Source organism: Achromobacter sp. 1011791174, from assembly GCF_059760925.1.
Genome location: NZ_JCBANH010000011.1, coordinates 1 through 55,470 on the forward strand (window position 1 = coordinate 1; position 55,470 = coordinate 55,470).

General features: G+C 67.4%; 54 protein-coding genes and 1 tRNA gene (1 of these 55 only partly in view). 14 read left to right on the top strand and 41 right to left on the bottom strand.

Going from position 1 to position 55,470, the window contains the following annotated elements:
• Nucleotides 1-206: 206 nt before the first annotated feature.
• The 4 genes from AC6LJ5_RS06035 to AC6LJ5_RS06050 all read left to right on the top strand — a co-directional run bounded on the left by AC6LJ5_RS06035 (nt 207) and on the right by AC6LJ5_RS06050 (nt 5,541).
• Nucleotides 207-1,616 carry a DKNYY domain-containing protein gene (locus AC6LJ5_RS06035; RefSeq protein ID WP_498140053.1) on the top strand — a complete coding sequence of 470 codons (1,410 nt, stop codon included), beginning with the start codon at nt 207-209 and terminating at the stop codon, nt 1,614-1,616.
• 14 nt (nt 1,617-1,630) lie between these two features.
• Complete coding sequence (locus AC6LJ5_RS06040; RefSeq protein ID WP_103271229.1) at nt 1,631-2,011, top strand: hypothetical protein; 381 nt, start codon at nt 1,631-1,633, stop codon at nt 2,009-2,011.
• A gap of 188 nt (nt 2,012-2,199) precedes the next feature.
• Nucleotides 2,200-4,098, top strand: a complete 1,899-nt coding sequence (htpG, locus tag AC6LJ5_RS06045; protein WP_392408805.1) for a molecular chaperone HtpG — start codon at nt 2,200-2,202, stop codon at nt 4,096-4,098.
• Between the two features lie 246 nt (nt 4,099-4,344).
• A complete protein-coding gene (locus tag AC6LJ5_RS06050) occupies nt 4,345-5,541 on the top strand; it encodes an MFS transporter (RefSeq protein WP_498140054.1) in 1,197 nt (398 codons plus the stop codon).
• A gap of 94 nt (nt 5,542-5,635) precedes the next feature.
• Here AC6LJ5_RS06050 and AC6LJ5_RS06055 read toward each other — a convergent pair whose 3' ends face one another.
• The 8 genes from AC6LJ5_RS06055 to AC6LJ5_RS06090 form a co-directional block, all read right to left on the bottom strand.
• Entirely contained in the window at nt 5,636-7,801 is a 2,166-nt protein-coding gene (locus AC6LJ5_RS06055) for a TonB-dependent receptor (protein WP_498140055.1), read from the bottom strand.
• A 64-nt stretch (nt 7,802-7,865) separates the two neighbouring features.
• Nucleotides 7,866-9,326 (bottom strand): ABC transporter permease subunit, encoded by a 1,461-nt coding sequence (locus AC6LJ5_RS06060; protein ID WP_498140056.1) that lies wholly within the window; start codon nt 9,324-9,326, stop codon nt 7,866-7,868.
• 10 nt (nt 9,327-9,336) lie between these two features.
• Entirely contained in the window at nt 9,337-10,725 is a 1,389-nt protein-coding gene (locus tag AC6LJ5_RS06065) for an ABC transporter permease subunit (RefSeq protein WP_498140057.1), read from the bottom strand.
• Nucleotides 10,722-11,432 (bottom strand): ABC transporter ATP-binding protein, encoded by a 711-nt coding sequence (locus AC6LJ5_RS06070; RefSeq protein ID WP_498140058.1) that lies wholly within the window; start codon nt 11,430-11,432, stop codon nt 10,722-10,724. The genes AC6LJ5_RS06065 and AC6LJ5_RS06070 overlap by 4 nt, the downstream gene beginning before the upstream one ends.
• A 319-nt stretch (nt 11,433-11,751) precedes the next feature.
• Nucleotides 11,752-13,146 carry an MFS transporter gene (locus AC6LJ5_RS06075; RefSeq protein ID WP_498140059.1) on the bottom strand — a complete coding sequence of 465 codons (1,395 nt, stop codon included), beginning with the start codon at nt 13,144-13,146 and terminating at the stop codon, nt 11,752-11,754.
• Nucleotides 13,147-13,178: 32 nt separating this feature from the next.
• A complete protein-coding gene (gene dgoD, locus AC6LJ5_RS06080) occupies nt 13,179-14,327 on the bottom strand; it encodes a galactonate dehydratase (RefSeq protein WP_103271218.1) in 1,149 nt (382 codons plus the stop codon).
• Nucleotides 14,324-14,977: a 2-dehydro-3-deoxy-6-phosphogalactonate aldolase gene (locus tag AC6LJ5_RS06085; RefSeq protein WP_103271217.1), complete on the bottom strand. Its 654-nt coding sequence runs from the start codon at nt 14,975-14,977 to the stop codon at nt 14,324-14,326. Before AC6LJ5_RS06085 ends, dgoD begins: the two co-directional genes overlap by 4 nt.
• Before the next feature lie 10 nt (nt 14,978-14,987).
• On the bottom strand, nt 14,988-15,992 hold the full coding sequence (locus tag AC6LJ5_RS06090) for a 2-dehydro-3-deoxygalactonokinase (RefSeq protein ID WP_498140060.1): 1,005 nt from the start codon (nt 15,990-15,992) through the stop codon (nt 14,988-14,990).
• A gap of 280 nt (nt 15,993-16,272) precedes the next feature.
• Here AC6LJ5_RS06090 and AC6LJ5_RS06095 point away from each other — a divergent pair, with 280 nt between their 5' ends.
• On the top strand, nt 16,273-17,124 hold the full coding sequence (locus AC6LJ5_RS06095) for an IclR family transcriptional regulator (protein WP_498140061.1): 852 nt from the start codon (nt 16,273-16,275) through the stop codon (nt 17,122-17,124).
• Here AC6LJ5_RS06095 and AC6LJ5_RS06100 read toward each other — a convergent pair.
• The 4 genes from AC6LJ5_RS06100 to AC6LJ5_RS06115 form a co-directional block, all read right to left on the bottom strand.
• A complete protein-coding gene (locus AC6LJ5_RS06100; RefSeq protein ID WP_498140062.1) occupies nt 17,075-17,695 on the bottom strand; it encodes a glutathione S-transferase family protein in 621 nt (206 codons plus the stop codon). The two genes, AC6LJ5_RS06095 and AC6LJ5_RS06100, sit on opposite strands and share 50 nt — an antisense overlap.
• Before the next feature lie 29 nt (nt 17,696-17,724).
• Nucleotides 17,725-18,303, bottom strand: a complete 579-nt coding sequence (ampD, locus tag AC6LJ5_RS06105; protein ID WP_392408800.1) for a 1,6-anhydro-N-acetylmuramyl-L-alanine amidase AmpD — start codon at nt 18,301-18,303, stop codon at nt 17,725-17,727.
• A gap of 184 nt (nt 18,304-18,487) precedes the next feature.
• Nucleotides 18,488-18,748: a PP0621 family protein gene (locus AC6LJ5_RS06110; protein ID WP_498140063.1), complete on the bottom strand. Its 261-nt coding sequence runs from the start codon at nt 18,746-18,748 to the stop codon at nt 18,488-18,490.
• Nucleotides 18,749-18,750: 2 nt separating this feature from the next.
• Nucleotides 18,751-19,605 (bottom strand): cytochrome C assembly family protein, encoded by an 855-nt coding sequence (locus AC6LJ5_RS06115; RefSeq protein ID WP_158658284.1) that lies wholly within the window; start codon nt 19,603-19,605, stop codon nt 18,751-18,753.
• 106 nt (nt 19,606-19,711) lie between these two features.
• Between AC6LJ5_RS06115 and ffh the strand changes: the two genes are divergently transcribed.
• On the top strand, nt 19,712-21,118 hold the full coding sequence (gene ffh, locus AC6LJ5_RS06120; RefSeq protein WP_103271211.1) for a signal recognition particle protein: 1,407 nt from the start codon (nt 19,712-19,714) through the stop codon (nt 21,116-21,118).
• A 138-nt stretch (nt 21,119-21,256) separates the two neighbouring features.
• Here the strand turns inward: ffh and lysM are convergent, their stop codons facing one another.
• The 5 genes from lysM to trmB all read right to left on the bottom strand — a co-directional run bounded on the left by lysM (nt 21,257) and on the right by trmB (nt 25,312).
• Nucleotides 21,257-21,703, bottom strand: a complete 447-nt coding sequence (lysM, locus tag AC6LJ5_RS06125; protein WP_103271210.1) for a peptidoglycan-binding protein LysM — start codon at nt 21,701-21,703, stop codon at nt 21,257-21,259.
• 280 nt (nt 21,704-21,983) lie between these two features.
• On the bottom strand, nt 21,984-23,066 hold the full coding sequence (locus tag AC6LJ5_RS06130; protein WP_498140064.1) for a helix-turn-helix domain-containing protein: 1,083 nt from the start codon (nt 23,064-23,066) through the stop codon (nt 21,984-21,986).
• Nucleotides 23,067-23,359: 293 nt separating this feature from the next.
• Nucleotides 23,360-23,560 (bottom strand): sulfur carrier protein ThiS, encoded by a 201-nt coding sequence (gene thiS / locus AC6LJ5_RS06135; RefSeq protein ID WP_103271208.1) that lies wholly within the window; start codon nt 23,558-23,560, stop codon nt 23,360-23,362.
• A 10-nt stretch (nt 23,561-23,570) separates the two neighbouring features.
• Nucleotides 23,571-24,512, bottom strand: a complete 942-nt coding sequence (gene pip / locus AC6LJ5_RS06140; protein ID WP_498140065.1) for a prolyl aminopeptidase — start codon at nt 24,510-24,512, stop codon at nt 23,571-23,573.
• Nucleotides 24,512-25,312, bottom strand: a complete 801-nt coding sequence (gene trmB / locus AC6LJ5_RS06145) for a tRNA (guanosine(46)-N7)-methyltransferase TrmB (protein ID WP_233772585.1) — start codon at nt 25,310-25,312, stop codon at nt 24,512-24,514. The genes pip and trmB overlap by 1 nt, the downstream gene beginning before the upstream one ends.
• Before the next feature lie 132 nt (nt 25,313-25,444).
• Between trmB and AC6LJ5_RS06150 the strand changes: the two genes are divergently transcribed.
• From AC6LJ5_RS06150 to AC6LJ5_RS06165, 4 genes are all read left to right on the top strand, one after another.
• A complete protein-coding gene (locus AC6LJ5_RS06150) occupies nt 25,445-26,341 on the top strand; it encodes a LysR substrate-binding domain-containing protein (RefSeq protein WP_498140066.1) in 897 nt (298 codons plus the stop codon).
• A 227-nt stretch (nt 26,342-26,568) separates the two neighbouring features.
• The gene (locus tag AC6LJ5_RS06155; RefSeq protein ID WP_498140067.1) at nt 26,569-27,762 is read left to right on the top strand and encodes a CaiB/BaiF CoA transferase family protein; all 1,194 of its coding nucleotides are present in this window, start codon (nt 26,569-26,571) and stop codon (nt 27,760-27,762) included.
• A gap of 73 nt (nt 27,763-27,835) precedes the next feature.
• Nucleotides 27,836-27,909 (top strand) — tRNA-Gly (locus tag AC6LJ5_RS06160).
• A gap of 238 nt (nt 27,910-28,147) precedes the next feature.
• The gene (locus tag AC6LJ5_RS06165; RefSeq protein ID WP_023083156.1) at nt 28,148-30,001 is read left to right on the top strand and encodes a tyrosine-type recombinase/integrase; all 1,854 of its coding nucleotides are present in this window, start codon (nt 28,148-28,150) and stop codon (nt 29,999-30,001) included.
• A gap of 47 nt (nt 30,002-30,048) precedes the next feature.
• Here the strand turns inward: AC6LJ5_RS06165 and AC6LJ5_RS06170 are convergent, their stop codons facing one another.
• Complete coding sequence (locus AC6LJ5_RS06170) at nt 30,049-30,675, bottom strand: LysR substrate-binding domain-containing protein (protein WP_019486759.1); 627 nt, start codon at nt 30,673-30,675, stop codon at nt 30,049-30,051.
• 105 nt (nt 30,676-30,780) lie between these two features.
• Here AC6LJ5_RS06170 and AC6LJ5_RS06175 point away from each other — a divergent pair, with 105 nt between their 5' ends.
• A complete protein-coding gene (locus tag AC6LJ5_RS06175; RefSeq protein ID WP_003282197.1) occupies nt 30,781-31,080 on the top strand; it encodes a helix-turn-helix domain-containing protein in 300 nt (99 codons plus the stop codon).
• A gap of 26 nt (nt 31,081-31,106) precedes the next feature.
• Here AC6LJ5_RS06175 and mobH read toward each other — a convergent pair whose 3' ends face one another.
• From mobH to AC6LJ5_RS06190, 3 genes are all read right to left on the bottom strand, one after another.
• Nucleotides 31,107-32,942 (bottom strand): MobH family relaxase, encoded by a 1,836-nt coding sequence (gene mobH / locus AC6LJ5_RS06180; RefSeq protein WP_023083157.1) that lies wholly within the window; start codon nt 32,940-32,942, stop codon nt 31,107-31,109.
• Nucleotides 32,943-33,144: 202 nt separating this feature from the next.
• Nucleotides 33,145-34,065: a nucleotidyl transferase AbiEii/AbiGii toxin family protein gene (locus tag AC6LJ5_RS06185; protein WP_019486756.1), complete on the bottom strand. Its 921-nt coding sequence runs from the start codon at nt 34,063-34,065 to the stop codon at nt 33,145-33,147.
• The gene (locus AC6LJ5_RS06190; protein WP_017462895.1) at nt 34,058-34,816 is read right to left on the bottom strand and encodes a type IV toxin-antitoxin system AbiEi family antitoxin domain-containing protein; all 759 of its coding nucleotides are present in this window, start codon (nt 34,814-34,816) and stop codon (nt 34,058-34,060) included. Before AC6LJ5_RS06190 ends, AC6LJ5_RS06185 begins: the two co-directional genes overlap by 8 nt.
• A 229-nt stretch (nt 34,817-35,045) precedes the next feature.
• Between AC6LJ5_RS06190 and AC6LJ5_RS06195 the strand changes: the two genes are divergently transcribed.
• Entirely contained in the window at nt 35,046-35,411 is a 366-nt protein-coding gene (locus tag AC6LJ5_RS06195; protein WP_023083159.1) for a DUF3742 family protein, read from the top strand.
• Between the two features lie 7 nt (nt 35,412-35,418).
• On the opposite strand, the gene AC6LJ5_RS06200 is transcribed toward AC6LJ5_RS06195, so the two are convergent.
• The 20 genes from AC6LJ5_RS06200 to AC6LJ5_RS06295 form a co-directional block, all read right to left on the bottom strand.
• Complete coding sequence (locus tag AC6LJ5_RS06200) at nt 35,419-36,942, bottom strand: conjugal transfer protein TraG N-terminal domain-containing protein (RefSeq protein ID WP_023083160.1); 1,524 nt, start codon at nt 36,940-36,942, stop codon at nt 35,419-35,421.
• Nucleotides 36,943-36,957: 15 nt separating this feature from the next.
• Nucleotides 36,958-37,311: a hypothetical protein gene (locus AC6LJ5_RS06205; RefSeq protein ID WP_003140982.1), complete on the bottom strand. Its 354-nt coding sequence runs from the start codon at nt 37,309-37,311 to the stop codon at nt 36,958-36,960.
• Entirely contained in the window at nt 37,308-38,714 is a 1,407-nt protein-coding gene (locus AC6LJ5_RS06210) for an integrating conjugative element protein (RefSeq protein WP_023083161.1), read from the bottom strand. Before AC6LJ5_RS06210 ends, AC6LJ5_RS06205 begins: the two co-directional genes overlap by 4 nt.
• A 10-nt stretch (nt 38,715-38,724) precedes the next feature.
• On the bottom strand, nt 38,725-39,669 hold the full coding sequence (locus tag AC6LJ5_RS06215) for a TIGR03756 family integrating conjugative element protein (RefSeq protein ID WP_023083162.1): 945 nt from the start codon (nt 39,667-39,669) through the stop codon (nt 38,725-38,727).
• On the bottom strand, nt 39,666-40,103 hold the full coding sequence (locus AC6LJ5_RS06220; protein WP_126526782.1) for a TIGR03757 family integrating conjugative element protein: 438 nt from the start codon (nt 40,101-40,103) through the stop codon (nt 39,666-39,668). Before AC6LJ5_RS06220 ends, AC6LJ5_RS06215 begins: the two co-directional genes overlap by 4 nt.
• A 216-nt stretch (nt 40,104-40,319) precedes the next feature.
• Nucleotides 40,320-40,997, bottom strand: coding sequence for a hypothetical protein (locus AC6LJ5_RS06225; protein ID WP_010792116.1), 678 nt, complete (start codon nt 40,995-40,997; stop codon nt 40,320-40,322).
• Nucleotides 40,994-41,860 (bottom strand): ComEC/Rec2 family competence protein, encoded by an 867-nt coding sequence (locus AC6LJ5_RS06230; RefSeq protein ID WP_206695754.1) that lies wholly within the window; start codon nt 41,858-41,860, stop codon nt 40,994-40,996. Before AC6LJ5_RS06230 ends, AC6LJ5_RS06225 begins: the two co-directional genes overlap by 4 nt.
• A 13-nt stretch (nt 41,861-41,873) precedes the next feature.
• Complete coding sequence (gene cap2-3, locus AC6LJ5_RS06235; protein WP_196495448.1) at nt 41,874-44,123, bottom strand: anti-phage 6A-MBL system cap2_3 protein; 2,250 nt, start codon at nt 44,121-44,123, stop codon at nt 41,874-41,876.
• Nucleotides 44,124-44,131: 8 nt separating this feature from the next.
• The gene (gene mblB, locus AC6LJ5_RS06240) at nt 44,132-45,292 is read right to left on the bottom strand and encodes an anti-phage 6A-MBL system MBL-fold protein (RefSeq protein WP_019486741.1); all 1,161 of its coding nucleotides are present in this window, start codon (nt 45,290-45,292) and stop codon (nt 44,132-44,134) included.
• 268 nt (nt 45,293-45,560) lie between these two features.
• On the bottom strand, nt 45,561-46,055 hold the full coding sequence (radC, locus tag AC6LJ5_RS06245; RefSeq protein ID WP_003292123.1) for a RadC family protein: 495 nt from the start codon (nt 46,053-46,055) through the stop codon (nt 45,561-45,563).
• Nucleotides 46,056-46,250: 195 nt separating this feature from the next.
• Entirely contained in the window at nt 46,251-46,994 is a 744-nt protein-coding gene (locus AC6LJ5_RS06250; protein ID WP_019485626.1) for a DsbA family protein, read from the bottom strand.
• 13 nt (nt 46,995-47,007) lie between these two features.
• Entirely contained in the window at nt 47,008-49,896 is a 2,889-nt protein-coding gene (locus AC6LJ5_RS06255) for a conjugative transfer ATPase (protein WP_023083165.1), read from the bottom strand.
• Nucleotides 49,896-50,330: a TIGR03751 family conjugal transfer lipoprotein gene (locus AC6LJ5_RS06260; RefSeq protein WP_023083166.1), complete on the bottom strand. Its 435-nt coding sequence runs from the start codon at nt 50,328-50,330 to the stop codon at nt 49,896-49,898. The genes AC6LJ5_RS06255 and AC6LJ5_RS06260 overlap by 1 nt, the downstream gene beginning before the upstream one ends.
• Nucleotides 50,311-51,744 (bottom strand): TIGR03752 family integrating conjugative element protein, encoded by a 1,434-nt coding sequence (locus tag AC6LJ5_RS06265; RefSeq protein ID WP_023083167.1) that lies wholly within the window; start codon nt 51,742-51,744, stop codon nt 50,311-50,313. The genes AC6LJ5_RS06260 and AC6LJ5_RS06265 overlap by 20 nt, the downstream gene beginning before the upstream one ends.
• The gene (locus tag AC6LJ5_RS06270) at nt 51,734-52,648 is read right to left on the bottom strand and encodes a TIGR03749 family integrating conjugative element protein (RefSeq protein ID WP_023083168.1); all 915 of its coding nucleotides are present in this window, start codon (nt 52,646-52,648) and stop codon (nt 51,734-51,736) included. Before AC6LJ5_RS06270 ends, AC6LJ5_RS06265 begins: the two co-directional genes overlap by 11 nt.
• On the bottom strand, nt 52,645-53,337 hold the full coding sequence (locus AC6LJ5_RS06275) for a PFL_4703 family integrating conjugative element protein (protein ID WP_498140068.1): 693 nt from the start codon (nt 53,335-53,337) through the stop codon (nt 52,645-52,647). Before AC6LJ5_RS06275 ends, AC6LJ5_RS06270 begins: the two co-directional genes overlap by 4 nt.
• Nucleotides 53,334-53,744, bottom strand: coding sequence for a TIGR03750 family conjugal transfer protein (locus AC6LJ5_RS06280; protein ID WP_019484550.1), 411 nt, complete (start codon nt 53,742-53,744; stop codon nt 53,334-53,336). The genes AC6LJ5_RS06275 and AC6LJ5_RS06280 overlap by 4 nt, the downstream gene beginning before the upstream one ends.
• A 12-nt stretch (nt 53,745-53,756) precedes the next feature.
• Nucleotides 53,757-54,125 (bottom strand): TIGR03745 family integrating conjugative element membrane protein, encoded by a 369-nt coding sequence (locus AC6LJ5_RS06285; protein ID WP_019484549.1) that lies wholly within the window; start codon nt 54,123-54,125, stop codon nt 53,757-53,759.
• Between the two features lie 22 nt (nt 54,126-54,147).
• Entirely contained in the window at nt 54,148-54,387 is a 240-nt protein-coding gene (locus AC6LJ5_RS06290; protein WP_010792128.1) for a TIGR03758 family integrating conjugative element protein, read from the bottom strand.
• On the bottom strand, nt 54,384-54,749 hold the full coding sequence (locus AC6LJ5_RS06295; protein ID WP_019484548.1) for an integrative conjugative element protein, RAQPRD family: 366 nt from the start codon (nt 54,747-54,749) through the stop codon (nt 54,384-54,386). Before AC6LJ5_RS06295 ends, AC6LJ5_RS06290 begins: the two co-directional genes overlap by 4 nt.
• 80 nt (nt 54,750-54,829) lie before the next feature.
• Here AC6LJ5_RS06295 and AC6LJ5_RS06300 point away from each other — a divergent pair, with 80 nt between their 5' ends.
• A complete protein-coding gene (locus AC6LJ5_RS06300; protein ID WP_425328440.1) occupies nt 54,830-55,174 on the top strand; it encodes a helix-turn-helix domain-containing protein in 345 nt (114 codons plus the stop codon).
• A gap of 61 nt (nt 55,175-55,235) precedes the next feature.
• A protein-coding gene (locus AC6LJ5_RS06305) for a DNA cytosine methyltransferase (RefSeq protein WP_019484547.1) crosses the window boundary here: on the top strand, nt 55,236-55,470 show its 5' end (the start). Its footprint extends 1,385 nt past the window's final position; 235 of the gene's 1,620 nt are visible here — the first part of the coding sequence; it begins with the start codon at nt 55,236-55,238; the stop codon falls past the right edge of the window.

Consider the following 55,470-nt stretch of genomic DNA (forward strand, 5'->3'; position numbering starts at 1 on the left):
GGCGGGTTGCATGGCGGATGGGCCGGCCAGGGACGGGGGGATGGGAAGAAAGTGCGGGATTTTAGCGGGGAAGCCCCCGCCGCGTGACCCCGCTGTCGCGGCGCGTGGACGGGCGGTCGGTCGGGGACGGGCCGCTTGCTAGAATCCCTTGCCGCCAACCCAGGGCCGGCCAGGGCGCGCAACCGCGCCCGCCGGACCGCCACGCCATGCAAAAAAGAGCTAAACGGATCGTCATCACGATCGTGCTGATCGTCGCGATCCTGCCCATGTTCCTGCTGTTCTGGCTGATGTCGGGCGATGACGAGAACTTCGCCACCATCGACCATGGGCAGTCCTATGGCAATAGCATCTACAAGCGCTACCAGGATGCCGTCTATGCCGCCGTGCCCAGCAACGGCTACTACCGCATCGACGCGGCGGACCCGGCGAGCTTCCAGGCCTTCGACACCGGCGCCTTCGACGGCAGGCAGGCCGGCTGGGACCAGCGCCACGTTTACTGCGGCAATCTGATCCTGCCGGACTTGCGGCCGGCATCGGCGCGCTACCTGGGCAACAGCTACTTCAGCGACGGCGCGGCCACGTACTTCTGTTCGATGCACAGCAGGCTCAACCGGGAGCTGGAGCCGCTGGACGAGTTCTGGCAGAAGATCCTGCACCGGGCCGGCGCGGGGCCCAAGCCGCAGACCTACCTGTATCCCTACGTGGCCCTGCCGGCCAGCGCCCGGCCCTATCGGCCGCTGCTGGACCGCGACCTGGCCACCGACGGCGCGCGCGCGTTCTATCGGGGCCTGGAGATGCCCCAGGCGAACCCCGCCACGCTCCGGCGCGTGCCGGCGGGCCGGGATGGCGACGTGCGGCCCAGCGATGATTTCTTCGCCGATGGGAGCCGCGTCTATTTCCACGAGCAGCCGCTGCCGCTGTCGGACGATCCCGCGCTGCACGCCTTCATGGTGGGCGACCTGTACCGGCAGCCCTATCTGCGCGACCCGCGCGACGGCATGGTGTACGTGGGCGCGCAGCCCTTCGACGCCGCGCATGCGCCGTACCGGCTGATCAACGAGAAAGGCCGGCACGTCTACCAGGCGCTGTTTGCCAGCAAGGACGGCCTGTATTTCTACAACACGCAGACGCGGCAGCTGGAACGGGCGGGCGACGATCCTTTCGCCTCGGGGGCGTATGCCGAGCTGTCGCCCTACGTCTATTCGGACGGCGCGCAGACGCTGTTCCTGCGGGCGGAGGAAGTCTGGGCCCGTTCCACCCGAGGCGGCGGTGGCGGGCTGGTGTCGCGCTCCACTCTGGTCAACCGGCTGCGGGACGCGCCGGACGGCGCGTGGGTCAAGCGCGGCGTCGTGTATCACAACTTCGGCACGGTCTGGCAGAAGGGCGGCACGCTCTACTACTTCGACGAGATGGGGCCATCGCAGCTTATCTCCAACCCGATCTACCAGATCCTGGACCCCGTCGCGGCGGACTTCCTCTTGCGCTCGCAAGAGACGCGGCAGATCACGGCCGACGATATCCGCAAGCTGATCCGCGGCGGCAAGCTGGCGGTGCCGCAGTACGAGACCGTGCTGGAGGCCAAGACGCGCTACCGCAAGATCTTCTCGATTTTCTAGGTTGATTCAACGCCATGAACGCGACCATCGTCCTGTTCCTGATCGTCCTGCTGGTGCTGTGCATCGGCGGCCCGCTGGCGGGCCTGGCCGCGGTCAAGCGCGCCCATGCCTTTCGCATCGAGGATGGCCACCTGGTGGCGGGCCGCGTCGTCAGCCGGCGCTATCCGCTGGGCGACATCGAGCGGGTGGTGTTCTCGGCGCAAGGGTCGGAACGTGCCGGCTACGTCGGCGCCTTCGTCGTCCAGACCCGGCACGCCGGCAGCAGCGGGGAATACATCTTCAGCGTCGACAACATCCGCTTCCGCCGCGCGCCCAAGGCGGAGCTGGAGGCCAGCATCGAGACGCTGCGGCGGCAGCTGACGGACACGGGCATCGCCAGCGAGTATCGCGGCTGACCCGAGTCGCGAGCCGGCGGGCGAGGCTCGCCGACCCGCCGCGTGTGCTGGTTGGAGCGGATCAGCCGCCCGCCCTTGAAAGCCCGCGATTGGCCCCCACATCGGTAGGGTTTCCCGGATGACGCGCAGCCTTGCGGATCCGGTCCGAATATTCCGTCCCTAAATTTCCAACGCATACGCCTATACCCATGAGCCAAACCGCCACGCCGTCCGCGTCCGAAACCCTGGGCTTCCAGGCCGAGGTGAAGCAACTGCTGCACCTGATGATCCATTCGCTGTACAGCAACAAGGAAATCTTCCTGCGCGAGCTGGTGTCGAACGCCTCGGACGCCTGCGACAAGCTGCGCTTCGAAGCCATCGACCAGCCGTCCCTGCTGGAAGGCGACAGCGAGCTGGCCATCACGGTGCGCTACGACAAGGACGCCCGCAGCATCACCATCTCGGACAACGGCATCGGCCTGTCGCGCGAGGAAGCCGTGGCCAACCTGGGCACCATCGCCCGTTCCGGCACGCGCGAATTCTTCTCGCAGCTGACCGGCGACAAACAGAAGGACGCCCAGCTCATCGGCCAGTTCGGCGTGGGCTTCTATTCTTCGTTCATCGTGGCCGACAAGGTCACCGTGGTCAGCCGTCGCGCCGGCGCCAGCGACGCGATCCAGTGGGAATCCGACGGCCAGGGCGAATTCACCATCGCCGCCGCCGAAAAGGCCAGCCGCGGCACTGACGTCACGCTGCACCTGCGCGCCGACGAGGACGAGCTGCTCAACGGCTGGAAGCTGCGCGAGATCCTGCGCCGCTATTCCGACCACATCTCGCTGCCGATCCGCATGCAGAAGGAAGAGTGGGATCAGGAAAAGGGCGAGCAGGTCAAGACCGATGAACTGGAAACGGTGAACCAGGCCAACGCGCTGTGGGCTCGCAACAAGTCCGACGTGACCGAGGAGCAGTACCGCGAGTTCTACAAGACCGTCTCGCACGACTACGACGACCCGCTGGCCTGGACCCACAACCGCGTCGAAGGCCGCAGCGAATACACCCAGCTGCTGTACGTGCCCAAGCACGCGCCCATGGATCTGTGGGACCGCGACGGCCGCCGTGGCGTGAAGCTGTACGTCAAGCGCGTCTTCATCATGGATGACGCAGACCAGCTGCTGCCCTCGTACCTGCGCTTCGTGCGCGGGGTGATCGACTCGGCCGACCTGCCGCTGAACGTGTCGCGCGAGATCCTGCAGGAAAGCCGCGACGTGCGCGCCATCCGCGAAGGCTCGGCCAAGCGCATCCTGTCGCTGCTGGAAGACCTGGCCGAGAACCGCCAGGACGACTACGCTGCGTTCTGGTCCGAGTTCGGCCAGGTGCTGAAGGAAGGCGCCGGCGAGGATCAGGCCAACCAGGAGCGCATCGCCAAGCTGATGCGCTTCGCCTCGACCCACAGCGGCGACCAGGCGCAGACCGTGTCCTTCGCCGACTACGTGGCGCGCATGAAGGAAGGCCAGGACAAGATCTACTACGTCACCGCCGACACCTTTGCCGCCGCCAGCAACAGCCCGCACCTGGAGATCTTCCGCAAGAAGGGCATCGAGGTGCTGCTGCTGTCCGACCGCGTCGACGAGTGGATGCTGTCGTACCTGCGCGAGTTCGACGGCAAGTCGCTGGTCTCGGTGGCCAAGGGCGGCCTGGACCTGGCCGAGCTGGCCGACGAGGAAGAAAAGAAGCACCAGGCGGAAGTGGCCGAGGACTTCAAGCCGCTGGTCGAGCGCCTGCAGAAGACGCTGGAAGACCAGGTCAAGGAAGTGCGCGTGACGCTGCGCCTGGTGGATTCCCCCGCCTGCGTGGTGGTGGGCCAGAACGAACTCAGCCCGCATCTGCTGCGCATGCTCAAGGCCGCCGGCCAGGAAGCGCCCAACGTCAAGCCGGTGCTGGAGATCAACCCCGAGCACCCGCTGCTGGCCCGCATCCGCGCGGCTCAGGACGACGAGTTCGACCAGTGGGCACGCCTGTTGCTGGACCAGGCGCTGCTGGCCGAAGGCGCCCAGATCGCCGACCCGGCGGCCTTCGTCAAGCGCTTGAATGCCTTGCTGCTGAAGTAAGCGGGGCGTGGGGTAGGGAAGGGGGCGTCCTGCGGAACGCCCTTTTTCTTTTTCGGGGACGAGACGGGCGCGAGCCCGATTCATGACCAGGAGTCAAAGGTGTTTGGCAAACGCCGGACTTTTTCCGCAATGATCCTCCCGTCATACTGCGCCCATCTCTCCTAAGGGTTTCCACGCATGCGCCGGCCGTCCAGCCGTCCAGGCGCGCGACTCGCCCCGGGACCCAACGACTCCAAGGAATAGCGCATGACAACCCCTGAAACCCCCGCCAACAAGGGCGGCCTGCCCCTGCTGGCCCTCGCCGTCGGCGCCTTCGGCATCGGCGTGACCGAGTTCTCGCCCATGGGCCTGCTGCCCGTGATCGCCGAAGGCGTGAACGTTTCCATTCCCAGCGCCGGCATGCTGGTCAGCGCCTACGCCATCGGCGTGATGCTGGGCGCGCCGCTGATGACGCTGGCGTTGTCGCGCTGGTCGCGGCGCAAGGCGCTGATCGCGCTGATGGCGATCTTCACGCTGGGCAACCTGCTGTCGGCGATGGCGCCCAACTACACCACGCTGCTGCTGGCGCGGCTGGTCACCAGCCTGAACCATGGCGCCTTCTTCGGCCTGGGTTCGCTGGTGGCGGCCAGCGTGGTGCCGCGTCACAAGCAGGCCAGCGCGGTCGCGACCATGTTCCTGGGGCTGACCATCGCCAACGTGGGCGGCGTGCCGGCGGCGACGTGGCTGGGGCAGGTGATCGGCTGGCGCATGTCCTTCGCCGCCACCGCCGTGCTCGGCCTGGTGGCGATGCTGGCGCTGTGGACCGCGCTGCCGGCCGGCGAGGCGGGCCGCCGTCCGGACCTCAGGCGCGAGCTGGCCGTGCTCAAGAGCCCGGTGGTGCTGGTGGCGCTGTTGACCACGGTGCTGGGCGCCGGCGCGATGTTCACGCTGTACACCTATGTGGCGCCGACGCTGGCCGAACTGACCGGTGCGTCGCCCGGCTTCGTGACCGCCATGCTGGTGCTGATCGGCATCGGCTTCACCATCGGCAACACGGCGGGCGGGCGTTATGCCGACCGCTCGCTGGACGGCAGCCTGATCGCCTTCCTGGTGCTGGTGATCGCGGACATGCTGGCCTTTCCGTGGCTGGCGTCCACTCAGGTCGGCGCGGCCGTGGGCCTGTTGATCTTCGGCTTCGGCACCTTTGCCGTGGTGCCGCCGCTGCAGATGCGCGTGATGCGCGCCGCCACCGAGGCACCGGGACTGGCCTCGTCGGTGAACGTGGGCGCCTTCAACCTGGGCAATGCGCTGGGGGCGGCGGCCGGCGGCGCGGTGATCTCGGCGGGCATGGGCTATGCGGCGGTGCCGGTGGCCGGCGCGTTGATCGCCGTGGCCGGGCTGGCGCTGGTGCTGCTGCAACGCGCCAGCAACCAGCGCCGCAAGCTGGCCGCGCAGGCCTGCTGAGGGACCGGGTGGGCGGACGCCGCGGGGGCGTCCGCCACGCTGCATCCGTGCCGGCAAATGCTCATTGATCTGCTGGCTGGATGTGGCGCCGGCCTCAGAACTCGAAGCTGCTGGTCAGATCATACGTGCGCCCCGGCGCCAGCAGCACCTGGCTTTCCGAGCGACCGGCGTAGTAGGCATACAGCCTGTCGGTCAGGTTGCGCACGCGCAAGGTCAGCAGTACGTTGCGCATCCGGTAGCTGATGGCCGCGTCCATCGTGGTGTGGCCGTTGATGCGGATCCGGTTGGCGCGGTCGGTATAGATGGGGCCGGTATGGTTCATGCCCAGGTAGAGATTGACCGGCAGGTCGCGCAAGCGGTAGTCGGCGTAAAGGTTGAAGACGCGCTCGGGCACGTTGGGCGGCGTGTTGCCCACGCGCGATGAACCGTCTGCCTCGGTCAGCGTATCGAAGCGCGCGTTCAGCATGGCGGCGTTGCCCGACAGCGTCAGCTGCGGCGTCACGCGCCAGGCCGCCGACAGCTCCACGCCGCGCGACGACTGCTTGCCGTTGTTGACTGTCAGGCCGGGCGTGTTCGGATCGCGCGACAGCACGTTGTCCAGTGCGATGTGATAGACCGCCGCGGTCCATTCCACATTGTCCAGGCTCTGCTTGAAACCCGCTTCCCATTGCTCGCCCTTGGACAGCGGGAACGCGGCGTTGCCGGACGACATCAGGAACAGCGAACCCACCGGCATGGTGGCGTTGGTGTACTGCGCATAGACGGACGAGGACGGCGTCAGGTCCAGCACTGTGCCCAGCCGCGCGGAGTTCGAGGAATAGCGCGTGCCGAAGTCGCTGCGCGTGCCCAGGTTCAGGTCCTTGATGCCCCGGTCCACGCGGATGCGGTCGTGGCGATAGCCGGCCACCACGGTCCAGGCCGGCGTCAGCTTGATGGCGTCCTCCATGAAGACCGAGGCGGTGCGCACGTCGGTGGCGTAGTCCGTGCGGTTGCCGCCGCCGGCCATCAGCGCCGGGTCATTGTCGTAGTAGCCGGTGTCCGGGCCGAACAGCGGCACACGCAGGCGGTCGGCGGTCGCGGCCGAGCGGTTGGAGAAGCGCCGCTCGCTGTCGAAGCGCGTCTTGCTCAGCTCGCCGCCGATCACGAACTTGTTCGACAGGCCGGCGAGTTGACCTTCGTGGGTGGCGTCGAAACGGTTCACGATGTAGCGCTGGTGGTGGGTGATGAGGGTCTGGTCGCGGTCGATCCAGGCCGGGGCGAGGTACACGGCCGACTCCGAGTTGCGCCACAGCCGGTCCACCTTGTTGGCCGCGAAATCGTTGCGCAGCGTCCATGCCGGCGTCAGCCGGTGCGTGATGCGCGCGCGCAGCCAGTGGGCTTCGGACGTGTTCCTGTCGTCGCGCACGTTGTAGTTGTTGCGGGCGATGCCGCGGTCCAGCACCATGTCGTTCGGCGCGCTGACCACGCCGGTCGGATCGTGCGCCACGCCGCGCGGCACCAGCGGCGTGCCCCAATAGGCGTGGCCGCTGTCGCGCGAGTAGTCGTAGGACAGGTCCAGCCACGTGGCGGACGCCACGTCGAAGGACAGCCCCGCCGTCAGGTGGTCCAGCGTCTGGCTGTTGCGGTCGATGGCCTCGCGGCTGTCGTTGCGGCTGTAGTCCAGGCGATAGGCGCCGGTCTCGCCGAACTTGTCGCCCAGGCCGAAGGCCGCGCGCGTGGAACCGTAGCTGCCATAGGACAGCATGGCCTGGCGGCCGGGGTTGTCGCGGTCGGGCCGCCGGGTCTGGAAGTCGACGATGCCGCCGATGGCGCTGTCGCCCTGCAGCACCGACGCGGGGCCTTTCAGGACCTCGATGCGCTCGTAGTTCCAGGTGTCCTGGACGCGGTTGGTGACGCCGGCGCCCGACATGCGCATGCCGTCGTACAGGTACAGGATGTCGGTGAAGCCGCGCGCGGACAGCGTGGTGGGCGAGGACGGCGGACCGCCGCCGGCCATGCCGGCCGCGCCGCGCAGCGCCTCGCTCAGTGTGCGCGCGCCGCGTTCCTGCATGGTCTGCTGCGACAGGATCTCCACCGACGCCGGCGTCTCGCGCAGCGTCAGTCCCAGGCGCGAGGCTGTGCCGCTGCGCGATTCCAGCCGCAGGCCGGGCTGCTCGTCGCGGGCCTCGACGGTGATGGGGGACAACTGCTCGGGCGCTTCTTCGGCGCCCACGGGCGCGCAGGCCGCGAAGGCCGCGGCGATGGACAGGACTTTCCTCATGGGTTCTCTTCTGGTGCGTGGTTCAAGCGTGTGAGGCGCGCCGGTCAGGGCTGGCGGACGGACGCTAGGCCAGGCGATAGCGGCGCAGCCGCCAGGCCGCCAGGAGCAGCAGGGCGCAGGCCGGCAGCAGCAGCTGCATCAAGCTGCGTACGGCCTGCGCGTGTCCGATGCCGGGGTGTTCTTCTTGCCAGTGGAATCTCGGCATGGCGGCGAAATCCGCTGGCGCGATCGCCATGCCGGCGTCGATGCGCGGCAGGAAGTAGTTCTTCCAGGCGCGATGATGGCGGTCGACCTGGCGCATGAATGCGGCGTGGCGACGCTCGCCGGTGCCGGCCAGCGCGGTGATGCCCTCGTAAGCCACGGCGGCCGGCGACACCAGGCTGTAGCGCGTGATCAGCGCCTGCCGGCGAGCCATCTGCGCGTCGTAGCGGTCCAGCTCGGGCTGCATCGCCTTGTCGACCTCGCGCTGCATGCGCGCATGCCCCATGGCGCGGCCATGCATGTCGATGCGGCCGTCCTTGGGCAGCAGCACTTCGGGGCGGTCCATGTGGGCGTAGTCGGTGGACAGTTGGTCGGCGTTGCGCATCATGGCCTGGGCCGTGGCGACGCGGGTGCGCGTGGCCAGTTCGGCGCGCGAGGGCGCGGGCTCGAGCCAGGTGGCGGCCAGGTTCAGCAGCACGGGCGCCACCAGCACCAGCAGCACCCAGGCCGCCATCAGCGTCACGGCGTTGGCGGCCGACGAACGGCCATAGGCATTGACGGCCACCGCCGCCGCGAACCAGAACAGCGCATAGGCGCCCACCAGCAAGGTCCACCAGATGGCGGCGGCGGGGGCGTGCAGCAGTTGCGGCCGGGCGAGCAGCAGCGCGGCCAGGGGCACGGCCACCGCCGCGCCCAGCAGCACAGCGGCGCGCAGCGCGATCTTGCCGGCCACCAGGGTGCCCAGCGTCAGCGGCTGCGACAGCAGCAGGCGCAGCGTGCCGTCCTCCTTTTCACCGGACAGCAGGTTGTAGCTGAGCGCGAAGATCAGCAGCGGCAGCAGGTACACCACCACGAAGGCCAGATCGAAATGCCCGCTTTGCAGGTGCCAGGGATTCTCGATGTCGTTGTTGTGGATGAAGTTGACCTTGCTTTGATAGGTCACCTTGAACTGCGAGGGGAACAGGTCGGTCTGGCCCAGCGCCACCGGCGCCATCGGCAGGCTGGGCAGGATGGCGTATTGCCCGCCCAGGCCGCCGCCTACGTTGGCGGGACTGGCCGGATTGCCGAACGGCGTGGGCGTTTCCTGGCCGGCCAGGATGCGCTCAAGCTGGGCCTGCAACCGGTCGCGCGCCTGCGCGTCGGCCTGCGCCAGCGCGGCCTGCGCCGCGTCGCGCTGGGTGGTCTGCAGCAGGCCGTTGAACATGGCGTAGGCCACCAGCAGCAGGAACAGACCGCCCGCCAGCCACAGCACGTGTTCGCGCAGCAGCAGGCGCAGCTCGTGGCGCAGGACCAGGAAGAAACGCGGGGTCGGGGAGGCGGACATCGTCGCGTTCCTACAGCAGGGGTTGGCGGGCGACGGCGCGCAGCGCGCCGGCCAGGCTCAGGACCAGGCCGGCGCACAGCATCAGCAGGGCCAGCGCGCCGTGGCGCAGCGCCCAGCCGGCGGCGGGCGGGTGGTAATCGAAGGCCGGCACGCGGGCCCACAGCGAGGCGCCGGCCTTGTAGGAGAAATGCTGGTGCCCGAGCGGATCCGCATGCGCCACCAGATCGGCGCTGACCAGATCCTGGATCACGCGGCGCTGGCCTTCGGCGGCTACGGTGAAGTCGCGGTGATGCGCGAAATCGGTGCCTGCCATGGAGGCCGAATAGGCGCGCAGCGCCAGCAGCGGCATCAGCCAGCCGGCCGCTTCCTGCACCGTCTGCTGGCGTTCCCAGGTGTCCCAGAGCCGGCCGTAGTGGCGGTCATAGACCTTGTAGCTGGATTGGTCGTCCAGCTTGAGCGCCAAGCCCCATTGGTTCAGCGGCACGTCGCGGCTCCAGCGTTCGGTGGTGCCGAAAGCCTGCATCCAGACGCGGTCCGAGGTGGCCTTGAGATCGTCGTTCAGCGCCTGGTTGAATTCCAGTCGCGTGGGGCTGGGATAAAGCGCGCGCGAGGCCTGCGCCATGACGCGCGGGGCCACCACGGTATTGGCGATCCAGATCGCCAGCAGCACGGTGATGGCCACGCGCGATGAACGCGCGGTCGCCGAGACGCCCAGCGTGATGAAGACGAAGATGGCCAGATACAGCGCATAGCCGCCGAGCAGGGCCGCATAGCGCAGCGCGGCGTCCGCGCCGCCGCCGGCCAGCGCCACGGCGACGGCGGCGACCAGGCCCGCCGGCGCCAGCAGCAACAGCAGGCTCAGGCCCAGCGAGGCCGCCTTGCCCCACAGCAGCTGGCGCGGCGCCACGCCCAGGCTCAGCGCCTGACGCAGCGTGCCTTGTTCGCGTTCGCCGGAAAAGGCATTGAAGCCCAGCACGATCACCAGCAGCGGGCCCAGCGCCTGCAGGATCCACGCCGCCGACAGATCGCCGAAGCGCTGCAGGCCGGTGGCGTCCTGCGCCGGCCGGAATTTCACTTCGCTCTGCCGGTGCGCCTGCAGCCAGATGGCGTTGCCGATATAGGGATTGATGCCGGGGTCCAGCAGCGCCAGCGCGGGATCGGGCTTGAACACATGCATGCCCTGGTGGGCCGCGTCGTGCGGATGGCGAGCGCCCTGTCGCAGCCAGTCCTGGTAGTCGGCATCCTGGGCCGCGGCCTGTTCGACGCGCGCATTGCGCTGGTGTGCGTAGCCCACCGCCAGCGCGGTGAGCAGCAGCAGCGCGACGATGCCGCCGGCCCAGTACAGCCGGCCGTCGCGCAGTCGCTCGCGCAGATCCTTCAGTGCGATCAGCGCGATCATGCGGCAGTCCTCATGTGCTCCAGGTACAGGGCCTGCAGGTCGATGTCGCTGATCTGGCTGCTGTCCAGGTTCTCCACCAGGCGGCCGCGCTTCATGATGCCGATGCGCGTGGCGGTCTGGCGGGCATGGAACAGGTCATGCGTGGTGGCCAGGATGGCCACGCCCTGGTCGCTGGCGCGTTGCAGCAGCTCGGTGAACTCGGCTGCAGCCGACGGATCCAGGCCGGAGGTCGGTTCGTCCAGCAGCAGCGCGCGGGCGTTCTTGGCCAGCGCCACCGCGATCCAGACCTTTTGGCGCATGCCCTTGGAATAGGCGGCCACGCGCTTGTCGGCGGCCGTGGCGTCCAGGCCGGCCTGCGCCATCCACGTCAGCAGGCGCTCGCGCGGCGGCGTCTCGCCCAGGGCCAGGGCCGCGAAATAGCTCAGGTTCTCCAGGCCGCTCAGGGTGCCGTAGAGGTTGACCTGTTCCGGGATGTAGGCCACGTGGCGCTTGCTTTCCAGCGGTTCGCGCGCAACGTCCAGGCCGTTGATCAGCGCCTTGCCGCCGTCCGCCTGGATGAAGTTCAGGAACAGGTTGATGGTGGTGGTCTTGCCGGCGCCGTTCGCGCCCAGCAGGCAATAGATCTCGCCGGGCGCGATGCGCAGGGTCAGCGGATGGAGCGCGGTCTGGTCGCCGTAGCGCTTGGTCAGGCCGATGGCTTCGAGCACGGAGGGAGTTTCCTGAATGAGGGGTGCTGCGGGCGACCGTGGCGCCACGGCGCGCGGCGAACGGCGCTGGGGGGCACACCGATCGCAGTGAGCAGTTTTTGGACAATTTGGATTGTTATAACATAACAAAAATGGAGCGGACAAGCCATGGTCACCATGGCGCGCAGGCGGAAGGGCGCAGGATTTAGCGCATGTGTGGATGCGGCCGGCGGTCTGCGCGGCCACGGCGCGAGGCCGTCGCGCAGAACCGGGCTATCCAAGAAAAAAGCCCTTGGCCTGAACAGGCCAAGGGCTTTGCGGCAAGCGCGCGGACGGGGACTCAGGCTTCGATCCGTTCCACCTTGCCCACCAGCAGGATGTACGACAGCGCGCCCAGCAGGGCCAGCGAGGACACGTACACGATGGCGGGCGCGAAGCTGTCCTTGGACACAAGCAAGCCGATCACGATCGGGGTGCAGATGGACGACAGGTTGCCGACGAAGTTGAACACCCCGCCGGTCAGGCCCAGCAGCCGCACCGGCGCCAGCGCCGACACCAGCGACCAGGTGATCGAGGCCAGCCCGTTGCCGAAGAAGGCCACGGCCAGGAAGAAGATGACCCAGGGCGTGGAATCGGTGAAGTTGGCGCCGATCATGGACGTGGAGATCAGCAGGCCCAGGATGATGGGCAGCTTGCGCGCCAGGCCCACCGTGGCGCCGCGGCGGATCAGGAAGTCCGATAGCACGCCCGAGCAGAGCACGCCGATGAAGGCGGCCAGGAAGGGCACCGAGGCCAGGAAGCCCGACTTGATGAAGTCCATGCCGCGGTACTTCACCAGATAGGTCGGGAACCAGGTCAGGAAGAACCACAGCGTCGAGGTCAGGCAGAACTGGCCCAGGTACACGCCCCACAGCTTGCGTTGGGACATGACCAGACCGAGGTCGTTCCAGTTGAAAGGCGCTTTCTTTCGCCGCCGGGCCGCCCCAAGGCGAAAGGCGCCCCCTTGGGGGGCAGGAAGCCCGTCTTGCGGGCGCGCCGTGGGGGCATCTTCCTCGGTCACGCGCTTTTCCAGGTCGACCACGCCGCCGCCCTGTTGGATCAGCTCGATCTCAGCCGCGTTGGCGCCCTTGAACTGGCGCGGCTCGCGGTACACCATGAACCACACCACGCCCCAGACGATGCCCAACAGGCCCGTGCTGACGAACACCATGTGCCAGCCGTAGTGGTGCTGCAGCCAGGCCAGCACCGGCGTCAGGAAGGCCAGGCCGACGAACTGGCCGGACGTGTAGAAGCCGATGGCGGTGGCGCGTTCCTTTTCCGGGAACCAGGTGGTGACGACGCGGTTGTTGATCGGATACGCGGGCGCTTCCAGCGCGCCCACGGCCAAGCGCAGCACGAACAGCACGATGAAGCTGCTGGCGAAGCCCATGAAGAACGTGGCGGCGGACCACAAGATGAGCGCGGCGGCGTACAGCACGCGCGGCGCCACGCGGTCCACCAGCCAGCCGCCGGGAATCTGCATGGCGGCATAGGTCCAGCCGAAGGCCGACAGGATCAGACCTTCGTGCACGGTGTCCAGCCCGAACTCGTCCTTGAGCGCGGGCGCGGCGATGGACAGGTTGCTGCGGTCCAGGTAGTTGATCACGACAGTGATGAATAGCATCACCATGATGAGATAGCGGCTGCGGGTCGGCCGCTGGGCGCCTTGCGCGCCCAGGTGGGTGGCGGTGGTCAAGGGGGTCTCCTCTCTCGCGTTCCTCTATCGGCCTACCATTCGGCGAAGCTGCCGTCGGCGTGGCGCCAGACGGGGTTGCGCCAGCGGTGGCCGACGGCGGCGCGTTCCTTGACGTATTCCTCGTTGACCTCGATGCCCAGGCCCGGCCCCTGTGGGATCATGACCATGCCGTCCTGGTAGGCGAACGCCTCGCGGTTGCTGACGTAGTCCAGCAGGTCGTTGGCGGCGTTGTAGTGGATGCCCAGGCTCTGTTCCTGGATGAAGGCGTTGTAGCAGCCGGCGTCGATCTGCAGGCAGGTGGCCAGCGCGATCGGGCCCAGCGGGCAATGCAGCGCCAGCGCCACGTCATAGGCCTCGGCCATGGCGGCGATCTTGCGCGTTTCGGTGATGCCGCCGGCGTGCGACGGATCCGGCTGGATGATGTCCACATAGCCTTCGGACAGCACCCGCTTGAAGTCCCAGCGCGAGTACAGCCGCTCGCCCAGCGCGATGGGCGTGGACGTCAGCGGCGCCAGTTCCTTGAGCGCCTCGTAGTGCTCGCTGAGCACGGGCTCCTCGATGAACATCAGCTTGTACGGGTCCAGCTCCTTCATCAGCACCTTGGCCATGGGCTTGTGCACGCGGCCATGGAAGTCCACGCCGATGCCCACGTTCGGGCCGACCGCGTCGCGCACGGCAGCCACGTTCTCCAGGCACTTCTCGACCTTGTCGAACGAATCGATGTATTGCAGCTCTTCGGTGCCGTTCATCTTCACGGCGGTGAAGCCGCGCTCGACCGCGCTCCTGGCGGCCGCGGCGGTGTCGGCCGGGCGGTCGCCGCCGATCCACGAATACACGCGGATGCGGTCGCGCACGTTGCCGCCCAGCAGCTGCGACACGGGCACGCCCAGGTGCTTGCCCTTGATGTCCCACAGCGCCTGGTCGATGCCGGCCAGCGCGCTCATGTGGATGGCGCCGCCGCGATAGAAGCCGCCGCGGTACAGCACGGTCCAGTGATCCTCGATGTTGCGCGGGTCCTTGCCGACCAGGTAGTCCGACAGTTCCTCGACCGCGGCCGCGACCGAGTGCGCGCGGCCTTCCACCACGGGTTCGCCCCAGCCGACGATGCCGGCGTCGGTCTCGATCTTCAGGAAGCACCACCGGGGCGGCACGATGTAGGTGGTGAGCTTGGTGATCTTCATGCTTGGGTCTCCTGGGCGGGATAGGCGCGTTGCCAGGCGGCGACGAATTCGCGCGCGCGCTGGCCGGTTTCGGCGGCCGTCTGGCCGGGCTTGTACAAGGCGGAGCCCAGGCCGAAGCCGCTGGCGCCCGCCTGGGCATAGGTGGACAGGTTGTCGGGCGTGATGCCGCCCACCGGCACCAGCGCGACGGGCGGGCGCAGCACGGCGCGCCAGGCCTTGAGCACGACGGGGCCGAGCTGTTCGGCGGGGAACATTTTCAGCACGTCGGCGCCCGCGGCCAGCGCGGCATAGGCCTCGGTGGGCGTGGCCACGCCGGGGCTGGAGGCCAGGCCGGCGGCCTTGGCGGCGCGGATCACGGCGGGGTCGCTGTGCGGCATGACGATGATCTCGCCGCCGGCGTCCTTCACGCGAGCCACGTCGGCCGGATCCAGCACGGTGCCGGCGCCGACCAGGCAGTCGGCCGGCAGCGCGTCGCGCATGGCGCGGATGCTGGCGAACGGTTCGGGCGAATTCAGCGGCACTTCGATCAGCCGGAAACCGGCGGCGTAGAGTTCGCGCGCGGTGGCGGCCGCGTCGGCGGGCGTGATGCCGCGCAGGATGGCGATGAGGCCGCAATGGGCCATGGCGGTTTGCAGACCGGGATGCGTCATGGATGGGCTCCTAGGCGGAAATCGAGGATGAGGGGACCAGCCCGGCGGCCAGCGCCAGGTGCCACAGGCCGCGCTCGGTGGCGTTCTGCGCCTGCTCGGGCGCGCCCAGGCCGTAGTGGGTCATGGCCAGCGTGTAGCGCTCGCACAGCGCCGGTTCGCCGCAGAGGACGATGCGGGGCGCCTGGCCCTGCGCGCGCAGCATGGCGGCCAGGGCGGCGATCTCGTGGCCGATCAGCAGGCCCGACAGGTAGTCGGCCTGCGAGGCCGGCGCCAGTTCGCCGGTCAGGCCCAGCGCGCGCGTGCTGAAGATGGTGGACAGCACGCCGGCGCGGCCTTCCGGCGCGCCGGCGACCTTCAGGCCGCGTTCGAAGGCGGCCATGTCGGGCGCGGCGGCATCGCTCATGGTGCGGCCCAGGATGGTGTGGCCGCGCAGCGCGGCGTAGACCTCGCCGGTCATGAAGGTATCGAAGTGCGTGACCTGGCCGTTGCGCGCGCCGACCCACTTGGAATGCGTGCCGGGCAGGCCGATCAGCAGGCCGGCGTCCGGAATGGCGCGGGCGTCGCGCAGCACGCCGAAGACCTGGGTTTCCTCGCCGCGCATCACGTTGGGCAGGCCGTGGCGCTGGATCAGGCCGGGCACGATGCGCACGGGCGTGGCGCCGGGCCGCTCGACCACGGTCAGCAGCGTGCCGATGCGGTCCAGGTCCACCGGCACGTCCAGGTAGGCGGCCTCCTGCCAGCCCTGGGCGCTGCCGACCATGCCGCAGGCGATCACGGGCAGCGCGGGCTCGGCCCGCAGCCAGTCGCCGCAAGCCTGTTCGAAGGCCAGTTCGAAGCCGGACAAGGCCGGCGTGGCGGCGCCGTCCTGCAGCGGTTGCGGCAGGCGCATGATGCCCCAAGGCAGGTGGCGCGCGTCCAGCGTGCGGCCGGCGCCGTCCAGGCGGTAGGCGCGCAGCGAGGACGTGCCCCAGTCCAGCGCGATCAGGGCGGCGCGGGCGGGCGTGGCGGATGTCATCTGAGTTTGTCTCGTGTCTGGCCGCGCCGGCTCGGGATACCGCAAGGAGGGCGCGGACCTTGTTGTGTCCAGGCCCGGGACTCGCGCAAGGGGCGGCGGCCGGGCGTTGGGAAAAATTCTAGATCAGCGCTTGAAAATTCTCAAAATATAGAATTTAATCCCATATATAGGGAAAATTTAGGCCCGTCCTTGTCGCCATCACACGCGGATCCTCGCAGTCCCTCGCATTTCCCGCCCGTCTTCCCGCCTTCCAGTCTTCTTTCCCGCGCTCGCCGCCGTGATGATTCCCATGACCGATGCCTCCTCCCTCACGCCCCTGGACCCCGACGCCGCCGCGCCCGCCGGCACGCAGACGCTGATGCGCGGATTGGCCGTGGTGCAGGCCGTGGCCGACGGCGCGCGCGACCTGAAGGAGCTGTGCGCCCGCATCGGCGTGGCGCGCAGCACCACGCACCGGCTGGCCAGCTGCCTGGTGCAGGAACGCTATCTGCGGGTGCTGCCGGGCGTGGGCTATGCGCTGGGGCCCAAGCTGATCGAACTGGGCTTCCAGGCGCGCGAGGCCTTTCCGCTGGCCACGTTGGCGCGTCCGTACCTGGACGGCTTGGCCGAGCTGACCGGCGACACCATCCATCTGGCGGTGCGCGACAACGACGAAGTGCTGTACCTGGAAAAGATTCCCGGCAAGAAGGGCCTGGAGATGCGCTCGCGCGTCGGCCACCGCATGCCGCTGGCGGCCACGGGCGTGGGCAAGGCGCTGCTGCTGGATGCGGACGAGCCGCAATGGAAGGCGCTGCACCGCGTGGGCGGCCCGGTGTCGTCGCGCGCGCCCGGCGGGCAGCAGGGCTGGGAGGCGTTCCGCGAACGCATGCGCGGCTATGCGGCGCAGGGCTATGCCTTCGACCTGGAAGACAACGAGCCGTCGATCCGCTGCGTGGCGGCGCCGGTGCGCGACGCCTCCAGCGGCATCGTGGCCGCCATCAGCGTGTCCAGCACCGTGCCCTATATGTCGCTGGAGCGCATGGACGAGATGGTGCCGGTGGTGTGTGACGCGGCCATGCGGATCTCGGCGGAACTGGGCTGGATCATGCCAGCGGCAGCGTCAGCACGCCCTGGGCGGCCGGACGCATCATGATGCGGCGGTACCAGGCCGACAGGGCCGGCGTCTGCGGCCGCTCGGCCGGCAGGCCCAGCCAGCGGTGCGCCGAGGCCACCAGCGCGATATCGCCCATGCTCAGCTGACGGCCGGCGATGAACTCGCGGCCCTGCAGCGCGCGTTCCAGGATCAGCGCGCGCGCATTGGCGCGCTGCATCGAGGCGTCGATGGCGGCGCGGTCGCGTTTGTCCTCGGGCGTGCGGACCAGGCCCTTGAAGGCCGGCACCATGGCGGGCTGCCACTCGGTGGCCTGCCAATCCATCCAGCGGTCGGCATCGGCGCGCAGGCCCAGATCCTCGGTCCACAGCGAACCCACGCCGTAGCGGGCCGACAGGTAGCGCACGATGGCATTCGACTCCCACAGCACGAAGCCGCCATCGTCGATTACCGGCACCTGACGGTTGGGATTGCGCTCGGCGTAGTCAGGCGTGTCGACCACGCCATGCTCGCCGCCTGCCAGGATGAACTCGTGCGGCAGCGCCAGTTCGCGCACGGCCAGCATGACTTTCTGCACGTTGACGGACGTCAGGCGTCCCCAGATCTTCAGCATATCCGTTCCTTGAGTGATGAGACGGCGCATCAGGCGGGCGGCAGTTGCCGCCGCGCGAAGCCGTTTTCGCGCCCGAAGCGCGTCCAGTTGAAAGCCGGCCCGGGGTCGGTCTTGCGGCCCGGGGCGATGTGTTCGTGGCCCCAGGCGGCGGCCAGCGGGTAGCGCGCGCGCAGCGCCGGCGCCAGCTGGCGCAGGGCCTGGTACTGGGCGTCGGCGTAGGGCAGGGTGTCGGTGCCCTCCAGCTCGATGCCGATGGAAAAGTCGTTGCAGCGTTCCCGGCCCGCGTAGCGCGACACGCCGGCGTGCCAGGCGCGGTCCTCGGTGGACACGAACTGGATCACGGCGCCGTCGCGGCGGATGAAGAAGTGCGCCGACACGCGCAGGCCGCGCAGCCGTTCCAGCCAGGGATGCGAGCCGTAGTCGAGCCGGTTCAGGAACAGGCCGGCCACTTCCGGCCCGCCGAAGCGGCCCGGGGGCAGGCTGATGTTGTGCAGCACCAGCAGCGACACCTGCGCGCCGGCGGGGCGCGCGTCGCGGTTGGGCGAGGGCATGAGGGTGACGCCGGGGGCCGGTCTCAGCCAGCCATGTCGATCCAGTTGCAGGGCCATGGCAATTCGATGCTCGGTGAGTGTGTGTCTCCAGCGGCCATTATGCCAAGCTTGGAGACATGCCCAGGGACAGCGGGCCGGATGCGGCGGACCGAAGGCGCGCAACCGGCAGGCGGCCGGCTGATCGTCGCTCATTTGCCGCCTGCGGGCGGCGTTCGTGGGTTGTTCGTGGGCTATCTGCCGGCTATTTGCCGGTCGGTCCGCGCTGCGCGTGGTCGGCGCTGCACCAGGTGCGGCCGTTCTGCAGCAGCGCTTCCGAGCGGGGCAGATGGATGCCGCAGTGCGCGCAGCGCACCATGGCCTCTGCGCCGCCGCCGGGCTGGGCGGGCGGCTTGGGCGGCGGGGAAACCGGGCGCGCGTCGCGCGCCGCCGCCATGCGGGCGGCGATGCGGGCCACGCACAGCACCGCGATGATGATGACGATCCAGAACAGCAGCTTGCCCACGTTCAACCCCGATGCAGAATCATTTCCAGCACGAACCGGCTGCCGGTGTAGGCCAGGATCAGGAAACCGAAGCCGGTCAGCGTCCAGCGCAGCGCCACCCGGCCGCGCCAGCCCCAGACGTGGCGGCCCAGCAGCAGCACGCCGAAGGTCGCCCAGGACAGCAGCGTGAAGACGGTCTTGTGGTCGAAGGGCAGGATCTTGCCGGTGAGCTTGAGCGAGGCGATCGAGCCGGACACGACCGCCAGCGACAGCACGGCGAAGCCGATCCAGATGATCACGAACAGCAGGTGCTCCTGCACCAGCAGCGGCGGCTGGGAATCCAGCACGCGCCCGATCATGCTGCGCTCGGCCGGCGCGTCCAGCGGGCGGTGCAGGTGGCGGTCCAGCAGCGCCATCAGCATGGCGTGCAGGGCGGCGATGGTGATCAGGCCATAGGCAGCCAGCGCGATCAGCAGGTGGGCCCGCAGCCAGGCGTCGTTGGCGTGAGGCACGAACTGCCCCTGGGGAAACAGCGCCGCCAGGGCGCTGGCGATGGTGGCGGCCGGCAGCAGCAGCAGTTGCAGACCGTCGATGCGCACCAGCAGGCTTTCCAGCCAGAACACCACCATGCCCAGCCAGATGGCCGCCGACAGGGCCAGCGCCCAGCCGATGAACAGGTGCTGCGCGCCCAGCATGGCCTGTTGCAGGCCGATGCCCTGCAGCACCAGGGCGCCCAGCAGGCAGGCGCGGGCGATCTTGCCGGTCTGTTCGATGCCGCTGGCGCCGGCGCCAGCGCCGGCCAGCCGGAGCCACAAAGCCCCCCCGAGCAGCGCGTAGGCCAGGGCGGCCGCCGCGTGAAATACAATGCCTAGTGACATAGAAACCGTCGTCAGGATGGGGCCGGGGTCCAAATGACCCGGAAAGCGCGGAATTCGCGCGGGCGGCCACCGTTCGAGTCGACTAGTTTAAGCGGAAACGCCTCTCATGCTCGATAACCTAACTCAACGCCTGTCGCGCGTCGTCAAGACGCTGCGCGGCGAAGCCCGCCTGACCGAGGCCAACACCCAGGAGATGCTGCGCGAAGTGCGCATGGCCCTGCTGGAAGCCGACGTGGCGCTGCCCGTGGTGCGCGAGTTCGTCGCCCGGGTCAAGGACAAGGCGCTGGGCGAAGAAGTCGCCGGCAGCCTCAGCCCCGGCCAGGCCCTGGTCGGCGTGGTCCACAAGGAACTGACCGCGCTGATGGGCGGCGACCTGGGCGCCGACTCCGGCGAACTGTCGCTGGCCGTGCAGCCGCCCGCCGTGATCCTGATGGCCGGCCTGCAGGGCGCGGGCAAGACCACCACCACCGGCAAGCTGGCGCGCTGGCTATCCGAGGGCCAGCACACTCAGCATGGCCGCAAGACCGGCAAGAAGAAAGTGCTGGTGGTGTCGGCCGACGTCTACCGTCCCGCCGCCATCGAGCAGTTGAAGGCCGTGGCCGCGCAGGTCGGCGTGGACTTCCTGCCGTCCGACCCCAGCCAGAAGCCCGAGGACATCGCCCGCAACGCGGTCGACCACGCGCGCCGCCATCACTACGACGTGCTGATCCTGGACACGGCCGGCCGCCTGGGCATCGACGAGGCCATGATGCGCGAGATCCGCGCGCTGCATGATCTGGTCAAGCCGGTGGAAACGCTGTTCGTGGTGGACGCCATGCAGGGCCAGGACGCGGTCAACACCGCCCGCGCCTTCGCCGACGCGCTGCCGCTGACCGGCGTGGTGCTGACCAAGCTGGATGGCGACGCCCGAGGCGGCGCGGCCCTGTCGGTGCGCCACGTCACCGGCAAGCCGCTCAAGTTCGTCGGCGTCTCGGAAAAGCTCGACGGCCTGGAGCCGTTCTATCCCGAGCGCATGGCGCAGCGCGTGCTGGGCATGGGCGACATCGTGTCGCTGGTCGAGCAGGCGCAGAAGAACATCGACATCGCCGAGGCGCAGAAGCTCGCGTCCAAGATCAAGTCGGGCAATAAGTTCGACCTGAACGACTTCCGCGACCAGCTCGGCCAGGTCAAGAAGCTGGGCGACATGGGCTCGCTGCTGGAAAAGCTGCCGGCCCAGTTCCAGCAGGCCGCCGGCCAGCTGCAGGGCGGCCAGGCCGAGAAGCAGCTGCGCCGCACGGAAGGCATCCTCAATTCTATGACCCCGGCCGAGCGCGCCAAGCCTGAACTCATCAAGGCCTCGCGCAAGCGCCGCATCGCCGCCGGTTCCGGCGTGCCGGTGCAGGAAGTGAACCGCCTGCTGGCCCAGTTCGACCAGATGCAGGGCATGATGAAGCAGATGAAAAAGGGCGGCATGGCCAAGATGATGCGCGCCATGGGCGGCCTGAAGGGGCTGGGCCGCTTCGGGATGAAGTAAGGCTTTCGCGCGGCGGCGCGAAAAAATGGCCAGACATTGCGTCTGGCCAAGTCATCGCGGCAATCTGGGGGATCAGTGCCGCGATCAGCCGGGCGGCGCGGGCGCGCCTTCCGGCTATTCGGATGCTTGCGCGGGCATTCAGGCCGCTGGCGGGATGCGCAGCACCTGGCCGGGATAGATCTTGTCCGGGCTGGTCAGCATGGGCTTGTTGGCCTCGAAGATCAGCGTGTTCTTGGCGCCCTGGCCCTTGCCGTATTGCGCCTCGGCGATCTTCCAGAGGTTGTCGCCCTTCTGCACCGTGTACATCTTGGCTTCGGGGGCGGCCTGGGTGGCCTTGAGCTGGTTGTCCACCTGGGCCACGCCCACGGTGTTGCCCAGCGCCAGCGCGATCTTCTCGGCGGTTTCGGTATTGGCGGCGGTGCCGCTGACCGTGACCTTGTCGCCGTCGACCGCGATCTGCAGTCCATCGGCGTTCAGGCCGTGCTTGTCCAGTTCCTTCTTCAGCTCGTCGACGGTGGCGGCCTTGGCTTCGCTGGCACCGAAGAGTTTTTCTCCAACGTCCTTGATGAAATTGAGCAGACCCATAGTGATTCCTTTATCTATGTTGCTGTTACGGTGGGAAAAGAGCGATGGATGGCAGGGCGCCCGGCCCGTGTACCGGTTGCGCGCGGCATCGGGGATTATTACCCGCGCGCTTGCCGGCAGACGAGGGGTAAACGTGTAACAGGTTGCTAGCCATGCGCCAGACTACGCAAGAATGCGTGCGAGTTGGCTGCAAATGGCTGACGATCCGCCAGGATCGCGATCCTACCCGTACAGCGCCGGCGTCCGGGCAGGCCGATGTCCGGCATTACGGCGCGCCGCGCTAGCCGGCGGCGGCGGCCGGCTGCCGGATATCGGCAAGCCAGGCCTGGATCATGGCGGCATCCTCGCGCGACCTGATGTCGACCGATTCGCCGTCGCCGTTTCCCCTGGCATGGGCTCGCACCTCGCTGGGAGACGCGCCGAACCGCAGGCGGAACGCCCGGCTGAACGCGCTTTCGCTCGAGAAGCCGTAGCGGTAGGCAAGCTCCGCGATGCCGATGTGGCCGCCGGCGGCCAGCAGCAGTTCATCGAAACACCTGTCCAGGCGCCTGCCCTGGATATAGGCGTTCACGCCGCCGTCGCGCAGGAACAGCCGGTACAGGCTGGAGCGCGAGATGCCCATCGCCGCGGCGATCGTCTCCGGCGACAGCTGCTCGGCGTCGAGATGGCGTTCGATATGGCGCCGTACCAGCCGGCGCATGCCATTGCGCACCACCTGCCGCGCCGGGCCGTCGTCCGCGCCGTCGCGCAGCGTCGACAGGCTGCCGCTGAGCAGGATCAGCCCGGCATTCACCGAGGCGGACATCTCTTCGCGCGTCAGGCTGGATGCGTGTTGCGCCAGCTGCGACAGGTGCGAGGCCAGCATGCGCGTCGCGCCCTGTCCGGGATCCAGCAGCGCGCCGTGCAGCTTGCGGCTGCGCAGCGCCGTCGGCAGGCGGTCGCGCGGCACGGTCAGGGTGATGGTGGAAATGAGCGTGGTGCGGGTGTCCAGCGTCTGTCCGAGATCGAGCAGGCCGATCGAGCCGGCGCGGATATCGACCGGGTTTTTGCCATAGTCGCCCCGGGTGCCGCCCGCGACGAACAGCTGGATCAGCAGATGGTCGACCTGGCTGCGGCGCACGTCCAGCGCGGTGCGCCGGTGCTGCACGGTGGCCGAGCAGGTACTGCGGCTGATCAGGCTGTCGCCCAGGTGGGTGCCGCTCATCTGGGCGGTGAAGGGCTGTATGCCGGTTTCGATCTGGGTATCGACGTAGGGGCGCACCAGGGTGCGCCAGATGTCGGGCGCGTCGGGCGTGACGCGGCTGTCGAATTGCGCGCTGAACTGCGGCGGGGCGGCAGGGGAGGGGAATGGATTGCGGCTCACGCTTCGTGGTTCCCGGATCGGTCTTGTTGTGGCGTTGCCCGACCAGCCGCGACACCAGGCGGGAAACTTCCATGGAGGGCTGCCCGGCTCGCGGCCGACCTGCCTTGACACATGTTCGCTACGGATTATGACGCCCGGCCGCGCTGCGGGAAAGCCCGGTCCGGCTCATGGATTGACGGCGCTTGCGGCAGATCATCACGCCCAGGCCGCGCCGTCGGGGCCTTGTAAAGCAAAAGGGCCGCGTTGCCGCAGCCCTTCCGGGGACGCACTGGATCCGCCCGGCGGCGGGGCATTCAGCCCCCGCCCACCGCCACCACGATCTCGATCTGGTCGCCGTCGGCCAGCGTGGTTTGCGCGTGCTGGCTCTTGGGCACGATCTCGCCGTTGCGTTCCACCGCCACGCGCTTGCCGGCATAGCCCAGCGTGTCCAGCAGCTCGACCACCGTGGTGTCGAGCGGGAATTCGCGGGCGTCGCCGTTCAGGGTGATGTGCATGCGCGTCTCCTTAGCGTTTGGCGTAGGCGTCGGTGGCGGCGATCAGGCGCGCCAGCGTGCCGGGTTCATCGAAAGCGTGGCCGGAGTCGGGCACCAGGTGGAACTCGGCCTCGGGCCAGGCGCGGTGCAGATCCCAGGCGGTGCGCGCCGGCGTGCAGACGTCGTAGCGGCCCTGGATGATGGTGCCGGGAATGCCGCGCAGCTTGTAGGCGTCGCGGATCAGCTGGCCTTCTTCCATGAAGCCGGCGTTCACGAAATAGTGGTTCTCGATGCGGGCGAAGGCCAGCGCCGCGCGGTCGGCGGCGTGGCTCTGCTGGTGGCGCGGGCTCGGCAGCAGCGTGATGGTGCTGTCTTCCCACTTGCTCCAGGCCTTGGCCGCGCGCAGCTGCTCGACGGGGTCGTCGCCGGTCAGGCGCCTGTGATAGGCCTGGACCAGGTCGCCGCGCTCGGCCTCGGGTATCGGCGCCAGGTATTCCTCCCAGCGGTCCGGGAACAGGAAGGACGCGCCTTCCTGGTAGAACCAGCGGATCTCGGCGCTGCGCACCGTGAAGATGCCGCGCAGCACCAGCTCGCTGACGTGGGCGGGATGCGTCTCGGCATAGGCCAGCGACAGCGTCGAACCCCAGGATCCGCCGAACACCAGCCACTTGTCCGCGCCCATGATCTCGGTGCGCAGGCGCTCGATGTCCGCGACCAGGTGCCAAGTGGTGTTGTTCTCCAGGCTGGCGTGCGGCGTGGAGCGGCCGCAGCCGCGCTGGTCGAACAGCAGCACGTTGTACAGGCTGGGATCGAACAGCTGGCGCTGCACCGGCGAGCAGCCGCTGCCGGGGCCGCCATGCAGGAAGACCGCCGGCTTGCCCTGGGGGTTGCCGCAGAGTTCCCAGTAGATCTGGTGGCCGTCGCCCGTGTCCAGGAAACCGTGGCGGTAGGGTTCGATCTGCGGATACAGCATCAGGCGACTCGCTTGAAGATCAGGTCCCAGACGCCGTGGCCCAGCCGCAGGCCGCGCGTCTCGAACTTGGTTTGGGGGCGGTAGTCGGGGCGCGGCGCGTAGCCGTCCACGGTGTTCTTCAGCAGCGGCTCGTTGCCCAGGACTTCGAGCATCTGCACGGCATAGTCCTGCCAGTCGGTGGCGCAATGGATGTAGCCGCCCGGCGCGATGCGGCTGGCCAGCAGCGAGATGAACGGCGGCTGGATCAGGCGGCGCTTGTGATGGCGCTTCTTGGGCCACGGGTCGGGGAAATAGATGTGCACGCCGGCCAGCGAATCGGGGGCGATCATGTCGCGCACCACTTCCACCGCGTCGTGCTGGATGATGCGCAGGTTCTGGATGCTGGAATCCTCGATCCGGCGCAGCAGCGAACCCACGCCCGCGTTGAACACCTCCACGCCCAGGAAGTTGTCGCCCGGACGCGCCAGCGCGATCTTCTCGGTGGTCTCGCCCATGCCGAAGCCGATCTCCAGCACCGTCGGCGCCTCGCGGCCGAACGCGGCGGCCGGGTCCAGCCGGCGCGCGGCGTAGGGCAGGGACCACTTGCCCAGCAGTTGCTCCAGCGCGGCCAGCTGGCCTTGCGTGATGTGGCCGCGGCGATGCACGAAGCTGCGGATGTGGGCGGCGCCGGGGCTGTTGGGCGCGTGCGCGGCGCTGGCCAGCGCGGCTTCGGTCTGCGGGGAAACCGGGGCGGGCGAGTCGGAATTGCCGGGTATTGCGGGGGTGTTCACGGGAAGATTCGCAAAGCTGTTTGTTGTCATAGGCGGGATTGTAGTGGCAGGGCGGGGGCGCGCGGTCCGCTGCGGAACGTTAAATGGGGACACGATCATTCCGCGCCCTGCGCCCCGCGCGCTATAGTGCAGCCGCGGCGATGGTGCGCCGCCAGTCCCGCCATGAACATCGCCCGCATCGATCTCGTCACGCTCTCGCTATTCGTCTCGGTGGCCCGCCAGGGCAGCATCTCGGCCGGCGCGCGCCAGTCTCACCTGGCCGTGGGCGCGGCCAGCAAGCGCATCTCCGACCTGGAGGCCGCGCTGGACACCCAGCTGCTCTACCGCAACGCCGCCGGCGTCGAGCTGACCGAGGCCGGCCAGGCCTGTCTGGTGCACGCGCTGCGCGTGCTGCAGGAAGTGGAGCAGATGGCCGGCACCCTGTCCGACTTTGCCCAGGGCGTGCGCGGCCAGGTGCGCATCGCCGCCAACACCTCGTCGTTGACCCAGTTCCTGCCCGAGGACCTGGCCGCCTTCATGGAAGCGCATCCGGCCGTGCGCATCGATCTGGAAGAACAGAACAGCAACGATATCGTCACCGCCGTCCAGGAGAACCGCGCCGACATCGGCATCTTCGCCGACCGCACGCCCGCGCCTGGCCTCGTCACCACGTCTTACCGGCGCGACGAGCTGGTGCTGATCGTGCCGCAGCGCCATCCGCTGGCTGGCGAGGCCCGCGTCGCCTTCGCCGACACGCTGGCTTACGACTACGTGGGTCTGCCGCCCGCGACCTCGCTGGCGACGCGGCTGGCCGAGGAAAGCGGCAGGCTGGGCCGGGCGATGCGGCTGCGCATCCAGGTCCGCAGTTTCGACGCGATCTGCCGCATGGTGGCGGCCACCGGCGGCGTCGGCATCCTGCCGAGGCTGGCCGCCGAGCCGCACGCGCGCTCCATGCCCATCCGCCTGATCGCGCTGACCGACGACTGGGCCAGCCGCCGCCTGCTGCTGGGCGTGCGCGACGCCGACGCGTTGCCCGTGCCCGCGCGGCTGCTGTTGGCGCACCTGCGCGGACAGCAGTAGGGGCGGGCGCGGATCCTCGGCGCGGCGGGGCGCGGCGGCGTCGGCTGTCGAGCAGGACGCGGGACGTGAAGGCGTTGGCGGTCGCGCGCGAGGCCAGCGTGCGGACCGGCCGGTTGCCGGGTCTTCTCGTTCCGGGAATGCCCCCTTCCCGAATCGTCCATTCCATCGGCGCGCCCGCATGGCGCACACTGCCTTCCATCATCAAGTCGATGCGCCGGGAGGGCGACATGGCAGGGCAGATACTCGCCGGCATACGCGTGCTGGAACTCGGACAACTCATCGCGGGCCCCTTCGCCGCCAAGACGCTGGCGGACTTCGGCGCGCAGGTCGTCAAGATCGAGCCGCCTGGCCAGGGCGATCCCTTGCGCAAGTGGCGCCTGCTGCACGAGGGCACGTCCGTGTGGTGGGAAGCCCAGTCGCGCAACAAGCAATCGGTGTGCGTGGACCTGCGCCAGCCCGAGGGCCAGGACATCGTGCGCCTGCTGGCGCGCGAGGCCGACGTGCTGATCGAGAACTTCCGCCCCGGCACGCTGGAGAAATGGGGCCTGTCGTGGGACGCGCTGCACGCGCTGAATCCGCGCCTCATCATGCTGCGCGTGTCCGGCTACGGCCAGACCGGCCCCAAGGCGCGCGAGCCGGGCTTCGCCGCCATCGGCGAGGCGATGGCCGGCCTGCGCTACCTGAACGGCGAGCCGGGCCGCGCGCCGGTGCGCGCCGGCCTGTCGCTGGGCGACACCATCGCCGGCCTGCACGGCGCGCTGGGCGTGCTGCTGGCGCTGTACCAGCGCGACGCGCGCGGCGGCCAGGGGCAGGTCATCGATGCCGCGCTGTACGAGAGCCTGTTCAACCTCAGCGAAAGCCTGCTGCCGGAATACTCCGTCTTCGGCGCGGTGCGCGAACCAGCCGGCGCCGCGCTTCCCGGCATCGCCCCGTCCAACGCCTATCCCTGCCGGGACGGCTACGTACTCATCGCCGGTAACGGCGACGCCATCTACGTCCGCCTGATGGCGCGCATCGGCCGCGACGACCTGGGCCGGGATCCCGACCTGGCGCACAACGATGGCCGCGCCCGCCGCGTCGCCGAGATCGACGGCGCCATCGGCGACTGGACCCGCGCGCGTTCCATCGACGAGGTGCTGGCCGCCATGCGTGAGGCCGACGTGCCATCGGGCCGCATCTATACCGTGGCCGACATCGCCCGCGACCCGCACTACCGCGCCCGCGAGGCCATCACCACCGTGCGGGCCGCCAGCGGCATCGCCGTGGACATGCCGGCCGTCTTTCCCCATCTGTCCGACAACCCCGGCGCCGTGCGGGAACGCGCGCCCACGCTGGGCGAGCACACCGACGCCGTGCTGGCCTCGGCCGGCCTGAGCCAGGAACAGCGCGATGCGCTACGCGCGCGCGGGGTGATCGAGTGAAGGGCGGGCGCGGCGAACGCGCGCTATAATCGCCGCCTCTGCCCTGGTTTCATGCCGGGGCACGACACTCAGAGCGGGTGTAGTTCAATGGTAGAACGGCGGCTTCCCAAGCCTCAAGCGTGGGTTCGATTCCCATCACCCGCTCCACTGCATCAATCTGCGGACTTCCGCAGAAGTCCAAGAGAGTCTGCAAGTCCTTGCCACACAAGGACTTTTCCTCTCTTTGATGTTCTGCCGTGGTCCATTGCGATCCGCCTACAGCCGGGACTTTTAAGTCCACAAACAAGTCCATTTTTGCGGGCGCGGCTGATTCCGGATTGTTGATGGAGGGGCGAGGTCGACGTGACCAGCATCTGGTTCCTGACTCATGTTCAGGAGCAAGAGCATGGCACTCTCAGACCTGGCCGTTCGACAGGCCAAGGCAACTGGCAAGGCATACACCCTCCCTGACTTGGATGGCCTCTCCCTGGCCGTCACGGCTGCAGGGGGCAGGACTTGGCACTTCCGCTACTACTGGGCGGGCAAGCAGAAGCGGATGTCGCTCGGCACCTACCCGGAGGTGACGCTTCGCGAGGCCCGCAGCCTGCGCGACGAAGCGCGCGCCCTGCTGGCCAAAGGCACCAATCCTCGCGTTCACCGCAAGCAGAAGCGCACCGCTGTCCGGCTCGCCGACGAAAACACCTTCGAGGCGGTGTATCGCAAGTGGCTCAAGCATCGCGGGCTCAGCCTCAAGGAAGGCCGGCAGACGACCCTCTCGATACTTCCGCGCATCTTCGACAAGGATGTGCTGCCCGCCTTGGGCAAGCGGTCGGTCTATGAGATCAAGCGTCCCGACCTCTTGGAGGTGATCGCCAAGATCGAGAAGCGCAAGGCGCTCTCCGTCGCCGAGAAAGTCAGGACGTGGTTCAACCAACTGTTCCGCTACGCGCTGGTGATCGTGCCGGGCCTGGAACAGAACCCCGCCTCCGATCTCGATGTGGTGGCGATGCCACTGCCACCCGTCAATCACAACCCGTTCCTGCGCATGGCCGAGCTGCCGAAGCTGTTGCAGCGGCTACGCAGCTATCGCGGCAGGCGGCAGACCCAGCTCGGGCTGCGGCTATTGCTGTTGACCGGCGTGCGAACCGGAGAGCTGCGACAGGCGACGCCGGATCAATTCGATCTGGACCGTGGGCTGTGGATCATCCCGCCCGACGTCGTGAAGCAACTCCAGTTGGATATGCGCAAGAAGCGGCAGCAGGCGAAGGACATCCCGCCCTACATCGTGCCGCTGTCGATTCAGGCCATGGAGATCGTCCGGCACCTGCTGGATGAGTTCAAGCCGGCCCAGCGCCACCTCTTCCGGCACGACAGCGACTTGAAGAAGCGCATCAGCGAGAACACCCTCAATGGTGCCCTCAAGCGCATGGGCTATCAGGAACGCCTGACTGGGCACGGCATCCGCGGCACGATGTCCACTGCGCTCAACGAGATCGGCTACCCGAAGGTCTGGGTGGATGCACAGCTCTCGCATGTCGATCCCAACAAGGTCAGCGCGACCTACAACCATGCCGAGTACGTGGAGCAGCGTCGCCGCATGATGCAGGACTGGGCCGATCGGCTCGACCTCTTCGAGCAGAACCAGGTCGAGGCGGCCAGCATGCCACTCACCGTGCATCTGGAAGGCGTGCCCGCATTCCAGAGTGAGCAAACCGCAAATGCACCCTCCACGCCGGTTAGCGCTTCGCCAATCCTGCTGGTGACGAAGCCGGGTGACGCCATGCCGTTGGTTTCTGCCGCCGCACATCGGCTGCCGGCGGTTGCGCCCCCTCGATCAGCCGCGCCGCTGGTGCCTTCGGACATTCAGCGCGAGAGGATGGAACTGTTCGATGTCTTCGAAGCGCCGCACAACCTTCCCGTCGCGGCGTTTGCCAAGATGGCGGGCAAGTCCCGCAGGTGGATCAGCTACGAGATCAAGGCGGGCAACTTGCTGGCGTTGAACGTAGGCAACCGCGGCCAGCGCGTGCCGGACTGGCACCTCGACCCACTCAAGCACGAGCTGATCCAGTCCGTCCTGAAGCTGACCAGGGGTGCGGACCCCTGGCAGATCTACCATGCACTGCTGCAACCGCGCTCGATGCTGCGGGGGCGTTCGGCACTGGAGGGCGTGACGGCCGGCAATCTCGACAAGCTCGTCATAGCGGTGAGCACAGCCGTGAAGGAGAGCGAATGGACCCCGCCGCGAGTCGGGGTCGCCTAGCAGCAGGAATGCGGGATCGTGGCGAAACCGCGATCCCCACGCGTCCGTCAGGACACCAAGCGCGCGCGGTGGGCGAATCTTGCCTGGGTGTCCGACAAGGAAGCCTCGCGACGGAGCAGGTAAGCCATCACGATCGTTGGTGCGCCGGCCAGCGGCCGCATGGCGATGCCTCGGCGTAGGTAGCTCGCCAGTCTCGCGGCGGGCGCAATGGTGATCCCGTACCCGGCGGCAACCAGCGTCATCACCACATCGAATGTCTCCACCGTTTGCTCCCGCTCCTGCAGCGCGTTCTCGAACACGCGCTGCACGGTCATGCGCCATGGTTCATGAGCCGTGGACTGCGAGCAGATCAACGGCTGCTTGAGCACTTCCTGACACGGCACTTCACGGTAGGCCAGCAGGTGGGAGCGCTTGGCCACGGCGACCGCCAGCGTGTCATGCCACAGCGGTTCGCATACCCAGCCAGGCCACTGCCGGGCAACCGCAGACAAGGCGAAGTCGAAGCCGTCGTCCGGCAGCTCCGCGCCTCGACCGGGATCTGTCCAGCCGGCCAGGACGGCATGGGTCTCCGGCTCTTCGGCACGCTGCAGGGCGAGCACGTCGGCGAGCTGGGGAGGCACCCATTCGCCGAGGACGGCCATGCGAATTTCGGCGGTGATGTCACTCGATTCCACGTCCAGCTCCCCCAGGCGGTGAACTCGTGGCAACTGATCTCGAAGCCGTTGAATGAGTTAAGTTTAACGTGGTTTAAATCGTGACCGTGTTCGACGCTCTTGGCAATGCCAAAGCGTTCGATCCAAAGGGGCCGCCCCACCGGCACCACTACCTACGAAGCGGAACCAGCCATCGCGTTTGGGGCTGCCGTGCGGGAAGAAAGAACCAACCAGGGCATCGCTCAGGAAACGCTGGCCCACATGGCCGGCATCGAACGGTCGCACATGGGCAAGATCGAGCGCGGCGAGCATGTCCCCACGCTCCCTCTCATCCTCAAGATTGCCCGTGCGCTGAAATGCAGTTCCGCCCACTTGATGACTCTGACCGAAGCCAAGCTGGCAGAGTCGGCCCCATCCGCAGATTGAAGCCGGCCCGCACAGCGGTCGCATGACTACGCCTGATCGTCGTCCTTGCCCCCAAGGGCTGAATCTTCGCGCTTTGCGGCCTCGTTGACGAGCCGCAGGTATGGGTTGTCTGGCGGCGTCTCCTGGAACAGCGCATCCGGGCTGGCGAGCAGGTAGCCGTGCAGCCGGCGCGACTTGCGCGGCCCCGTGACTTCGCAGGTCCAGATGTTCAGCCCGCTCGGCTGCTTGCGGTGCTGTCCCAGCTTCTCGAAGCGCTTCTGTACCCACTGCCACCCCTCCAGCTTCTCTTGCTTGGCCAGCGCGGCGACTTGAAGGTACTCCTGCGCGTAGCGCTGGAACACGCCGGGGCTGACGAGGTAGGTCGTACCGACGACGGTATGCACCAGGGCCTTGGCGTCGTTGATGATGAGCTTGCGCGTCTGGATGCTCTGACGCAGCCAGGCCATGAAGTGCGCCCCGGAGGGCTCCGCGCGATCCTGGGAAGGCGCGAGGCTCATCTGCGGCGGGGGCACGGTCGAAGGGGTCGGCTCGGCCTCGGCGATCTCCGGCGCTGTGGGTAGAGCGGTGTCGCCCAGCAGGTCGAGCAGCGCGGCCACGCCGGTGTCCATGGCTGCGGATGCGATCGGCGCCGTGCTCGCGGATGCAGCTTCGATGCCTTCGGCGCGCGGCCCATCGGCCACCGTTGTCGCCTGCGGCGTCGGCTCCGCCTGTTCCTCTTCGACCTGCACACGGCCTGCGAACGGCGCCGGCCGGTCGGCGGCATCCCAGATCATCGCCGGCGAGAGTTTCAGGAAGGTGAAGGCGTGCGACCAGCCGGCGTCGCTGGTGACAGTAGCCTTCCAGATCGCCTTGCCATCCGGCGTTGGCTGCACGATGCCGTGATCCTGCAGCACGTTGAACACCGCCGTATTGCTCGCCGGAATGCCGTCGATGCCTTGCGATAGCAGATGTGCGCGCAGCTTGTCGGAGACGGTCTTGCTCACCAGCCACAAGGCGTCCTGGGTCAGCCAACCGTCCGCCGGGCCGGCCTGGTTCAGCTTGAACGCTTCCTTGAGCAGGTAGCGCAAGCCGTCGAGCAATTTGCGTTGCAGAGCATGCTTGGGCGCCACCAGCGCCTTGCTGGGATCGCCGCCGAGTTCCTGGGCGACCGATGCCTGGTCGGCCTGCACGACCAGCTCGCCGAGCGTGCCGGCGTGCTCGTACTGGCCGGCCAGCACGTACAGCAGCGCGGCCCAGAGGTCGGGATAGCCGCTGAGCCAGTCGAAGATGTCCCGATCGAGAAGGCGCGCGTAGAGCAGCCCGGTGGCGGCGCTGTGCAGGCGGTACTCGCGCTCCTTTCGGTAACGGAAGCGGTAGGGCTTTCGCAGCGGGCCGTGCCAGGGATGCCAGACGCTGCCGTCGGCATGCTCGACGTGCAGATCGACCGCAATCTTGCCGATGTCGTGCAGCAGGGCCGCGTAGGCCGTGCCTGCAGTCCAGGCTTCGGCCTGGGCCGCCTGTGCCTCCGGCGTGACGCCCGCAGGCAGCAGGTATGACTGCCGCAGTTTCAGCGCATAGGCGACGATCTCCAGGCCGTGGTCCAGCATGCCGCCCGGATAGGCGTGGTGGTGGTTCTCGGAGGCCGGGAACTGCTGGACCAATTCGGCGTAGCGCTCCAGTGGGGCGAGGTAGAGCGTGGCGAACTGCCGGCGCGAGAGCGATGTGCGCTGCCAGATGTGTTCCAGCAGTTTCTGCCGACGCGGCGTGGTCAGCAGCGATGCGGCCGACTCCGGCCGCATCGCCCCTTTCGGAGTTTCGATGGCGGATGTGGGCGGTGTGCCGGCGGCGGGTGGCACCCTTTTGCGCTGGAACAGCGAGAGCATGGCGAACCCCGGATGACGGGCTGCTCGGGGCGCCTTTTGGCCTTTTCAGGATAGGGCCTTTCCCCTTGGCGCCCTTCCTTTGCCCCTTCCCAGCCCTTTGGCCTTTGTCGGAAGCTTTTGGGTATAGGGCCGCTGCTGCGCGGGTGCCACGATGAATGCGGCATGGGGCAATCCCGGCAAGCCGGTAGCTGCGGGATGTTCGTCAGCTCTGGCCCAAGCCGGTGTCGAGGGCGGCGGATTGCGCTGCGAAGTCGTCGGGACGGCGCTTGCGGAAGGTTTCGAGATTGGCGAGCTTCCAGCGCAGTGCCGGCAGTTGCGCGGCGTGCTGGCACTGCACCAGCGACCAGTCCGGTTCTGCGCGCGCCAGCCCGCTCAGAAACTGCTTGTGCGCGGTGCTCAGTCGCTGTGGCAGCTCGCGCCGCATCCTGGCGCGAGCGTCGAGCAGCGTCTCCAGGGAGCAGTCCACTTCGGTCATGCCGACAAAGGCCCGCTCGTACTCGCCGGCGATGTCCTTGTCGTTGCCGAACAGCACTTCGTGGGGCGGCCGGTTGTGGCCCGCCAGATAGATCACGAAGCACTCGACCATGCCGTCGCTGATGTCGCCCGATTCGTAGAGCTGCCACACGTCGAACAGGTCGCGGGGGTGCTGTCGATCCAGCGCGGCCACCAGCTTGCTGGCGTACAGCTCGTCCGGTGCCAGAACCGGCAGCTCGAACTCGACGCCGAACAGATCGCTGGTCTTGGCGCTCAGCGGCCGCCGCTCGACGGGCAGCACACTGCCGCGGAACACGACGTTGACCTCGATCTTCACCTGGCTGGCGTCGTTCTCGACGATCAGCTTGGTGTCTCCCAGGTCCTTGGCGCGAACCAGGCGTGTCTGCACGCCCAGTGGCGCAACGCGCGCGGCGATGGCGGCCAGCTCCTGGTTGATGGCTTGCAGCGCTTCGTCGCGCGGCGTCTGCCACGGGAGGTACACCACGTCGATGTCCACCGACAGGCGCGGCATGTCCCGCACGAAGAGGTTGATGGCCGTGCCGCCCTTCATGGCGAAGATGTCGTTGGCGAACACGTCGGGCGCGACGGCCAGCAGCAGGCGAACGGTGTCCGCGTAGGTCTTATCCATGAGGTCTCAGGCTCAGCAAGGTGCCGTCATCGAGCCGGCTCATCCAGCGCGTGTTGCTGCCGGTGCGAACCGGGTACTGCTCCAGCAGGGCATCGACGTCCACGAGGCTGGTCTCGCGCGCCCAGGTCAGGAACAGGCGCACGGCCTTCACGCTGGCGCAGCAGGACAGCAGTTGCCCGAGCAAGTCCTTGCGGGGGGAACGCAGTCCATCGAAGAGGTTGCGGGCCTCTTCGAGGCTCTGCTTGACGCCGGCTTCGTACAGCAGCTCCAGCACGGCACGCTCGGGGGCTGCCACCCGCAGATCCTCGGGCAGGCCAGGCGGCGTGGTCAGGGTCTTGCCGGCCAGCGCCGTGTCCGGCCAGTCGAACAGGCGGGCGTGGACGTAGCGGGCCGGAAAGCGCGAAGTGAACCAGGCCGGCAACGCGAAGCGACCGTCGCCCCACAGCACCAGCGCCTCCCGGCTGCCCAGGTTGTGCCGCACCCCCTGCAGGGCCAGGGCGCTCTTGCCGCCGACGTGCAGGCCGGGCACGCGCTGTTGCAGGAACTTCAGCGCACCGTAGACCCCGAACTCATCGTTCGGGAAGGCATAGACGCCATGGGCCAGGCGCACGAGCCACCCGCCGTCGGCATAGTGGGCGGCGAGCTGGGGCGACACCCCGAACTGGCTCAGGGTGGCAAGGTCGAACGGCGCCCCACGGGGGAGTCCCGCCTGCAGTCGCTTGATTACCTGGTGCCGAGAATTTCCATTCATGCTATAAAAATAACACAGAATCCAATCGACCCCTAGAGCCATTGCAAGAACGTGCAGGGAAAGTAGCATAAGGTTTGATTTATCGCTCAGAATCTAATCGACCTGCGGCCCGAGCCAACCCGGCTCTGCCGGCCGCAACCCGCCCTCCTGATCGCGGTCTATGCTGGAGGGCAGGCCACGACCGGCCGCTCCGCGAGGTGAGGCACCACTGAAGCCGAGGCATATGAGCATGAGCACCAACACGCACAACGGGCGCTGGAGCCACCGGCTGGGCCGGGGGGCTGGCCGTGCCTGGCGTGGATACCTCCGCCGCGAGCAGCGTGTCGCCGGCTGGCTGGTGACGCGCGGGGTGCCCGCGGGCGCGGCGACGGCGGTGCTCTGGATCGTCAAGCTCGCCGTGCTCGGTGCGCTGCTCTACTCCGCGTTCTGGCTGGCCCTGCTGCTTGCCTTTGCGGTGACTGCTGCATGGCTCGTGCAGCACGACGACTCTGATCAAGAGGAACCGCAACCCGAGTGGAGGGAAGGCCCCAACGGCTTCGGGCTTTATGACAAGAGCGACTGGCGCATCGACCCGCATGTGACCGACGACGACTGAACGGCGGTCACTTCTTCGATACGGCGCTCATTGCCATACCAGCGCCACGCCCCCCAGCGCCCTTGGCGTCCGAGGTGGCGGTGGACAACCCCTGCACGATATTTCCCGTGCGAACGCCTGCCCAAGCCAATGCCATGACCCAAAACGTCGGCAGCACGATGAACATCATCGCCATGACGAAGTTGAGCAGCATGTCGCCAAAGGCGTTGTTCAAGCCGATCAGCGGATCGAAGTTCGTGTGCGGCCTGTCGGCGCCAAACCCCCAGCCGTAGAGCGCGTCCAGGATCGTGCTGTCGATCCAGCGCGCGAGCTGGAACCAGAAGTCCACGAAGAACAGCGCGAACTGGACGCAGCTCACCGTCACCACCGTCTTCAGGTCGTAGGTGCCGATCAGCAGCACCAGCGGGATGCAGATGACGAGCGCCATCTTGAGCATCGTCAGCACCATCGGCAGCGCCTGGCGCACCACGTCCATCGCCGGAAAGAAGCCCAGCGAGCCGACGGTCAGCCCCAGGTCGCTCGCGCCGCGCGTGACGATGTTCGGCAGCGTCTTGTCGATCTGGCCGCCGTAATCGGTGTAGACGGCGCCCTGGTTCATCTTCTGCTGCCGCGGTGAGACGACGGCGCGGATCACCGAGTCATTGACCTCGCTCTGCGACAGGAAGCCCACCCAGCGCCCGATGCGGGTCAGCAGGTCCGGGTCGACCTGTGCCAGCAGCCGGCTGCGCAGTCCCTGGCCGCCATCGGCCCACCACTGCCGGCAGGACGGATAGCCGCCGCCGCTGTCCACCTGTGCCAGCCCCGCATCGCGGGTCGCGTCGTAGGGCCAGGCCGTGCGTGGGGTCTTGGCGCGATAGGTGTCATAGAAGCCGGGCGTGTCGAGGAAGTAACTCGACCCGATCCAGGTGACGTCGTTCATCTGCTCGTCGGAGAGCGTCGGCCGGTTCATGAACAGCTTGGCGCGCGACGGCCCGTAGCAGTCGTGCGTGAAGTCGGCGACCTCCTGTGCCAGCACCGGATCGTCGATGCGCGTGGCATCCACATCCATGCGAATCTGACGCAGGTCCGTGCCGCAGGGAATCGCTGCCACCGCGGAGCCCGTCACGGCTTTCGACAGCGCGTGCATGAAGAACCACCACACCGGCACCAGCGCGCTCTGGTCGTTGAGCGCCGTGTAGACGTTGGACCAGCCCGTGTCGTTGGGCAGCGGGACGTTGACCTGGCATTGCGCGGAGCGCGTGGTGTCGAACCTGATCGTGGCGAGATCCACCGGGATGAACGGGATGCCGGCGAACATGATGACCACGATCGCCACCCATACCCGGTTCTCGATGCGCATCGACGACAGCACGCCCTTGTTGCCTTCGTCCGCACCTTCGCTGCGGGCCTTGAGCCACTCCTGGATCACGATGGCCACGAACGGCAGCGCGAACACGCCGCTGGCCACGAGAATGCTCCAGATGCCGTTGTTGACCACCCAAGCCACCAGGGTCAGGTAATACTCCAGGTAGTCCGTGGTGTAGAGCGTCATGCCTGCCTCCCGGTCTCAGCCGTGCCGCAACAGTTGGCTGACTTCCAGCGCGACCACGGCGATCACGGCCGCGATCGCCGTGCGCAGCAGGCGCTGATGCGTCTCGCGGGACGGCTCCCGCCGCAACAGGCGCCGACGCATCCACCACCAGCCGTAAGCCGTCGCTCCGTAGAGGCACAGCCGCCACACGAAGAAGTGGCCGGCGTGCGCCTGCAGCCAGTGCTGCCAGCCCTCGACGCCGCCGACCACGTGGATGCCGGCGATGTTCACCGCCACCGCGGCGGCGGCCACCAGCAAGGTCCACAGCAGCGCCACGCCGACGCGGCGGTTGAACAGCCATGGCAGCCGCAGCCAGGCCAGCCGGCTCATGGCGTACCGCTCCGCGGCTTCTGGACTTCCCGCAGACGGTCGCGTGTGGTGTCGCCCTCGAAGACGCCGCGCGAGCCGGCCGCGCGGGTGCTGTGGCGCTGGATGATCGCCATCGCCGAGTTGCCGGCCAGCGTGCGGCGCAGCTCCAGTTCGGTCTTGAGGTTGTTGATCTCCTGCTCCAGCGCGCTGTTCTCCTGGTCGACCGCCTGCACGGCCAGCTCGTTGGCAGCGACGTTCGGCTCCTTCTTGCCGGTCAGCAACGTGCGTTGCAGCAGCAGGGCCTTCTCCAGCACGCTGGACAGCGCCGCCTCGGACGCGAGGCGCCGGCCCAGCACGTCCTGGTCGGGTTCGTCACGCAGGGCCTCGATCACGCCGCGGGTGATCGGCAGCGAGCTGCTGCCGGCTGCGTCGAGATTGGCCAGCGTCGTCGGCCGGGCGCCCGTCACCAGTTCCTGCAGCGCCTGCAGCTTGGTCTCGTACTCTTCCTGGATCATTGGCGTCAGCCCGACGCCAGGCGTGGTCTGGGTCTTCGTGCAGTTTTCGCAGGTGCGCTGCTCGCGTTCGCCCAACACGCGGGTCGCCCAGTCCGCGGCCGCCTGGGGCGACGACCAGGTCTGGCAGGTCAGGCGGTTGCCGCAGGCGCTGCGCGCGATCGACGAGGTATCGGTGGCGCTGCGCCCGTTGAGCAGGTTGTAGCCCGCGCGCGTCACATCGCCGACCACCTTGATCGAACTCTGACCGGAGCCGCCCGCGTTGCCGCCGCCGACCCATGGCACGCCGTTGTTCCCTTTGTTGGACTCGGCCCGCTCGATGGCGGAGACGGCGTCGGTGCTGCTGACCGCATCCCGCAGCGCCATCCCCTCGGCGAGCTGGTCCCAGCCGGCCTGGCCGCCGGCCATGTCCGCCATGCGATTGGCGATGGCCCGGCAGGTCATCTTCGAGCGGTCGAAATCCAGGCGCGCCTGCAGGATGCCGTTGGTGAGCAGGTTGTACAGGCCCGGGTCGGCGCGCTGGATGATCAGCGCCGGCAGCGAGGCCACGGCGCTGGTGGCGTTCTGGATCACGTTGCTCATGATCGTCTGGAAGCCGTTGGTGATGCCGTTGAGCTGGTTCTGCAGCGTCGTGGTGATGCTCATGTCGCCGCAGATCAGGTTGCTGTTCCAGCCGACGCCGACGCCGATGCTCTGCATGTTGCCGGCACCCCCCATCGACACGGCCCGGCCGCCGCCGATGCTGTAGAGCACGTCGTCGCCGATCACGCTGCCGCTGACGTTCACGCCATTGGGGTCGATGCGGGTCTGTGCCCAGGCGACGCCGACGACCAGCGTGATGACCGCCACGAGCAGCGTGACCCGCAGGTGCGGCTTCGCGCGGCGCAGGAAGTCAGGGAGGGAGGCGTTCATCGTGGGTTCCTCACATGAAATCGACGCTGCCGAGGAAGACCTGGCCACGGCGCCGGCAGCAGGAGTACGGCCGCCACAATGCCCAGGCGTAGTCGCCCTGCTGGGCCTGCACGCGGGTGCGGCTGTGCGGGAAGACCACGCAACTGTTCGAGAGCGTGGGCGTCAGCTCCTGCCACTTGCCCGTCGAGGCGTCGGTCTCCATCAGCGCGCCGGCCGGCCAGTAGCCGTCGCGGGCGTTGGCCAGCAGAGGCTGGTACACGTGAATCTGGTTGCGGCGCGTCACGATGTCGCCGGCGCGCTGCGCGACCACGGCGCCGCTCTTGTGGTCGTCGGTCTGGTGCAAGAAACCGCCGCGGGGATACACGTTGCCCCAGAGGTTCAGGCCGGTGCGCGTACCGATTTCGCGCCGGCCGGGGATGAGCGCTTCGGGGTAGAACGCTTCCGGGATGTTGTAGCGCCAGGCGATCGTGTCGAGCGTGCTCAGCAGATACGGCATGAAGGCCGTGCCCGCGCCTTCGCAGGTGTAGCCGGAGGCGCTGGCGAACTGGCTGAACACCATCCCGGCCGGATGGCCGATGACATCGGCGTTCTTGAACTTGGCGAGGTTGTTCTCGTTGTCGTGATTGGTCGTGCCGTCACCGCCAGCCTTCGCGGTCGGGTTAGGCATGCTCATCGCCCTGACTTCCAGCCACGGGTTTTCTCCGGTATTCGAGTAGCTAGACACCACCGCATCGGGGACGTAGTGGCGCACCTTGACGGAGGTGCGCACCGAGCAGCCGAAGGGCGTGCAGTACAGCCAGTAGCAGATTCCGACCACGCGGTATTCGAGGCAGTCGGGGGACAGCGCCGACGAGACGATGGTGGCGGTGTCCAGGGCGAACGTCGACGTGGCCGCGCTCAGCAGCAGCGAGGCGACGGTGGCGCGCAGGCGGCGGCATGCCAGCAGGAGGCTCATGGCTGCGCGCTCCGGTAGGCGTTGATGCGCGCGACGGCGCGGGACACGTCGGGCTCGCCGTAGACCACATAGCGTCGATCGACCACCACGGCGGGAATCTTGGCGATGCCCAGTCCCCAGGCATCCGCGACACCTTGGTAGGCGTGGCCGATGCGGCGTTGAAGGGCCTCGCCGCCGTCATGCAACCGCTGCCGCACCAGGGCTGCGGCCTGTTGCGGGTCGGCCGGCAGGTGCGCGGCGAGTTCGACCTTGATGCGCGTGGCCTGGTCCAGCTCGATGATCCGCACGCCGGCCGGGGCCTGCACCGGATGACGGCTGTCGGTGACGACGAGCACATCGGCGGCCCAGGCGGAGGGGCCGAGCAGCACAGCCAAGAGTCCGGCCGCAAGCAGGCGCCACTGCGCTACAAATGGGTTGGATATGGGAGCTGGCATGTCGAGCCACCGTGAAAACGATCAGGGTGGGTAGTCGACTCCAGGGGGGCGATGGAAGCGACTGTCAAACCGGAATCGGCACTCTCCGGTTTGACGCGACAACAGCAGCGAGCGTTATGGGCTGCTCAGGATGCAAAAAACGGGGAAGCTGGAAGCTCCCGTCAAGATCAATACGCTGCCATCTGGAGGACCTTGTGTACGAGGCTGCACCAGAACCTATCCATCAGCCTCCTTCTTCCGCGAGTTCGTCACTTTCCGGCTGGCATGCACGGCCAGCACGTTCTGCACGAAGCGGATGCCTGTCGTGCGCGCAGCGAATGCCGCGACCAGATATTGACCCAGGAACCAAGCGGTCGAGATCAGAATGCGAGGCGTATCCAACCCACTGAAATACATCACCGCGGGAACTATGGGCACGAGCAGCAGCGACATCGCGGCAATGTCGCGGAACAGCAGATAGTTCTTGTGGCTGTCCACGACCGAGGGGTCTGAATCGACCTGCTTGTAGAGGCCATACCACTTCGCGTTCTGGTCGCGTTCACCCACAGGGAACTCGCCGACGTTCTTTTTCAGCTTCGTCAGGTCGATGCGGTGATCCGCCGGCGCGTGCACGGAAAAGGCACGCGAACCCGGCAACGGATGCTTGCAGCGCCAGAATACGAGGATGGCCTTGTGGTCGGCCGAAATCAGCGACGAGAAGATCAGCACCGGGATCGGCAACAGTGCGGTCAGGCTGGCGCGAACGGCCGCCAGTCGAGTCGGCGTCAGATCCTCGATCGCGGTGTGGAAGGCAAGGACCAGAAGGACGAGAAAGTCCAGGATGAGCGTCGCCACCAGCCATGCGAGGTTGCGGCCCTTGAGTGTCTTGCTGCCGTAGTTTTTGGTGTCCCTCATCCATAGCACTCCGTATAGATGGTGAAATCGCCACGATCATTGACGTTGAATTGAATCCAGCCATCGCGTCGCGTCGTGAGCACACGGCGCTGTTTTCCAGTCGTGGCGACAAGAACTCCGTTCGGCCAGTGATCTATGACGCGCTGGCGATAGGTCTGAGTCATCCCCTGCGTATCATGGACGATTGCTTTGTCGGACATCACGATCGCTCGCGGGTGACAGTAGTCGAATAGCGCCCGGCAGTAGCCGTTCTCTCGGCCGTGGTGGGATGCCACGAGCACGGTCGTGTCGATGAGCTCAGCTCGAAATGCCGGCTGTTCGAGCAGCGCCAGCCATCCGTCTTCCTCAAGGTCGCCGGGAAACAGAATCTTGAATGGCCCGTACTTGAAGAATGCCACCATGCTCAGGTTGTTCGTGTCGTAAAAGGGTGGCGTCGAGTTCCAAAACGTCCGCACCGAGATGCCTCCCATACTCTCATCGAAGGGGACGTCCACGGGGTAGACGTAGCCAGCATGAATGTCCAAGTATCGTTCGATGTCCTCGGTCAGTTCGCCGCTGGCCTCCTTGATGATCCTCATGACTTCGGGTGACACGCTGCGATTGCGGAAGAACGTGGATACCGTGATTCCTTCTTTCCACAGGTTGTTCAGATCGCTGATGTGGTCGAGGTCCGCATTCGTCACGAACAGGTAGTCCAGAACGTTGCGCTTCAGGTAGTGCTTGATGTAGGTGCTCGGCTTCCAGCCTGTGGTGCTGTTGTCACCCGAGTCGATCATCGCCAGGCGCCCTTCCACGCCGTAGGCAGAGCGATGTGTGAGCATGGCGCAGGCGCCATGTTCAACGTCCCATATCTTCAAGATCATCTCGCCTGGCATATCACTGCACCGCACCTTGCAAGATTTGCAGGTCTTGCTCTCCGACGATGAGCTGAACAGCCGGCAGGCCGTCATCGGCCATGCCGAGTGCCAGATGGACGAGTTGCACGAGATCGTGCCGGCTCGGAGATGCGGAGTGGCCAGGCGGATGGCTATGCCATTCGCCGACGTAGCCGACCATGCCCGCGGTGCGCTTGGCGGCGTCCTTGACCGCTTCAGCAAGTCCGGCGACGCCACGCTCGAAGGAGTCGGGGCTGGCCTTGCTGTCGGAGGGCGCTGGCAAACCGGCGACGATGACAACAGCCTTGATGTTGAAATCGTAGTACCCGAGCAGCACGCCACCGGTTTCGTTGGGAAAGCTTTGCTGGCGCAAAACCCGCAACTGTTGTTCGACACCGTCGTCGATGTAGAGGTCAAGCTCACCCAGCGCGATACGCCGCTCGGGCACTGCTGGCACATCATGCACCTCGACGCCGCCACGCGCAGGATCGCGTTGCCAGATCCGAATCAGGGCATCCTCGCGCGCCACAGCGGCCTGGATCTGCTCCGCCAGCGTGCTTGCCTGGCCCAGGATGCGCGAGTAAGGCATCACGAGTGAGATGTCGCGGCAACTCGCCCCGCTCCAGAAGGTGCTCGCGTGGCCGTCGAGGTGGACTCTCCCCCAGTCCTGCTGGATCAGTGCGCGATAGTACTGCGCCTCCAGTGTGCGAAGCCGTTGCATCCGCTTCGCATCCTCGGCAAGCAGCACTGCAGCGTTGCCGTTCGGCGTGACGAAGACGGAGAAATGTCGCGGAAGGGTATCGACCACGCTGGCCGCTCGTGGGTATTCAAGTGTGGTCGAGGCGTCGATGGCCAGTGCGGCGCCGGCGAGCGCCTGTGCAACATCCGCCTGTGCAAAGTCGCAGCCATCAGCCACTACTGGGACAATCTCGGTCGCTCCTTCCATTGCGGCGGCATGTAATCCTGCGACCACCGTGGCCTTGGTCTCGCCAATGTGTTGCGCGTAGGCACCGTGCCGAGAGAGGTTGTGCGGCTTGATGTGATCCTTGTCGATAACCGTCCAACGTCCCCAGCCGCTGCGGCCCCATAGATTTAGCAGCGCGCTGCCGAGCGAGCCTGCGCCGACCAATACGCCCGCTGGCCCTTCTTCCGTGACCCCGGATTGACGCATCGCCGCCGTTCGGTCGTTTTGAGTCAGGACAGCCATGGGCAGGATGGGCTGCTCGCGCCATGCCGTTGCTGGTTGCTGGTTCAGCAGGTCCTTGTAGTACCGTTTTTCATGGACAAACAATGCACCGCAGGCGATGCCGAGTTCGAGGCCGCCAATCGGTACGAGGAATGCCCGATGCGCGACGCCATCGGGCTCGGCATCGACGCTTCGGCGAATGGGGATATGCAAGAGGATGATCGTGCCCTTGTCGTCAGCCGAGGCGGTCGTGCCTGCTTCATCGATGTCAGCCTGTAGCGCTTCCCGTAGAGGACCAATCAGGTCTACCTCGCGTCGTGCCAGTACATCCGCCAGTTGCCCCAGCGTTACAGGATCACGCTCGACGAGGCCGTGCACGATGGGGGGCAGCGCCAGTTCAATGTGCTTGGTCGTCTTGACACGCGGGGCGGTCTTCGCAATGGGTTCCAGAAAGCAAGTGAAACCGCCGTCAGGGCGTTCATGCCGGAGAACGATGGCGAAACGCAGAGCGGGATCTTTGCGGAGTTCGGTCAGATTCCACGGCAGAACGAGTTCGTACTTGCTGGCAAAGAAGAGATGCTCAACCGGCTGGTCCGCCGCGTGTAGCTCGCCTCGGGCGCTCTTCTCCAGCCACCACTGGATGCGACGAAGGAATGCTTCGGGCGTCCAGGTGCGCATTACCGCTCCGGCTGGCTCGAAATACAGGCATAGGCTCGCAGGGGTGCCGGGTACGCCTTGGTTCTGATGCATCAGGATCGGGAAGTCCTGACGCAGCGCCAACACCTCGATCAGCCTCTTGGGGTCATTGGGGACACACAGCGCCAAGCGCTCACGGTACCGGATGCCGACCGGATTCTTCGGCGGTACGTCGTCACACTCGACCTCCACGACGAGACATTCGAGCGTCGGATCGCCGTCAACGGGATGGCGGAGAATCTGGACAAGCGAATAGTCGCGCTGACGCTGGACCGCGCCAAACAGCGCTTTCGCACGGGGGATCGTTAGTTCGCTGGCGTCCTTGACCTCTACGACGTTAGCGAGCTCGTGGTACGCATCCGGCATCATCCAGCTCGTCAGCCTGCGCGCGGCGGAGTTGAGGTGATGATGGCCGGCGCGCCGATGGACGCTGAACGCTTCCAGGTAACGCCGCCGCTGGCAATCTCGAAAACGATCGGTTCTGGCTTGTTGGCGTTCGGCTCCTCCATCGTCACCAGAAACTTGCGTCCGCCGACTTCCTTCAAGTAGCGCTCGTAGGTGTTGCGGGCTTGGATGTGCGGTGGTTGCACTTGCTCGTAGGACTCCTTGATGTCTGGAATGGGCTTGCTGCAACTGACGATGTAGGCGTCGCGCTTCCCTTGGAGCAACAGTTCCTTGATCAGCGGCTTCGGCTCAGTCTCTTTGTCGCCTTTCTGGCCTTCCTCGTTGAGTGCCAGATAGCTGCAATGGTGCGGGATGTTGTACAGATCCCAGGCGAGGCGATCATCGTTCTTGTGGTACCTCGTCGTGCGGACGATGTCTTCCATTTCCTCCCAGGTGGCATCGCCCACTTCCAGGTAGTCGTAATACGCGCCATCTGCCAGGAAACGTACGTTGAACACCAGCGAGGCGCGGTTGCGGATGATGTCTCCTTCGTCACAATGCTTGATGAAAGGCGAGTGGCAGAAGAACTCAACCCCATCGCTGGCCAGCGAGAATCCGGGGACAATTGTGCCGGCGTCTATGAAGAGATGATCGCGCGCCGAAGCCGCTTCTCCCCGTTCTTTCAGTCGAGGTTCGAGCCAATCGGCGAGCGCCTTCGGCTTCGAGAACACAAGGATGTCCTTGCCTTCCAGTAGGCGGTGTCGCGCCTCTTGCCGGAGCAGTACAAACTCTTCCTGCTGATGGTCCTTGTCGGCCTCCTCCAGCAGCATGGCGGCTGGAACCCAAAGCTCCCGAATCTTGATCCGGCCTTCGCCTTGGTACTTCTTGGCATGCTGAAGCTCGAAGAAGTCGGTGCTGCCTTGGATGTGATCCAGGTCCGCATGAGTGAAAGCCACCACGTCGAAGTAGTCGCGATCGACTGCCTTCAGTTCGTCCTTGAGACGGGACTTCAGGTCGATTTCCGGGGTGTCGGTATCTTCGGCTCTATCGCGGTGGCAAAAGTCGAAGAGAACGCGGCGGCCGCCAGACAGGACAATCTGGGTGGTGTCCCCGTTTCCGACCGGGTAAAAGACAACCTTATGCACGTCTGCCACGGAGTACTCCTTGTTCAGGATAAGTGGCAGCTTTGCTATTTAGCACTCTACCACCGAGAGTGCTAACACTATATATACGAATCCACTGACGATCAACACACTATATGTAGATTGTCAAGCGAGGTGCGTCGCAAAAGGTGCGTCGTGCAGGCAATACCGCCTGAGTAGCTGGGTGACCCCAGTGGTCCGTCATTGGGACGCCACGGCCCCGCGTCCATGCCGGCTAGAAATTCCACAGGCGCCCCGGAAGGGACGCCTGCGGTGCGGACTACAACAAGCCGGCTTCGGCGAACGAGTACGGGCTGCCCTTGCCGACGATGAAGTGATCCAGTACCCGGACATCGACGGTGGCCAGGGCGCTCTTCAGCCGCTCGGTGATCGCACGATCAGCGGCCGAGGGCTCGGTGTTCCCCGAGGGATGCTGATGCGCCAGGATCAGCGCCGAAGCGTTGAGCGCCAGCGCACGCTGGACCACCACCCTCGGATACACCGAAGTCTGGTCGACCGTGCCCTTGAACAGCGGCTCGAAGGCGAGCACCTGGTGCTGGTTGTCGAGAAACACGACGGCGAAGATTTCGTTCGGCTCCGCGACCAGTTTCAGGCGCAGGTAGTCGCGCACGGCGGCGGGACTGCCCAGCGCTGGACCGGCCTTGAACACGCGGTTCTCCAGCAGGGTGATGGCCTGCCGGATGATCCAGTCTTCGTGCTGGGCGGCGATCAGGGTGAGCGACTCCGGGCGGGAGTCGGCGATGACAAGAGACATGGCGAACCTCCAATGGATGAGATCGGAGGGCGCCTGCCCCTGGAGGGCAAACCCTCCTGGGGACGATGGGGATGGAACGGGTGACGAGCGGGCATCCACCACCGCGGATGCGGTGGCCGTTCGCGTCAAGGGATGCGATGCGAACGGGTTTCGATCAACGCGGACGAGCCGCGCCGCAGCCTTGAAGATCGATGGCTACCTGGGCATGTCACCGGCACCGCCGGTGGGCATGTCTTCGGAATGGGCAGGTTCGGCAACGGTCGTACCGCTGGCGGCGAGCAGGTCGATGGCCGACAGCAAGGCATCACCTTCGACAGGCCCGTGCAGCAGGAGGGTCTTGCCGGTCTCGCGGTCGCGCAGTTGCAAGGCCGGTGTGGCCGCGATGCCCTGCTCCGCGGCTTCCACCGCCTGAGCACGGATGACGGCATCGGGGCGATCGCTCTCGAGACAGCCCTGCATGGCTGGCGTGAGCTCGGGATAGTGCAGGCTCGCCGGCACACCCTGCCCGTCGCCACGGGTGTTCGCGTAGAGCCACGCCACGGCCTGCCAGAACGTGGTATGCCCCCCCGTCTCGCCCGCGCACTCCGCCAGGCGTGCCCCGGCAGTCGCGGCCGGCTCGTGCATGGACAGCGGCAGGTGGTGCCACTGCCAGTTCACCTCGGGATGGGCGTCGATCCAGCGCTTGAGCGCGGGGAAGTAGGCCCGGCAGTACGGACACTCCAGGTCGGCGTACCCGACCACCGTGAAGCGCGCATCGGCACGGCCATACAGCCAGGGCGGGCCGGCCGGTTTCGACGCTTCGGACCCGGCGGCGGCCAGGGGCATGGACTCGGTTGCCGGTTGCGGCGCGCGCAGCAGCATCCACGAGGCCACCGCAATCGTCACCACGATCAGCAGACCGATCCGGGGATGACGGCGGGCGAAGGAAGGCATGCGCATCGTGTCGCTCCCGTCAGGCCAACGTGTCCAGCGCCAGCGGTTCGATGCCCCGCGCACGGTCGATCTTCTCGGCCACGCGGAAGGCGGCATCCAGCTCGCTGATGCCGTGCTGCTGCATCAACTGGAAGCGTTCGGCCTTCTCCTCGGGCTCGGTCATCGCCATCGCCAGGTAGAGGCTGGGCGGCACAGCGCGGAACAGCACTTCCATCGACTTGGACAGGATGACGCCCTCGCTGAACTTGCCGGCCTCCTTGCGTGCCGAGAGCATCAGCGCCTTCTGCGAAGCGTTGAGTTCGCGGAAGCGCGCGATCTTCTCGACTTCATCGGGTGGCATCGACAGGCAGATCCACCACTCGATCATGTTGAGCATGGGCTCGGCCGCTTTCGGCAAGTCGTCCAGGTTCTGCGTGGCGAGCCAGAACCAGGCGCCGAGCTTGCGCCACATCTTGGTGATCTTGACCACGTAGGGCGCGAGCAGCGGGTTCTTGGTGATGATGTGGCCTTCGTCCGTCACGTTGATGATCGGTCGGCCCAGGAACTGGTCGCGCTCGGCGATGTTGTTGACGGTGTTGATGAGCGAGATGTAGGCAATCGAGAGCTGGGCGTTGTAGCCCTCGCGCGCGAAGGTGGCCAGGTCCACGATGGTGATGTCCGCCTCGGGCCACGGCGTGCCGGACCGGTCGAACATCTCGCCGTCCACGCCCTGGCAGAACATATCCATGGCGTCGGCCATCTCCAGCAGCCGTGCGCGCCGCATCTCCGGCAGCGTGGCGTCGCGGGCGCGCTCGCGCAGTGCCTCGCGCACATCGCGCGTGAGCACCGTGCGTCTGTCCGCCACGCAATGCTGGGCCGCATCGAGAATGCACTGGCGGATCAGGCTGCGGTCGGCGCGCGTCATGCGCGCTTCTTCCTTGTCCTCGCCGCCGGTAATCATCAGCCGTGCAGTGATCTCCAGCTCGCCGAGCACGTCGCGCTGCTCGTCGCCTTCCACGGCCATGCCGGCATCGGTCTGGTCTTCGTCGAGCGCATCGGCGTCCAGCGTCTGTACCTGGCTCGGCGTATCGACCAGGCGCCAGGCGTCGGCGAACGGCGCCAGACTGACGCCCGCGCCCGGCGCGAGCTTCACTCGATGCACGGTGAGACCCAACCGTGCCGCGAAGTCGCCGAACAGGCCGAAGCTGTTGCCCGCCTCGACGATGAACAGGCGCGGCCGGTAGATCGCCGTCACCTGGTTCAGGATGTTGTTGAGCGTCGCGCTCTTGCCCGAACCCGTGGGGCCGAACAGGAACAGATGCGCGTTCATCTGCCGGTCGAGGCGGTTCAGCGGATCGAAGGTGATCGGACCGCCGCCTCGGTTGAAGAACGTGATGCCGGGATGCCCTGTGCCCTGGCTGCGACCCCAGACCGGGGCCAGGTTCGCCGCGTGTTGCGCGAACATGAGTTGGGTGTACCACTGGCGCTTGTCGGCAGCCGGATCGAACACGCACGGTAGCCAGCGCAGATAGCTGTTCAGCGGCGCCACCTCGTCCTCTTCGCGTACCGGTTGCAGGCCGGCGTTGAGCATCACGTTGACGAGCTGCAGGCCGCGCGCATCGAGCTGGGCCAGGTCGCGGCCGCGCAGGTAGAACGCCAGCGCGCCACGGTAGAGCTTGTGCGCGCTGCCGATCAGCCCGCGCGCCTGCTGCACGTCCTGCCGGGTCTGCTCCGAGGCCAGGGTCTCGCCGACGGCCTTCCTGGCGAGGTGGTTGAGGTGCGCCTCCAGTACGTCCTGGGGTGTGGCGACCAGCGTCAGGCACATCACCGTATCCTCGGGCATCTGGTCGAACAGCGCGTTCATGGCATCGCCGCCTTTGCGCGTCTCACCGGTCAGATGGCCGGTCGCCGGCGGCGTGCGCAGACGATCCATCACGATCACCCGATGCGGCATGCCATCGAAGAACCACAGGCCGTTGGGCACGTCCGAACGTGGCTGGCCGAAGAACAGGCGCTGCGCGAAGTCGGTGCCGCTGGCGAGTTCGATCTCGCCCTCCTCCCGCTCTTCCGGGTAGCGGGTCAGCGCGTAGAAGCGTTCCCGATCTTCGGCAGTGGCGCCGAGCAAAGTCGGATTCGGGTTGAACCAGCGCAGCAGCCAGGCGTGGATGTCCGCCGCGCCGAGACGCCGGGCTTTCACGCCGGCATTCGCCAGCCCGCCGACGAGGCGGTCGCAGATCGTCGTCAGCGCCTGCTCGGGCGACTGGCCGCGCCGCGAGGCCGGGGCCGCGGACGTGCTGCGGTAGACGACCATGCGCACGCGCCGGACCTGGCCGCGCCAAGGCAGGCGCGTCACGGCAGTATCCTCGAACAGGCCACCCGGCTTGGCGATGGCCCGCAGGTGATGGGCGAAGAAACGCAGGTAGAAGTCGCTGAATGCGCTGCCTTGCGCACGCGGCTGCAGATAGTTCGCCAGGGAGCGCAGATAGTTGTCCCAGTTGGCCTCGTCCTGGGCGTAGAGCTGCACCACCCAGGGGTTGTCGTCCAACTCGTCGAAGGAGTCCTGCAGGGCGTTCTCCAGCGCATCGCGCGCCTGCCACAGCCAGGCCATCTCGCGGCCCTCGGTGCCGACCGGCGCCAGCTCGAAGAAGGCCGCCACCGACTGGCCATCTTCCAGCAACATGCACTTGCTGCCGGGCAGGTACTCGACCCAGGGCAGCAAGTCCGCGAACGACGGCGCGACGCCATAGAGCGCATCGTGGTCGGCCTGGGTGGCCGGCCTGCGCCGGCCCCGGCCGAGCGCGCTGCCCGGCTCGGCGACACCCTGTGCCACCAAGGCCGCCACGTGCCGTGCCCAGGCATCATCGGTCGCATCCACGGCGTCAGCAGGCGATGCGTCGGGCTTGCGTGACCACGGCAGCGACCAGGCCATCAGTAGTCCTCCACGCGTTCACCCGGCATCGCGTACTGCACGCGCTGGTAGAGCGGGAACACCGTGCTGTAGCCGGGCACCGGCACCGGGTCGGTGCCCGCCAGGTGCGGGAACACGTACATCACCAGGTCGGGATTCGGCAGGCGGTGGAACTGGCGGTAGATCTCGTTCTGCGCGGTACGGGTGTAGCGCGCCTGCACGCCGGGCGCCGCCTGCACATCGGCATCGGCCAGCGGCCGGCGCAGGCCCTGGCGCGCATCGAGCAGTTGCCGCGCGGCCTGGCCGCCGCCCGCGCTGCCGCCGGTCTCCTGATGCCAGATGTCGAGCATGGTGCTGTCGCCGTGTGGCAGCAGCTTCTCCTTGCTGGTGGCGCAGCCGCCGAGCAGGGTGGCCGCCAGCAGCACGGCGGCCGCGTCAATCCAGATCCGAGGCATGGGCTTCTCCGGTGCGGTGGTGGACCCGACGCCCCTTGGCGTCGTAGTCGATGTCGAGCGGCTGCTCCAGATGCACGGCCACCCTGGCGCCGGGCTGCACGTAGACCGCCGCGAAGGCCTGGCCGTAGAGCTTGTTGACCCAATCGGCCATGTCGCGCACGCCGCCCGCGAGGATGCGGCCCATCGCTTCGTTGCCGCTGATGCCGACGGTGCCCAGCGAGCCGTTGCTGTTGGCGACCACGGCCACGCTGCCGTTGTCGGACTTGATGAGCGAAGCGGCGCCGGCGCCGGCCGCGGTGATGAGTGCCTGGCTGCCCAGGTACTGCTGGGCGTTGCTGCGCCGCTCGCCGCTGACGCACGGAATGCCGTAGGGGTCGCTGATCCAGCCCAGGCCGCCTTGGATGCTGGCGCCGTTGTGCCCCGAGTTGCCGCCGCTGCTACTGCCCTTGCTGCTGTCCTCCGGCACCGTGCGGATGGTGCCGTCCTGGAACACGAACGTGACCGAGCGGATTTGCCCGCGCACGCACGAGAGCGTCCAGTCGCCCGAGGCCGTGCCGCTGACCACGGCGCCGGCCACGTCGGGGATGTCGATGCCGTTGGCCGTGAGGTTGTCCGGGCCGATCAGCACCTTGAACGGGTACGGGTCGTTGACGGTTCCATCGATCGGCACGCGCCCGATCAGCGCCGTCATGGCAATCGACCCCATGAGCGTCGAGTTCGACGGCACGGTGTAGACAGCCTTCGTGGATGCGCCCACGGCGCGGCTGCCGACGTCGGCGACGGATTCCACTGCGGCCGACAGGCTCTTCTGGGCCGGCCCGAAGCTCAGGGGAAAGCTCGGCTCCTTGCTGCCGTTCTTGGCGTCGACCTTGGCATCGTCGGGCTCGACCCACTGCGTGCCACCGACGCCGCGGTTGAAGCGCTTGCCGTCACCCTCTTCCAGTCCCAGCCCGACGGGCAGGTCGGACGGGCCACCCTTGCCGGAAAGACCGTCCAGTTGCCGCTGCAGATCCTGCAGCAGCCCCTGGGTCTGCTGCCTGTCGCTGGCCACCTGGTTACGCTCCTGCTCCAGGCGGTTGCGTTCGCCTTCCAGCGCGCTCTGGATGCGTTGGTCGATCGCGCTTTCCCGGGCACGCAGGCGCTCGTTCTCGGCCTTGTGCTGCTTGTTGTCGCCGAGCGCGCTTTGCAGCTCGGTGCGCAACTGCTTCACCTGGGCCACCAGCGTGGCGACGGTATCGCGCGGCGTGTCGCCTGCGATGCCCAGGGCTTTCATCTCCTCGGGCGTGAGCGTACTGGCCGCGCCCTTGGGGGCGGGCTGGCCGCCGGGGGCGCCGGAGAACAGCTTGATGCCGACGAACACCAGCAGCAGCGCCATCGGGATCAGCAGCCACTTGAGCAGCGGATTACTCTTCATCGCGCGCTCCTCCGGTCGAACCGGCCGCAGCGGCCGGCGGCAGGTTCACGGTGGCGTCGATCGGGCTCAGCGCCGGCAGCAGCGACTCGGCCAGGCCGTGGCCGCGCGTGACCAGGTAGAGCACCGTGGTGTCGGACGCGGTGCCGGCCGGCCCCAGGTTCGGATGCTGGAAGGTCGCCGCCACGAAGTTCCCCTGCAGGGCGCGCGGGTCGAGGTCGAGCCAGCGCGCCGAGGTATTGGTGAGCCGCACGGCCGTCACCCACTGGTCTTCCAGGCGCCACGCGGCCAGTGCCCGCGCATGCACCGGCAGTGTCGGCAGCAAGGTGTCCAGCGCGAGGCCGCGGCGCAGGTTTGCGCGCCCGATGCCGGCGACCGGCTCGACGGTGCGCAGCGGCGCGTACAGGTTCTGCGCGGCATGGCGCGTCAGCACGACCGATACCGGCGTTTCGCGCCGGGGAACGGATTTGTCTGCGGGCGCATCGGCCTGCTCGTCCGCGCCACTTGCTGCACCGCCGCCGTAGCGCTTCGCGGGGGCCTCCGCTTCCACGATGCGCACCGGCTCCAGCGGCGCCTGGCCGTCCTTCGCCGGCTCGGCGGCGATGTCGAGCAGGATCAGCGCGCCGGATTCCACGTCCTGCAGTTGCAGCCGCGTGGGCGGAATCGGCTCGCTCGCCCGCAGGTAGATCGCGCCGCCCGCACTCTGCACGCGCAGATGGTCGCCGACGCTGGCCGGTACGCCGACGCGCACATTGCGGTCGATGAAGACCACGCGCTCCTGGCCGACCACCAGCGGCACCGGCAGGGGCAGCCGCTCCCAGCGCAGGATTTCCACGGCCTGGCTGGCCGGCACGACACCGAGGATCAGCAGGACGCTGGCCAGGGCCGACAAGGCAACGGGCTTCATGGGGAGTCTCCCTGCAGGTGGCCGGGGGCGTTGGCGGGCACGCCGGCCTGGGTCGGCGTCGGCGGCGGTTCGATGCGCTGGGGTGCGCTGGCGTAGCAGTCCAGCGCCAGGCCGAAGGGGTTGCGCTCGGGGTCGATGTCCAGCCGGACGACCTTGATGGGGTAGCGCACCAGGGCGCGCTTGACCTGCTCGGAGCCGTAGTATTCGTCCGCGCTCACGTCGAGCGTGACGATCCAGTCGCGGTCGGAGACCACCTTGACGCGCGTGGCCGGATCATCGCCGTAGCCGCGGCCGGGAATCTCGTAGATGCCGCGCACGCGCTGACGCAGCTCGCCACTGGCGCGCCGGTACTCGTAGTCCTGCTGCAGGAAGGCCCGGCAGCCCGGCGTCAGGTAGGCCGACAGCGCGCGCAGGTTGCGCGGATAGTCTTCTTCGCCGTTCGTGGGCCAGCGCTGCACCTGCTGCCAGATGTAGAACGAGAAGGCATACACGCTCTCGGGCGGCACGTCCCACCACTTGCGCGTGCTGCCCGAGCGCAGGTCCGGCGGCACATGGATGGTCAGACTCTTCGGCGCACCCCACCAACCGAAGCCGAGCAGCAGCGCCACCACGAACAGTGCGCCGGCCCCCAGACGCAGCGTCTTCACATGCGCCTGCAGGTGCGCAACCTCGTTCCTGAAACGGCTCATGGCGCCCCTCGATCGGCGTTGCGCCGGGTCGTCCAGTAGCCCGAGCGGGTGATGAGGCGCCGGCCGCCCAGGAGCGCTGCCAGCGCCGGGTGCCGCAGGGCCAGCCGCCACTGGAGCTGCCGGTACAGCCAGGTGTCGGGCCGGCCGCGCTTCTGCGCGCGCAGGAAGCCACCGCCGACAAAGACGCCCAGCGCGATGCCGGCGACGATCAGCGTCGGCACCATGGCGATGCTGTGCGTGAGCCAGGCCAGCGGCAGGCCGAGTGCGAATCCGGCTGCGGCCGACAGGCCGGCGCAGATCCACAACTCGTCGGCGGTCAGCCCGCGCACGACCACCGGCTGGCGATTCAGCCGGTGCGGCAGGAAGCTCACCAGCGTGTCTTGCGGGGTCTCCGAGGGGACGGCCATCGCTTGCCGCCCTCACAGCACGCCGGTGGCCTTGGTGAGCAGCCAGATGCCGACCACCAGCAGGATCGCGCCCACGGCGACCGTCAGGCCGAACTGGCCCCAGGTGGCGCGGCCGGTGTGGATCTCCGAGTAGCGCGTGTAGGCGTGATAGCAGACACCGACGAACATCGATGCGACCACCAGCAGCGCGATCAGCAGCACGATGTCGTAGCCGTAGTTCTGCAAGGTCTGCAGGATGCCGCTGCCCTGGCCGCGCGAAGGGTCCTCCATGGTCGGCAGGCCCTGCGCGAAGGCCGACAGCGGCAGGCCTGCGAGCGCCAGCGGCAGCAGCGGTGCGGCGATGCGGGACGAAATGCGATGGGGTGTCGGTGGCATGTTCATGGCGTATGGCCTTTCGTGACGGTCAGGAGAGGAGGAAGAAGGTCAGCACCAGGTACATCGCCACGAAGCGCACGACGACGGCGAGGAACTGACGTTCAGTGATGCGGTGCTCGGCCCAGCCGACGTAGGCGGTGCGCATGGCCCACACGCCCCACAGCAGCAACACGGCGAACACGAAGCCCAGCACCACGGCAGAGACGGCCGAAGGCGCAAAGCCGCCGTTGGCCTGGAAGGCGGCGACCTGATCGGCAGAGGGCGTCATGGCGACGGCTCCTCGTCGTCGGCGCGGTCGCGGTGGACGTAATCGCCGGCCAGCGGGACGGGATCGCGCGGCTGGGCGCGCTGGGGCACGAGGTAGTCCTGCAAGCCGGCGCGAACGCGCTTCAGGTCGGCGCGCAGTCGGGCGTAGTCGAAGTGGTAGCGGGCGCGTTCCTGCGGAGCGGTATTGGCGGCGTGCTCGGCGAGGCGGTCGATCAGGTCGAGTTGGCGGGCGAGCGCGGTGAGCTGCTCACGCTCCATGGCGACGCCGTCGGCGGCGACGGCAGGCTGCAGGGCCGAGAACGACACGGCCAACAGCACGGCCAGCGAAGGCCATGCGGATGCGCGGCGTTTGGTCTGTCCCATCGTGCCATTCCCCGTTGAAGCGGATGGCCAGATGCTGTGGCGCGCTCTCGCTTTGCGCCGCAGGGAATGGGAACTCCGGCATGACCGGATTCCCGGGGCGAGCTGGCGATCAACCGTGCAATGCTCCCGGGATTGCGGAGTTGGCCAGCGCCTACCGCAGCTTGGTAGAATTGGCTAAACTTGGCAATCGTAATCTACGAAAGGCCAGATCGGATGGTTTCCGGATGACTGAAGTCGAGAGCGAGATCCTCACGCTTGAGGAGGTCGCGGCCTACCTCAAAGCCGGGAAACGGACGGTCTATCGCCTTGCCCAGAAAGGCGAGATTCCGGCGTTCAAGCTTGGAGGTACCTGGCGCTTCCGCCGCTCGGAGCTGGATCGGTGGATCGCCGAAAGCATCAGCAAGAAGAAGCCGGAGGCAGAGTGAGCGTGCACCAAATCGGCAACCGAATCACGTTCGGGAAAGAACCAAGGGGAGGATTGCTGGCGTGCCAGTTCCCATAATTGATCTTTTTGCTGGCCCAGGAGGGCTCGGGGAAGGATTTGCTTCCCTGCAGGGCCACAAGCGGCAGCCATTCTTCGAGATCGCCCTTTCCATTGAAAAGGATGCTGTCGCACATCGCACGCTGACGCTCAGGGCAGTGTTCAGGCGTTTGCGTGGCACCAAGGACGTCAAGCACTACTACAGCTACATACGGGGCGAGATCGATGAGGCCGCTTTCC

Coding starts and splice junctions, on each gene's coding strand:
- AC6LJ5_RS06155 (WP_498140067.1), top strand. CDS start 26,569: ATGGCAGGGCAGATACTCGCCGGCATACGCGTGCTGGAACTCGGACAA.
- mobH (WP_023083157.1), bottom strand. CDS start 32,942: ATGCTCTCGCTGTTCCAGCGCAAAAGGGTGCCACCCGCCGCCGGCACA.
- AC6LJ5_RS06185 (WP_019486756.1), bottom strand. CDS start 34,065: ATGGATAAGACCTACGCGGACACCGTTCGCCTGCTGCTGGCCGTCGCG.
- AC6LJ5_RS06200 (WP_023083160.1), bottom strand. CDS start 36,942: ATGACGCTCTACACCACGGACTACCTGGAGTATTACCTGACCCTGGTG.
- AC6LJ5_RS06275 (WP_498140068.1), bottom strand. CDS start 53,337: ATGAGCCGTTTCAGGAACGAGGTTGCGCACCTGCAGGCGCATGTGAAG.
- AC6LJ5_RS06060 (WP_498140056.1), bottom strand. CDS start 9,326: ATGTCCGCCTCCCCGACCCCGCGTTTCTTCCTGGTCCTGCGCCACGAG.
- AC6LJ5_RS06085 (WP_103271217.1), bottom strand. CDS start 14,977: ATGACGCATCCCGGTCTGCAAACCGCCATGGCCCATTGCGGCCTCATC.
- pip (WP_498140065.1), bottom strand. CDS start 24,512: ATGCTGTATCCGCAGATCGAACCCTACCGCCACGGTTTCCTGGACACG.
- AC6LJ5_RS06095 (WP_498140061.1), top strand. CDS start 16,273: ATGATTCCCATGACCGATGCCTCCTCCCTCACGCCCCTGGACCCCGAC.
- AC6LJ5_RS06205 (WP_003140982.1), bottom strand. CDS start 37,311: ATGAGCCGGCTGGCCTGGCTGCGGCTGCCATGGCTGTTCAACCGCCGC.
- AC6LJ5_RS06040 (WP_103271229.1), top strand. CDS start 1,631: ATGAACGCGACCATCGTCCTGTTCCTGATCGTCCTGCTGGTGCTGTGC.
- AC6LJ5_RS06300 (WP_425328440.1), top strand. CDS start 54,830: ATGACCGGATTCCCGGGGCGAGCTGGCGATCAACCGTGCAATGCTCCC.
- AC6LJ5_RS06270 (WP_023083168.1), bottom strand. CDS start 52,648: ATGAAGCCCGTTGCCTTGTCGGCCCTGGCCAGCGTCCTGCTGATCCTC.
- AC6LJ5_RS06165 (WP_023083156.1), top strand. CDS start 28,148: ATGGCACTCTCAGACCTGGCCGTTCGACAGGCCAAGGCAACTGGCAAG.
- lysM (WP_103271210.1), bottom strand. CDS start 21,703: ATGGGTCTGCTCAATTTCATCAAGGACGTTGGAGAAAAACTCTTCGGT.
- AC6LJ5_RS06090 (WP_498140060.1), bottom strand. CDS start 15,992: ATGACATCCGCCACGCCCGCCCGCGCCGCCCTGATCGCGCTGGACTGG.
- AC6LJ5_RS06055 (WP_498140055.1), bottom strand. CDS start 7,801: ATGAGGAAAGTCCTGTCCATCGCCGCGGCCTTCGCGGCCTGCGCGCCC.
- AC6LJ5_RS06295 (WP_019484548.1), bottom strand. CDS start 54,749: ATGGGACAGACCAAACGCCGCGCATCCGCATGGCCTTCGCTGGCCGTG.
- AC6LJ5_RS06225 (WP_010792116.1), bottom strand. CDS start 40,997: ATGAGGGACACCAAAAACTACGGCAGCAAGACACTCAAGGGCCGCAAC.
- AC6LJ5_RS06100 (WP_498140062.1), bottom strand. CDS start 17,695: ATGCTGAAGATCTGGGGACGCCTGACGTCCGTCAACGTGCAGAAAGTC.
- ampD (WP_392408800.1), bottom strand. CDS start 18,303: ATGGCCCTGCAACTGGATCGACATGGCTGGCTGAGACCGGCCCCCGGC.
- AC6LJ5_RS06230 (WP_206695754.1), bottom strand. CDS start 41,860: ATGATCTTGAAGATATGGGACGTTGAACATGGCGCCTGCGCCATGCTC.
- AC6LJ5_RS06115 (WP_158658284.1), bottom strand. CDS start 19,605: ATGTCACTAGGCATTGTATTTCACGCGGCGGCCGCCCTGGCCTACGCG.
- AC6LJ5_RS06255 (WP_023083165.1), bottom strand. CDS start 49,896: ATGGCCTGGTCGCTGCCGTGGTCACGCAAGCCCGACGCATCGCCTGCT.
- AC6LJ5_RS06195 (WP_023083159.1), top strand. CDS start 35,046: ATGAGCACCAACACGCACAACGGGCGCTGGAGCCACCGGCTGGGCCGG.
- AC6LJ5_RS06065 (WP_498140057.1), bottom strand. CDS start 10,725: ATGATCGCGCTGATCGCACTGAAGGATCTGCGCGAGCGACTGCGCGAC.
- AC6LJ5_RS06035 (WP_498140053.1), top strand. CDS start 207: ATGCAAAAAAGAGCTAAACGGATCGTCATCACGATCGTGCTGATCGTC.
- htpG (WP_392408805.1), top strand. CDS start 2,200: ATGAGCCAAACCGCCACGCCGTCCGCGTCCGAAACCCTGGGCTTCCAG.
- AC6LJ5_RS06285 (WP_019484549.1), bottom strand. CDS start 54,125: ATGAACATGCCACCGACACCCCATCGCATTTCGTCCCGCATCGCCGCA.
- thiS (WP_103271208.1), bottom strand. CDS start 23,560: ATGCACATCACCCTGAACGGCGACGCCCGCGAATTCCCGCTCGACACC.
- AC6LJ5_RS06190 (WP_017462895.1), bottom strand. CDS start 34,816: ATGAATGGAAATTCTCGGCACCAGGTAATCAAGCGACTGCAGGCGGGA.
- AC6LJ5_RS06280 (WP_019484550.1), bottom strand. CDS start 53,744: ATGGCCGTCCCCTCGGAGACCCCGCAAGACACGCTGGTGAGCTTCCTG.
- AC6LJ5_RS06250 (WP_019485626.1), bottom strand. CDS start 46,994: ATGCGCATGCCTTCCTTCGCCCGCCGTCATCCCCGGATCGGTCTGCTG.
- AC6LJ5_RS06260 (WP_023083166.1), bottom strand. CDS start 50,330: ATGCCTCGGATCTGGATTGACGCGGCCGCCGTGCTGCTGGCGGCCACC.
- AC6LJ5_RS06220 (WP_126526782.1), bottom strand. CDS start 40,103: ATGCCAGCTCCCATATCCAACCCATTTGTAGCGCAGTGGCGCCTGCTT.
- ffh (WP_103271211.1), top strand. CDS start 19,712: ATGCTCGATAACCTAACTCAACGCCTGTCGCGCGTCGTCAAGACGCTG.
- AC6LJ5_RS06210 (WP_023083161.1), bottom strand. CDS start 38,714: ATGAACGCCTCCCTCCCTGACTTCCTGCGCCGCGCGAAGCCGCACCTG.
- AC6LJ5_RS06290 (WP_010792128.1), bottom strand. CDS start 54,387: ATGACGCCCTCTGCCGATCAGGTCGCCGCCTTCCAGGCCAACGGCGGC.
- cap2-3 (WP_196495448.1), bottom strand. CDS start 44,123: ATGATGCCGGATGCGTACCACGAGCTCGCTAACGTCGTAGAGGTCAAG.
- AC6LJ5_RS06050 (WP_498140054.1), top strand. CDS start 4,345: ATGACAACCCCTGAAACCCCCGCCAACAAGGGCGGCCTGCCCCTGCTG.
- AC6LJ5_RS06265 (WP_023083167.1), bottom strand. CDS start 51,744: ATGAAGAGTAATCCGCTGCTCAAGTGGCTGCTGATCCCGATGGCGCTG.
- AC6LJ5_RS06215 (WP_023083162.1), bottom strand. CDS start 39,669: ATGAGCCTCCTGCTGGCATGCCGCCGCCTGCGCGCCACCGTCGCCTCG.
- dgoD (WP_103271218.1), bottom strand. CDS start 14,327: ATGAAGATCACCAAGCTCACCACCTACATCGTGCCGCCCCGGTGGTGC.
- radC (WP_003292123.1), bottom strand. CDS start 46,055: ATGTCTCTTGTCATCGCCGACTCCCGCCCGGAGTCGCTCACCCTGATC.
- AC6LJ5_RS06150 (WP_498140066.1), top strand. CDS start 25,445: ATGAACATCGCCCGCATCGATCTCGTCACGCTCTCGCTATTCGTCTCG.
- trmB (WP_233772585.1), bottom strand. CDS start 25,312: ATGACAACAAACAGCTTTGCGAATCTTCCCGTGAACACCCCCGCAATA.
- AC6LJ5_RS06175 (WP_003282197.1), top strand. CDS start 30,781: ATGCCAAAGCGTTCGATCCAAAGGGGCCGCCCCACCGGCACCACTACC.